Source organism: Nocardioides sp. NPDC087217 (assembly GCF_044744805.1).
Lineage (GTDB): Bacteria > Actinomycetota > Actinomycetes > Propionibacteriales > Nocardioidaceae > Nocardioides.
The window spans coordinates 340,255-394,621 of record NZ_JBIUZB010000002.1; the positions used below are offsets into that span (position 1 = coordinate 340,255).

At 70.5% G+C, this 54,367-nt stretch carries 60 protein-coding genes (2 of these 60 running past the window's edge); 30 read left to right on the plus strand and 30 right to left on the minus strand.

Going from position 1 to position 54,367, the window contains the following annotated elements:
- The 3 genes from ACIO3S_RS08925 to ACIO3S_RS08935 form a co-directional block, all read right to left on the minus strand.
- Positions 1-879 carry the 5' portion of an acyl-CoA dehydrogenase family protein gene (locus ACIO3S_RS08925; RefSeq protein WP_400461909.1) on the minus strand. Its footprint begins 321 nt before the window's first position, so only the first 879 of its 1,200 coding nucleotides appear in the window; it begins with the start codon at positions 877-879; its stop codon lies off the left edge, out of view.
- A complete protein-coding gene (locus ACIO3S_RS08930; protein ID WP_400461912.1) occupies positions 876-2,108 on the minus strand; it encodes an LLM class flavin-dependent oxidoreductase in 1,233 nt (410 codons plus the stop codon). Before ACIO3S_RS08930 ends, ACIO3S_RS08925 begins: the two co-directional genes overlap by 4 nt.
- Positions 2,109-2,231: 123 nt before the next feature.
- Positions 2,232-3,122, minus strand: coding sequence for a LysR substrate-binding domain-containing protein (locus tag ACIO3S_RS08935; protein ID WP_400461915.1), 891 nt, complete (start codon positions 3,120-3,122; stop codon positions 2,232-2,234).
- A 127-nt stretch (positions 3,123-3,249) separates the two neighbouring features.
- Between ACIO3S_RS08935 and ACIO3S_RS08940 the strand changes: the two genes are divergently transcribed.
- Entirely contained in the window at positions 3,250-3,981 is a 732-nt protein-coding gene (locus tag ACIO3S_RS08940) for an alpha/beta hydrolase (RefSeq protein WP_400461918.1), read from the plus strand.
- Positions 3,978-5,336 carry an FAD-binding oxidoreductase gene (locus ACIO3S_RS08945; protein WP_400461921.1) on the plus strand — a complete coding sequence of 453 codons (1,359 nt, stop codon included), beginning with the start codon at positions 3,978-3,980 and terminating at the stop codon, positions 5,334-5,336. The genes ACIO3S_RS08940 and ACIO3S_RS08945 overlap by 4 nt, the downstream gene beginning before the upstream one ends.
- Positions 5,337-5,358: 22 nt before the next feature.
- On the opposite strand, the gene ACIO3S_RS08950 is transcribed toward ACIO3S_RS08945, so the two are convergent.
- Complete coding sequence (locus ACIO3S_RS08950) at positions 5,359-6,252, minus strand: LysR family transcriptional regulator (protein ID WP_400461924.1); 894 nt, start codon at positions 6,250-6,252, stop codon at positions 5,359-5,361.
- A 94-nt stretch (positions 6,253-6,346) separates the two neighbouring features.
- Between ACIO3S_RS08950 and ACIO3S_RS08955 the strand changes: the two genes are divergently transcribed.
- Positions 6,347-7,042, plus strand: coding sequence for a type 1 glutamine amidotransferase domain-containing protein (locus ACIO3S_RS08955; protein WP_400461927.1), 696 nt, complete (start codon positions 6,347-6,349; stop codon positions 7,040-7,042).
- Positions 7,043-7,108: 66 nt separating this feature from the next.
- Here the strand turns inward: ACIO3S_RS08955 and ACIO3S_RS08960 are convergent, their stop codons facing one another.
- From ACIO3S_RS08960 to ACIO3S_RS08975, 4 genes are all read right to left on the minus strand, one after another.
- Positions 7,109-8,650 carry an AbgT family transporter gene (locus tag ACIO3S_RS08960; protein WP_400461930.1) on the minus strand — a complete coding sequence of 514 codons (1,542 nt, stop codon included), beginning with the start codon at positions 8,648-8,650 and terminating at the stop codon, positions 7,109-7,111.
- A 5-nt stretch (positions 8,651-8,655) separates the two neighbouring features.
- Positions 8,656-9,633 (minus strand): alpha/beta hydrolase family esterase, encoded by a 978-nt coding sequence (locus tag ACIO3S_RS08965; protein WP_400461933.1) that lies wholly within the window; start codon positions 9,631-9,633, stop codon positions 8,656-8,658.
- Between the two features lie 103 nt (positions 9,634-9,736).
- Positions 9,737-10,498, minus strand: a complete 762-nt coding sequence (locus tag ACIO3S_RS08970) for a creatininase family protein (protein WP_400461936.1) — start codon at positions 10,496-10,498, stop codon at positions 9,737-9,739.
- A complete protein-coding gene (locus ACIO3S_RS08975; protein WP_400461939.1) occupies positions 10,495-11,184 on the minus strand; it encodes a FadR/GntR family transcriptional regulator in 690 nt (229 codons plus the stop codon). Before ACIO3S_RS08975 ends, ACIO3S_RS08970 begins: the two co-directional genes overlap by 4 nt.
- 89 nt (positions 11,185-11,273) lie before the next feature.
- On the opposite strand from ACIO3S_RS08975, the gene ACIO3S_RS08980 reads away from it, so the two are divergent.
- From ACIO3S_RS08980 to ACIO3S_RS09000, 5 genes are all read left to right on the plus strand, one after another.
- Complete coding sequence (locus ACIO3S_RS08980) at positions 11,274-12,293, plus strand: LacI family DNA-binding transcriptional regulator (protein ID WP_400461942.1); 1,020 nt, start codon at positions 11,274-11,276, stop codon at positions 12,291-12,293.
- Between the two features lie 157 nt (positions 12,294-12,450).
- Positions 12,451-14,091 carry an alpha-amylase family glycosyl hydrolase gene (locus ACIO3S_RS08985; protein WP_400464588.1) on the plus strand — a complete coding sequence of 547 codons (1,641 nt, stop codon included), beginning with the start codon at positions 12,451-12,453 and terminating at the stop codon, positions 14,089-14,091.
- Between the two features lie 30 nt (positions 14,092-14,121).
- The gene (locus tag ACIO3S_RS08990) at positions 14,122-15,489 is read left to right on the plus strand and encodes an ABC transporter substrate-binding protein (protein ID WP_400461945.1); all 1,368 of its coding nucleotides are present in this window, start codon (positions 14,122-14,124) and stop codon (positions 15,487-15,489) included.
- A gap of 41 nt (positions 15,490-15,530) precedes the next feature.
- On the plus strand, positions 15,531-16,457 hold the full coding sequence (locus tag ACIO3S_RS08995; RefSeq protein ID WP_400461948.1) for a carbohydrate ABC transporter permease: 927 nt from the start codon (positions 15,531-15,533) through the stop codon (positions 16,455-16,457).
- Complete coding sequence (locus ACIO3S_RS09000) at positions 16,457-17,326, plus strand: carbohydrate ABC transporter permease (RefSeq protein WP_400461950.1); 870 nt, start codon at positions 16,457-16,459, stop codon at positions 17,324-17,326. The genes ACIO3S_RS08995 and ACIO3S_RS09000 overlap by 1 nt, the downstream gene beginning before the upstream one ends.
- Before the next feature lie 16 nt (positions 17,327-17,342).
- On the opposite strand, the gene ACIO3S_RS09005 is transcribed toward ACIO3S_RS09000, so the two are convergent.
- The 3 genes from ACIO3S_RS09005 to ACIO3S_RS09015 are packed head-to-tail and all read right to left on the minus strand — an operon-like array spanning position 17,343 to position 19,087.
- A complete protein-coding gene (locus tag ACIO3S_RS09005; RefSeq protein WP_400461953.1) occupies positions 17,343-18,242 on the minus strand; it encodes a universal stress protein in 900 nt (299 codons plus the stop codon).
- A 4-nt stretch (positions 18,243-18,246) separates the two neighbouring features.
- Complete coding sequence (locus ACIO3S_RS09010) at positions 18,247-18,459, minus strand: hypothetical protein (RefSeq protein WP_400461955.1); 213 nt, start codon at positions 18,457-18,459, stop codon at positions 18,247-18,249.
- A 7-nt stretch (positions 18,460-18,466) separates the two neighbouring features.
- Positions 18,467-19,087, minus strand: a complete 621-nt coding sequence (locus ACIO3S_RS09015; RefSeq protein WP_400461958.1) for an HPP family protein — start codon at positions 19,085-19,087, stop codon at positions 18,467-18,469.
- Positions 19,088-19,335: 248 nt separating this feature from the next.
- Here ACIO3S_RS09015 and ACIO3S_RS09020 point away from each other — a divergent pair, with 248 nt between their 5' ends.
- The 4 genes from ACIO3S_RS09020 (at position 19,336) to ACIO3S_RS09035 (ending at position 22,938) form a co-directional block, all read left to right on the plus strand.
- Positions 19,336-20,235 carry a carbamate kinase gene (locus ACIO3S_RS09020; RefSeq protein ID WP_400461961.1) on the plus strand — a complete coding sequence of 300 codons (900 nt, stop codon included), beginning with the start codon at positions 19,336-19,338 and terminating at the stop codon, positions 20,233-20,235.
- A gap of 134 nt (positions 20,236-20,369) precedes the next feature.
- Complete coding sequence (locus ACIO3S_RS09025; RefSeq protein ID WP_400461964.1) at positions 20,370-21,254, plus strand: universal stress protein; 885 nt, start codon at positions 20,370-20,372, stop codon at positions 21,252-21,254.
- 123 nt (positions 21,255-21,377) lie between these two features.
- Positions 21,378-21,542 (plus strand): hypothetical protein, encoded by a 165-nt coding sequence (locus ACIO3S_RS09030; protein ID WP_400461967.1) that lies wholly within the window; start codon positions 21,378-21,380, stop codon positions 21,540-21,542.
- A gap of 199 nt (positions 21,543-21,741) precedes the next feature.
- Positions 21,742-22,938, plus strand: coding sequence for a universal stress protein (locus ACIO3S_RS09035; protein ID WP_400461969.1), 1,197 nt, complete (start codon positions 21,742-21,744; stop codon positions 22,936-22,938).
- A gap of 12 nt (positions 22,939-22,950) precedes the next feature.
- On the opposite strand, the gene ACIO3S_RS09040 is transcribed toward ACIO3S_RS09035, so the two are convergent.
- Positions 22,951-23,142: a hypothetical protein gene (locus tag ACIO3S_RS09040; protein WP_400461972.1), complete on the minus strand. Its 192-nt coding sequence runs from the start codon at positions 23,140-23,142 to the stop codon at positions 22,951-22,953.
- A 41-nt stretch (positions 23,143-23,183) separates the two neighbouring features.
- A complete protein-coding gene (locus tag ACIO3S_RS09045) occupies positions 23,184-23,705 on the minus strand; it encodes a flavodoxin family protein (protein ID WP_400461975.1) in 522 nt (173 codons plus the stop codon).
- Positions 23,706-23,858: 153 nt separating this feature from the next.
- Between ACIO3S_RS09045 and ACIO3S_RS09050 the strand changes: the two genes are divergently transcribed.
- From ACIO3S_RS09050 to ACIO3S_RS09060, 3 genes are all read left to right on the plus strand, one after another.
- On the plus strand, positions 23,859-24,632 hold the full coding sequence (locus tag ACIO3S_RS09050) for a DUF4389 domain-containing protein (protein WP_400461978.1): 774 nt from the start codon (positions 23,859-23,861) through the stop codon (positions 24,630-24,632).
- Positions 24,633-24,811: 179 nt separating this feature from the next.
- Entirely contained in the window at positions 24,812-25,483 is a 672-nt protein-coding gene (locus ACIO3S_RS09055; protein WP_400461981.1) for a response regulator, read from the plus strand.
- A gap of 39 nt (positions 25,484-25,522) precedes the next feature.
- Entirely contained in the window at positions 25,523-27,274 is a 1,752-nt protein-coding gene (locus ACIO3S_RS09060; RefSeq protein ID WP_400461984.1) for a GAF domain-containing protein, read from the plus strand.
- A 12-nt stretch (positions 27,275-27,286) separates the two neighbouring features.
- Here ACIO3S_RS09060 and ACIO3S_RS09065 read toward each other — a convergent pair whose 3' ends face one another.
- Entirely contained in the window at positions 27,287-28,345 is a 1,059-nt protein-coding gene (locus ACIO3S_RS09065; RefSeq protein WP_400461988.1) for an alcohol dehydrogenase catalytic domain-containing protein, read from the minus strand.
- Positions 28,346-28,368: 23 nt separating this feature from the next.
- Here ACIO3S_RS09065 and ACIO3S_RS09070 point away from each other — a divergent pair, with 23 nt between their 5' ends.
- The 4 genes from ACIO3S_RS09070 to ACIO3S_RS09085 all read left to right on the plus strand — a co-directional run bounded on the left by ACIO3S_RS09070 (position 28,369) and on the right by ACIO3S_RS09085 (position 32,237).
- Positions 28,369-30,135 carry a SulP family inorganic anion transporter gene (locus ACIO3S_RS09070; RefSeq protein WP_400461991.1) on the plus strand — a complete coding sequence of 589 codons (1,767 nt, stop codon included), beginning with the start codon at positions 28,369-28,371 and terminating at the stop codon, positions 30,133-30,135.
- A gap of 112 nt (positions 30,136-30,247) precedes the next feature.
- Positions 30,248-31,210 carry a universal stress protein gene (locus tag ACIO3S_RS09075; RefSeq protein WP_400461994.1) on the plus strand — a complete coding sequence of 321 codons (963 nt, stop codon included), beginning with the start codon at positions 30,248-30,250 and terminating at the stop codon, positions 31,208-31,210.
- Between the two features lie 32 nt (positions 31,211-31,242).
- Positions 31,243-31,470, plus strand: coding sequence for a hypothetical protein (locus tag ACIO3S_RS09080; protein ID WP_400461997.1), 228 nt, complete (start codon positions 31,243-31,245; stop codon positions 31,468-31,470).
- Positions 31,467-32,237 (plus strand): hypothetical protein, encoded by a 771-nt coding sequence (locus ACIO3S_RS09085; protein WP_400461999.1) that lies wholly within the window; start codon positions 31,467-31,469, stop codon positions 32,235-32,237. The genes ACIO3S_RS09080 and ACIO3S_RS09085 overlap by 4 nt, the downstream gene beginning before the upstream one ends.
- Here the strand turns inward: ACIO3S_RS09085 and ACIO3S_RS09090 are convergent.
- Genes ACIO3S_RS09090 through ACIO3S_RS09100 form a run of 3 tightly spaced genes read right to left on the minus strand, consistent with a single transcriptional unit; the run spans position 32,178 to position 33,417 of the window.
- Positions 32,178-32,990: a hypothetical protein gene (locus ACIO3S_RS09090; protein WP_400462002.1), complete on the minus strand. Its 813-nt coding sequence runs from the start codon at positions 32,988-32,990 to the stop codon at positions 32,178-32,180. The two genes, ACIO3S_RS09085 and ACIO3S_RS09090, sit on opposite strands and share 60 nt — an antisense overlap.
- Positions 32,987-33,268, minus strand: coding sequence for a hypothetical protein (locus ACIO3S_RS09095; protein WP_400462005.1), 282 nt, complete (start codon positions 33,266-33,268; stop codon positions 32,987-32,989). Before ACIO3S_RS09095 ends, ACIO3S_RS09090 begins: the two co-directional genes overlap by 4 nt.
- Entirely contained in the window at positions 33,265-33,417 is a 153-nt protein-coding gene (locus ACIO3S_RS09100; protein ID WP_400462008.1) for a hypothetical protein, read from the minus strand. The genes ACIO3S_RS09095 and ACIO3S_RS09100 overlap by 4 nt, the downstream gene beginning before the upstream one ends.
- A 318-nt stretch (positions 33,418-33,735) precedes the next feature.
- Here ACIO3S_RS09100 and ACIO3S_RS09105 point away from each other — a divergent pair, with 318 nt between their 5' ends.
- The 4 genes from ACIO3S_RS09105 to ACIO3S_RS09120 all read left to right on the plus strand — a co-directional run bounded on the left by ACIO3S_RS09105 (position 33,736) and on the right by ACIO3S_RS09120 (position 37,319).
- The gene (locus tag ACIO3S_RS09105) at positions 33,736-34,446 is read left to right on the plus strand and encodes a hypothetical protein (protein ID WP_400462011.1); all 711 of its coding nucleotides are present in this window, start codon (positions 33,736-33,738) and stop codon (positions 34,444-34,446) included.
- 538 nt (positions 34,447-34,984) lie between these two features.
- A complete protein-coding gene (locus ACIO3S_RS09110) occupies positions 34,985-35,947 on the plus strand; it encodes a universal stress protein (protein WP_400462014.1) in 963 nt (320 codons plus the stop codon).
- Between the two features lie 14 nt (positions 35,948-35,961).
- A complete protein-coding gene (locus ACIO3S_RS09115) occupies positions 35,962-36,378 on the plus strand; it encodes a pyridoxamine 5'-phosphate oxidase family protein (RefSeq protein WP_400462016.1) in 417 nt (138 codons plus the stop codon).
- 53 nt (positions 36,379-36,431) lie between these two features.
- Complete coding sequence (locus ACIO3S_RS09120) at positions 36,432-37,319, plus strand: universal stress protein (RefSeq protein ID WP_400462019.1); 888 nt, start codon at positions 36,432-36,434, stop codon at positions 37,317-37,319.
- On the opposite strand, the gene ACIO3S_RS09125 is transcribed toward ACIO3S_RS09120, so the two are convergent.
- The 5 genes from ACIO3S_RS09125 to ACIO3S_RS09145 all read right to left on the minus strand — a co-directional run bounded on the left by ACIO3S_RS09125 (position 37,277) and on the right by ACIO3S_RS09145 (position 42,019).
- Positions 37,277-38,461 (minus strand): NAD(P)/FAD-dependent oxidoreductase, encoded by a 1,185-nt coding sequence (locus ACIO3S_RS09125; RefSeq protein ID WP_400462022.1) that lies wholly within the window; start codon positions 38,459-38,461, stop codon positions 37,277-37,279. The two genes, ACIO3S_RS09120 and ACIO3S_RS09125, sit on opposite strands and share 43 nt — an antisense overlap.
- Before the next feature lie 30 nt (positions 38,462-38,491).
- The gene (locus tag ACIO3S_RS09130; protein WP_350657827.1) at positions 38,492-38,686 is read right to left on the minus strand and encodes a ferredoxin; all 195 of its coding nucleotides are present in this window, start codon (positions 38,684-38,686) and stop codon (positions 38,492-38,494) included.
- Positions 38,683-40,095 (minus strand): fatty acid desaturase, encoded by a 1,413-nt coding sequence (locus ACIO3S_RS09135; RefSeq protein WP_400462025.1) that lies wholly within the window; start codon positions 40,093-40,095, stop codon positions 38,683-38,685. The genes ACIO3S_RS09130 and ACIO3S_RS09135 overlap by 4 nt, the downstream gene beginning before the upstream one ends.
- An 86-nt stretch (positions 40,096-40,181) precedes the next feature.
- Positions 40,182-41,414: a helix-turn-helix domain-containing protein gene (locus tag ACIO3S_RS09140; protein ID WP_400462028.1), complete on the minus strand. Its 1,233-nt coding sequence runs from the start codon at positions 41,412-41,414 to the stop codon at positions 40,182-40,184.
- An 89-nt stretch (positions 41,415-41,503) separates the two neighbouring features.
- Complete coding sequence (locus tag ACIO3S_RS09145; RefSeq protein ID WP_400462031.1) at positions 41,504-42,019, minus strand: GNAT family N-acetyltransferase; 516 nt, start codon at positions 42,017-42,019, stop codon at positions 41,504-41,506.
- Positions 42,020-42,249: 230 nt separating this feature from the next.
- Between ACIO3S_RS09145 and ACIO3S_RS09150 the strand changes: the two genes are divergently transcribed.
- From ACIO3S_RS09150 to ACIO3S_RS09160, 3 genes are read left to right on the plus strand one after another with little or no spacing between them, the layout of a single operon-like run.
- Positions 42,250-43,938, plus strand: coding sequence for an ABC-F family ATP-binding cassette domain-containing protein (locus tag ACIO3S_RS09150; protein WP_400462034.1), 1,689 nt, complete (start codon positions 42,250-42,252; stop codon positions 43,936-43,938).
- A 32-nt stretch (positions 43,939-43,970) separates the two neighbouring features.
- Positions 43,971-44,729 (plus strand): ArsR/SmtB family transcription factor, encoded by a 759-nt coding sequence (locus tag ACIO3S_RS09155; protein ID WP_400462037.1) that lies wholly within the window; start codon positions 43,971-43,973, stop codon positions 44,727-44,729.
- A 36-nt stretch (positions 44,730-44,765) separates the two neighbouring features.
- Positions 44,766-45,146, plus strand: coding sequence for a VOC family protein (locus ACIO3S_RS09160; protein ID WP_400462040.1), 381 nt, complete (start codon positions 44,766-44,768; stop codon positions 45,144-45,146).
- Here the strand turns inward: ACIO3S_RS09160 and ACIO3S_RS09165 are convergent.
- A complete protein-coding gene (locus tag ACIO3S_RS09165; protein ID WP_400462043.1) occupies positions 45,141-45,773 on the minus strand; it encodes a TetR/AcrR family transcriptional regulator in 633 nt (210 codons plus the stop codon). The genes ACIO3S_RS09160 and ACIO3S_RS09165 overlap by 6 nt on opposite strands.
- Positions 45,774-45,834: 61 nt before the next feature.
- Here ACIO3S_RS09165 and ACIO3S_RS09170 point away from each other — a divergent pair, with 61 nt between their 5' ends.
- Positions 45,835-47,097, plus strand: coding sequence for an oxygenase MpaB family protein (locus ACIO3S_RS09170; protein ID WP_400462046.1), 1,263 nt, complete (start codon positions 45,835-45,837; stop codon positions 47,095-47,097).
- A gap of 5 nt (positions 47,098-47,102) precedes the next feature.
- Here ACIO3S_RS09170 and ACIO3S_RS09175 read toward each other — a convergent pair whose 3' ends face one another.
- Genes ACIO3S_RS09175 through ACIO3S_RS09190 form a run of 4 tightly spaced genes read right to left on the minus strand, consistent with a single transcriptional unit; the run spans position 47,103 to position 50,061 of the window.
- Positions 47,103-47,684, minus strand: a complete 582-nt coding sequence (locus ACIO3S_RS09175) for a TetR/AcrR family transcriptional regulator (protein WP_400462049.1) — start codon at positions 47,682-47,684, stop codon at positions 47,103-47,105.
- 30 nt (positions 47,685-47,714) lie between these two features.
- Complete coding sequence (locus ACIO3S_RS09180; RefSeq protein WP_400462052.1) at positions 47,715-48,179, minus strand: GNAT family N-acetyltransferase; 465 nt, start codon at positions 48,177-48,179, stop codon at positions 47,715-47,717.
- Positions 48,176-48,634, minus strand: coding sequence for a hypothetical protein (locus ACIO3S_RS09185; protein ID WP_400462055.1), 459 nt, complete (start codon positions 48,632-48,634; stop codon positions 48,176-48,178). Before ACIO3S_RS09185 ends, ACIO3S_RS09180 begins: the two co-directional genes overlap by 4 nt.
- A complete protein-coding gene (locus ACIO3S_RS09190) occupies positions 48,631-50,061 on the minus strand; it encodes an MFS transporter (protein WP_400462058.1) in 1,431 nt (476 codons plus the stop codon). Before ACIO3S_RS09190 ends, ACIO3S_RS09185 begins: the two co-directional genes overlap by 4 nt.
- A 158-nt stretch (positions 50,062-50,219) precedes the next feature.
- Between ACIO3S_RS09190 and ACIO3S_RS09195 the strand changes: the two genes are divergently transcribed.
- Complete coding sequence (locus tag ACIO3S_RS09195; protein WP_160023962.1) at positions 50,220-50,432, plus strand: dodecin; 213 nt, start codon at positions 50,220-50,222, stop codon at positions 50,430-50,432.
- A gap of 24 nt (positions 50,433-50,456) precedes the next feature.
- Here the strand turns inward: ACIO3S_RS09195 and ACIO3S_RS09200 are convergent, their stop codons facing one another.
- Positions 50,457-50,948, minus strand: coding sequence for an Lrp/AsnC family transcriptional regulator (locus ACIO3S_RS09200; protein ID WP_400462062.1), 492 nt, complete (start codon positions 50,946-50,948; stop codon positions 50,457-50,459).
- Positions 50,949-51,062: 114 nt separating this feature from the next.
- Here ACIO3S_RS09200 and ACIO3S_RS09205 point away from each other — a divergent pair, with 114 nt between their 5' ends.
- The gene (locus ACIO3S_RS09205; protein WP_400462065.1) at positions 51,063-52,247 is read left to right on the plus strand and encodes a trans-sulfuration enzyme family protein; all 1,185 of its coding nucleotides are present in this window, start codon (positions 51,063-51,065) and stop codon (positions 52,245-52,247) included.
- Between the two features lie 101 nt (positions 52,248-52,348).
- Complete coding sequence (locus ACIO3S_RS09210) at positions 52,349-52,846, plus strand: hypothetical protein (RefSeq protein WP_400462068.1); 498 nt, start codon at positions 52,349-52,351, stop codon at positions 52,844-52,846.
- Positions 52,847-52,896: 50 nt separating this feature from the next.
- Here ACIO3S_RS09210 and ACIO3S_RS09215 read toward each other — a convergent pair whose 3' ends face one another.
- Both ACIO3S_RS09215 and zwf read right to left on the minus strand, forming a co-directional pair.
- Positions 52,897-53,886 carry a 5'-3' exonuclease H3TH domain-containing protein gene (locus tag ACIO3S_RS09215; RefSeq protein WP_400462071.1) on the minus strand — a complete coding sequence of 330 codons (990 nt, stop codon included), beginning with the start codon at positions 53,884-53,886 and terminating at the stop codon, positions 52,897-52,899.
- Positions 53,883-54,367, minus strand: the final stretch of a protein-coding gene (zwf, locus tag ACIO3S_RS09220) for a glucose-6-phosphate dehydrogenase (protein WP_400462074.1). The gene runs 952 nt beyond the window's last position; 485 of the gene's 1,437 nt are visible here — the last part of the coding sequence; its start codon lies beyond the right edge, outside the window; it ends in the stop codon at positions 53,883-53,885. Before zwf ends, ACIO3S_RS09215 begins: the two co-directional genes overlap by 4 nt.

Below are 54,367 nucleotides of genomic sequence, written 5' to 3' on the forward strand. Positions count from 1 at the left end.
GATCGGCTTGCCCAGCGCGCTGGGCACCCGGGTGCGGGCGAACTCGGCGAAGGCCGAGCGTGTCGCGCGGGCCACGCCGATGTAAAGCGCCGGGTGAGCGAAGCTCCCGGGGCCGGCCGTGGCGGCGGGATCGAGGTAGGAGCCGTCGGGCCGGCGCGGGATCTCCCGGAAGGCCTCGTACGGCACCTCGACGCCGTCGTAGACGACGTCGTGGGTGTTGGAGGCGCGCAGGCCGAGGTGGTCCCAGGTCTCGACCCAGGTGATGCCCTCGGCGTCGCCGGGGACGGTGACGTGCCCGACCCTCGGCCGGTGCGACGGCGTGTCCGGCTCGTCGGCGGTCACCCACACGGTCTGGTAGGTCAGGGCCGTCCCGCCGGTGGCGTACGCCTTGTGGCCGTCGATCCGCCAGCCGTTCTCGGTGCGGGTGATGGTGGTCTTCGGGATTCCGCCGCGTGCCGGGGCGCCCAGCTCGGGTTCAGCGCGGATGGCGTTGACGAACGACGGCTCCTTGAGCGAACGGCGCAGCAGGTCGTCGTAGTGCTCGGCGTACCAGTCGTCGAGCTCGGCCTGCGCGGCGTGCGCCATCAGGGTGTTGGTGACGATCAGGGCAACCGACGGGTCACCCTCTCCGATGGCCTCGACGATGCGTACGGCGTCGATGGTCCCGACTTCCGGGCCGCCGTAGCGCTTGCCGACGGTGGCGGTCACCAGGCCCGCGCGCCAGGCGGCTTCCAGACCCTTGTCCGGCACCTCGCCGGAGCGGTCGTAGTCGGCGGCGTGCTCGGCGATCTCTGCGGTGACCTGTGCGAGCGCGGTGTCGGACAGGTCCGGGACCGGGAGGTCGTACGTCCTCTTGCCGGTTTCGTCGGTCGCCGTCATGCCCCGGCACCCTCGAGCGCCGCGGCCTTGTCGGCGGCGGCGACGAAGTCGTCGCTGTAGTAGCCGAGGTGCTCGGCCTGGAGGTTGCCACGGCGGCCGGTCGCCTCGCGGTGGGCGATCTCCTGGCGCACCAGCGGGAGGACGTACTTTCCGTAGTCGGCGGCGTCGGCGAGCGTGTCGTAGCCGCGGATGGAGACCAGGTCGGCGCCGGCATCGACGTAGTCGAGGATCGCGGCGGCGACGGTCTCGGGGCTGCCGACCAGGGCGGTGGAGGCGCCCTGTCCGCCGGTCGCGGCGGCGGTGCGGGTCCATAGTGCGCGGTCGTAGCGCTCGGAGGCGCCGGCGAACTCGAGGGCACGCACCGAGCCGATGTTGGTGGCCTTGGACTGGTGGCGGCGGGCGAAGTAGGCGGCCTTCTCGTAGGTCGCGCCGATCTTGCCGATGTAGTCGTAGGCCTTCTCCCAGGCCTCGGCGTCGGTGGGGGCGACGATCGGCCGGAAGGTGACCCAGATGCGCGGGTTGGGCCGGCCCGCGGCAGCCGCGATCGCGTTGACGCGGTCGATCTCGGTGCGCAGCTCGGGGAGCGGCTCGCCCCAGAAGGAGAAGATGTCGGCCTGGGTGCCGCCGATGTCGAACGCCTCCTGCGACTGGCCGCCGATCGAGATCGGGACCGGGTCGCCGGAGTAGGTGGAGAAGCCAGGCCCGAAGCCGTCGAACCGGTAGAACTCGCCCTCGTGGCTGAAGGGCTCCTTCTCGGTCCAGGCTCGGCGCAGCAGGTCGATGTACTCCCCGGTGCGGGCATAGCGCCGCGGCTTGGGTTCGTAGTCGCCCTGGCGGTGCTGCTCGTCGTCGGAGCCGCCGGAGATCAGGTGGACGACCGCGCGGCCTTCGGTCAGCTGGTCGAGGGTGGCCAGCTTCTGGGCCGCGACCAGCGGGAAGGTGGTGTTGGGGCGCAGCGCGACGATCGGCCTGATCCGCTCGGTGAGCGTGCCGACGGCTGCCGCGGTGATGAACGAGTCGGCCGAGTTCGAGCCGTAGGGAAGCAGGGTGTAGTCGAACTCCTGCTCCTCCAAGGTGGCCACGTAGCGCTTGAAGTAGTCCAGGTCGATGCCGTGGGGGACCTTGACCGGGTTCAGCTCGGTGGACGGGTTCAGGTGCGAGAGGCTGATGAACTCGACTTTGGGTGATGCTGTCGCCGGGATCTGGGCGTCGAAGACTGGGGTGGTCACGAGGGGTTCCTTCCGGAGCGCGACGGATTCCGTCGATAAAGTCGACTGACTTAGTAATCAATGCTGACGGGTGAGGGTCGTGGCGTCCAACAGGAATGTGGGATGTGAATCCTTCGCGCTGGCTTATGCGTTGCTGATCAGACGCAGTGGCGGGGTGGCGGCGAGGAAGTCGCGCCCGGTGGCCAGGGCCGTGTCCTCGACCGCCTCGTCCAGGCCGCGCCGGGCGATCATCCGCAGGTCGGCGGTGCCGGCGGCCGGGAGGCCCGCGCGCTCGACGACGCCCTGGGGCCGGCCTCCGATGCCGGGCAGGAGGGCTGTGCCGAGCCCGGCGCGCACCCCGGCCAGCACCCCTTCCAGTGTTGTCGAGGTGGCGGTCACCTCGACCTGGTGGCCTGCCTCGGCGAGCAGGGCCAGCGCGCGCTCGCGCAGCCCGCACGGCTCCTCGAAGGCGACCAGGTTGAACGTGTCCGCACTGGTCGCGGTCGGGCCGGTGGTGGTGCGGTTGGGAGCTGCGTACCAATGGAGGGGGAGGAGCCCGACCTGGTGGCCGGCGGCCTGGCCGCTGGGGTCGAGGACGAAGGCGAGGTCGACCGACCCCTTGGCCACCGAGTCGTAGAGCTGGGTCGAACGGCCGATCTCGAAGCGGGTGCCGGTCTCGGGGAACGCCTGGGTGAGGGCGTGCAGGAGCTCGGGGAGCATCTGCTCGACCGCGTGCTCGACGCAGCCGACGGTGATGGTCGTCGGGTTGGCGACCTCCAGGAGTGCGAGCGACGCGTCGTGGGTGGCGAGGATCTTGCGCGCCTCGACCAGCACCCGTTCGCCGTCGGGCGTGAACCGCATCGTGCGGCCGTCCTTCTCGAAGAGGCGGCGCTTCAAGGTGCGCTCGAGGAGTCGTACGTGCTGGCTCAGCGCGGGCTGGCTGATGTGTCTCACTGCGGCCGCCTTGGTGAACCCGCCGCTCTCGGCGATCGCCACGAGCGTACGTAGATGCTCAATGTCCAGCGAAATACTCATATATCTAGTCTGCGCCCTCGGCGGGGCTCGTGGGCGGGTCTTCCAGATACCGATCACGATCGGCGATGGATCAGCTGAGCAGATTGGTCTTGGACGCAACCGGCAGGCCGCGCCGAGCATGGTGGGCATGACTGCCATCGCCGTGACCGACCTGCCTCACACCTGGGACGAGCCCGAAGGGGTCGCACCTCGCGGCACCCTGATCCTGCTCACCGGACGGGGTGAGACCGCGGCGACGTACGCCAGGTTCGGTCGCCGCGTCTCCGCCGACGCCTACAAGGTGCGGATCGTGGAGGTGGATCCTGGCGACCTCGACGCCGCTCGAGCGGCGGCCGAGGTGCTGGTGGCCGATGAGGCGCTGCCCGCGCCGAAGGTGCTCGTCGGCTCCGACACCGGTGCCACCCTCGCCGCCCTGCTCGTCGGCGAGCTGCCGGTCGACGCCGCCGTCATCGCCGGTCTCGCGCTTCCCGCGACGAGTGCCGAGGTGGACGCGGAGTGGGAGGACGAGCTGGAGGTACGCAGCGCCTGCCCGACCTATCGCGGGACGATCTCGGCCGATGCCGGCTTCGCGCGAGGTGCTCTGGCGGATCCGCTGCCGTGGGACGAGGTCGAGCTGAGCGTGCCCGAGATGCCGCTGCTGCTCATCCACGGCCGCGACGACCGGGTCACCCCGGTCGGTGAGGCGCTGAAGCCGTGGGTGGGCGCGGAGACCGTCGAGCAGCACGTCGTCGAGGGCGGCCGTCACGACATCCTCAACGATGTCAGCCACCGCTCCGTCGCGGCCACGGTGATCCTCTTCCTCGAGCGGCTCAAGCTGGGTGCGGACCTTCCGGTCATCGTGCGGCAGGTCGGCCGGTGACCCTCCCCGCTGGGTTCCTGGCCGAGCTGACCGCGGCGGTTCCGACGGTCTCGACGGAGGAGTCGTTCCTTGCCGCGGTCGCCGTCGACCGGTCCGGGATCGTGGCCGAGGGAGTGCCCGACGTGGTGGTCCGCGCGACCTCGGTCGCGGACGTACGGGCCACGCTGCGGTTGGCCTCCGCGCACGGCGTACCCGTCGTCCCTCGGGGTGCGGGCACCGGCCTGGCCGGAGGCGCCGTCGCCGCCCCCGGCATGCTCGTGCTCGACGTGAGCGGCATGGACCGGATCATCTCGCTCGACCCGGTCGACCAGACCGCTCATGTCGAACCCGGAGTGATCACCGCCCACCTCGACCGGACCGCCGGCGAGCACGGCCTGCGCTACGCCCCCGACCCGGCCTCGGCCGCCGTCTCCACCATCGGCGGCAACGTCGCCACCAACGCGGGCGGGCTGCGCTGCGTGAAGTACGGCGTCACCCGCGACGCCGTGCTCGGCCTCGAGGTCGTGCTCGCCGACGGCACCCTGATCAGCACTGGCCGGGCGACCCTGAAGGGCGTCGCCGGCCTCGACCTCACCGGCCTCTTCGTCGGCTCCGAGGGCACCCTCGGCGTGGTGGTCGGGGCGACCGTACGCCTTCGGCCCCTGCCGGAGCGGACCCTGACCGTCGCGGCGGCCTATGCGGGAGTGGAGGCCGCCGCCCGGGCCTGCGCCGCCCTGGCCCAGGACCGGCGCGAGCCGGCCATGCTCGAGCTGCTCGACCAGGCCACCCTCCAGGTCGTCGACGACGCCCAGGGGACCGCCTACGCCGAACGCGGCGGCGCCCTGGTGATCGCCCAGGCGGACGGCCCGGCCGCGGAGTCCGAGATCGAGGCGATCGGCGAGGTGCTCGGTAAGGAGGCGACATGGGTCGAGCAGGGCGTCGACGAGGAGACCTCGGCCCGGTTGGTCGAGGCCCGCCGCCTCGCCCTGCCGTCCATCGAGACCAAGGGCTCGGTGCTGATCGAGGACATCTGCGTCCCTCGCTCGCGCCTGGCCGAGGCGTTCGTCCGCGTCGAAGAGGTCGCCCGGCGCCGTGGCGTACGCATCTACTCCTTCGCCCACGCCGGGGACGGGAACCTGCACCCCCTGATCGGCTACCCGACCGGCCCGGTCCCGAAAGAGGTCCTCGCTGCCGGCGACGATATCTTCGGCATCGCCCTCGACCTCGGCGGCACCGTGACCGCCGAGCACGGCATCGGCCTGCTCAAGCGCTCCTGGCTCGCCCGCGAGGTCGGACCCGACGTGCTCGGTGTGCATCACGCGATCAAGTCCGCCCTCGATCCGCGTGGCATCCTCAACCCGGGCAAGGGCTACTGAGGCGGGTCGGGATCGCGGCGGGTCAGGTGCTGGGCCATCCGGCGGCTTCCGCGCTCAGACGTCGGCAGACGTGGCCGACGGCCGGTGGTGCGCTGGGGCCGGTGACGAGCCAGAGGGTGTTGAGCGGCCCGAGCCTGGGTTCGTGGAGGCGTACGACGGTGCCGTCGGCGAGGGCTCCGTCGACCAGGTAGCGGGGCAGCACGGAGGCGCCGATGCCGGCGACGACGGCGCGGAGGATGCCGCGCAGGTCGGGCAGGACGAGCGCGGTGCGGTTGGTGGGGCGCTCGTCGAACTCGGTGAGCCAGTAGCGCCGGATGATCGGCAGGTCGGGGGAGTAGGCCGCCAGGGGTATGGCCGCGAGCGCGCGCACCGGGTCCTGCGCCAGCTCGGCGGGATCGACCTGTCCTGCGATCGCCGGCGCCGCGACCAGGAGGAACTCCTCGTCGACCAGTGCCGTCGACCGCAGCCGCTCGTCGCCGGGGCGTACGGAGGAGACGACGAGGTCCAGGCGCTCCTGGGCCAGGTCGTCGAGGAGTTCCTGGGCGAGACCGGTGGTCACCGAGACGTCGAGGCCGTCGCGTACGAGCGGTGCGAGGGCCGGCACGATCCGGGTGGCCATCACGTCGGCGGCGCCGCCGATCCGGATGCTCCCGGGCCCGATCGAGGACTCGGTGCCGACGGCACCGCGCAGCTGGTCGACCAGTGGCGTGATCCGGGTGGCGAGCGCGTCGGCACGTCCGGTGGGCACCAGGCCGGTGCGGGAGCGCTCGAACAGGACGGCCCCGAGGTCGTCCTCGAGCTTGCGGATCCGGGCGGTCACCGCGGGCTGGGAGAGATCGAGGCGACGGGCCGCGGCGCTGATCGAGCGCTCCCGGTAGGCATGCGCGAACGCCTCCCAGAGATCGAGCGAGGTCATAGAAATCATTATGACCGCACGACGAGGTTCGGGAGTGAATCCGGCGAGAGTCGTCGTTACGTCATCACCGAACCGAACAAGAAGGAAGAACCTCATGACTCGCGTACTGATGGTCGTCTCCGCGGCCGACACCCTCGTCCTCGCCGACGGCACCGAGCACCCGACCGGCTTCTGGGCCGAAGAGGTCGCCGCCTCCCACGAGACGCTCGCCGGAGCCGGCGTCGAGATCGACATCGCCACCCCCGGCGGCAGGGCGCCGACGGTCGACGCGCTCTCTCTCAGCGAGCAGGGCGGCGTCCAGCCCGAGGACGCCGAGCGGTTCCGCGCCTACCTCGACACTCTCGAGAAGCAGCTCGCCCACCCGCTCGATCTCGCCGACATCGACCCGGCCGCGTACGACGCCGTCTACATCCCCGGCGGCCACGCCCCGATGACGGACCTGGTCGAGGACGCCTCGCTCGCCGCGCTCCTGACTGCCACCGACTCCGCCGGCCGACCGGTCGTCGCGCTCTGCCACGGCGTCGCCGGCCTCCTCGCCGCCACCGGCGAGGGAGGCTGGCTCTTCCGCGGCCGCCGGATGACCGGCTTCACCGACACCGAGGAGCAGCAGGGCGGCTACGGCGACAGCATCCCCTTCTCGGTCGAGCAGCGGATGCGTACGGCCGGCGGCATCGTCGAGACCGGCGAGCCGTGGAGCGACACCGTGATCGTCGACGGCACCCTGATCACCGGACAGAACCCGCAGTCCAGCGTCTCGACCGCGAAGGCGCTGCTGGAGCGGCTCGCCTGATCGACTCCCGAAGGCGTGGCAGAGGCCCGGCGACCTCGACAGGTCGCCGGGCCTCGTCGCAGCGGATCAGCGGACCGGGGCACCCGGGCCGAGCGGGATGCCGAGGGCCCACCAGAGGAAGAACAGGGCCGTCCAGGCCAGGCTCATCGCGATGGCCAGCGGCAGCGTGTAGGAGGCGAGGGTGCCGATGCCGGCGTCCTTGCGGTAGCGCTGCAGGAAGCCCAGAGCCATCACGAAGTACGGGCTCATCGGGGTGATCGCGGTGGAGCCGGAGTCGGCGATCCGGAAGAGTGCCTGGGTGGTCTCCGGCGGCACCGAGAGCAGCATCAGCATCGGCACCAGGACGGGCGCGGCGATGGACCACATCGCCGAGCCGCTGGTGACCATGATGTTGACGATGCTGAGCAGCGCCAGGACGAGCAGGAAGACCACCCACACCGGGATGTTGCTGGTCTCCAGGGCCTCGGCGGAGTTGACCGCGAGCACGTCGCCGAGGTTGGACCACTCGAAGTACGCCAGGAACTGGGCGATCGCGAAGAACAGGACCAGCACCGGTGCCATCTGCTTGATCCCCTGGCCCATCAGCGCCGGCACGTCACCGGGCTTGGTGATCGAACCGGACAGCGTGCCGTACACGGTGCCGGCGAGGCCGAAGAGCACCGCGACGATCGCGGCGATCCCGGTGAGGAACGGCGACTCGGTCAGCGACCCGTCCTCGCCGCGCAGGGGAGAGCCTGGTGGGATCACGACGGCTGCGACGACCACGATCGCGACCAGCAGGCTCAGCAGGGACCAGCGCAGCGCCCGGCGCTCACGGCCGTCGAGCTCGAGCGTGCCGAAGTCGCCGTCGTCGGCATCCTCGTCGGCGTCGAGGTCGGGCCGCTTGGAGAGGACGAACTTGGTCATCAGCGTGATCACCGCGGCGAGCAGCACCGAGGACGCGATGTTGAAGAACCAGTTGCTGACGGGGGAGACGTACGCGCTCTCGTCGACGATCTGAGCCGCGGCAGTGGTGATGCCGGCGAAGATCGCGTCGTTGGGCGTGGGGATCGGGCTGGCGTCGTACCCGCTGGCTATCGCGGTGTAGGCGACCACGATCCCGAGGATCGGGGACCGCCCCACTGCCCGGAAGGCGAGACCGCCGAGGGGGACCAGGATGATGTACGCAGCGGCCGAGGCCACGTGGGCGACGGTGCCGGTGAACGCCACGGCGAAGACCACCCAGCCGACGGGCACCCGGGAGATGCCGGTCTTCATCGCGGCGGTGAGGAACCCGGTGCGCTCGGCGACGGCGACACCCATGATGACCACGACGATGGTCGCCATCGGCGGGAACTCGGCGAAGTTGGAGACCATCGTGGAGACCGCCATCGCCAGGCCCTCGCCGCTGAGCAGGCTCTGGACGACGACCTCCTCCCCGTCGCCGGGAGAGACGACCGAGACGCCGGCGGCCGCGCAGATGGCACTGATCACGGCGAGGATCGCGGCGAGGATCCAGAAGAGCCAGAACGGGTGTGGCAGGGCGTTGCCGACGCGCTCGATCACGCCCATGGCGCGGATGATCCACGGCAGCCTGTCGCTGCCGGTGGGTGTGGTGGTGCTGGTCATGGGGGTCACCCTTCGCTGGTGAGGCGGTGTCGGGAGAAGAAGTCCCAGATCACCGTCGCGGACTCGATGGTGTGGGTGACGTGGCCGCCACCTGAGTAGATGTCGCCGCCCGGCCAGACGTGGCCGCCGCCGTCGACGGCGACGTGCTGGACCTCGGCGCCCTGGTCGCACCCGGACCACCGGGTGGTCTCGACGTCGCGGTTGGTGCGCGTGGCGGAGGCGGTGCACCCGTTGTGGTCGGCCCAGCCCTGGACCCACTCCGGGATCGCGGGCAGGTCACGGTCGGCGTCGCCCGCGTAGGGGATGGTCGCGTCCGCGACGCCGTGGATCTCCAGGATCGGCGTCGGCGGTGCCTCGGCGCAGCCGGTCCGGGTGCCTGGATAGAGGGCGGGTGCGACCGGGGCGACGGCGGCGAACGTGCCCGGCAGCCGGCAGGCGAGGAGGGCGGCCAGGCCGGCACCGTTGGACTTCCCGGTGGCGTAGACGCGGGTCGTGTCGATGCAGTGGTCGGCCTCGATCGCGGCGAGCAGGTCGGATGTGAAGGCGACGTCGTCGACGCCGGGTGCCTCGTACGGTGCGCCCTGCCAGGCCTTGCGATAGCCCGACCCGGTGCCGATGGCGCCGTCGGGGTAGGCGACGACGGCGGGGAGGTCGGAGAGCTCGGAGTAGCCCTCGACCTCGACGCCGGTGCTTCCGCGGCCGTGATAGGCGACGATCAGCGGCCAGTCCGCGCGCCGCTCGTAGCCCTCGGGCAGACGGAGCACGTAGCTACGCTCGAGGTCGCCGCTGGTCAGCTCGTACTTCTGGCTGCTGTCGGGTTCCTGCTCGGTGGGCTTGGCACAGGGGGTGGGCCGGGTGCTCGCGGCGGTCGATCGGTCCTGGGAGGCATGGGTCAGCGCGGTGGCGGTCGGGACCAGGGACAGCGCGGCTACCGCTGCGACCGCGGCCGCCGGCGCCAGCAGGCGGAGGTGTCGTGGGGACATGTCGTGCTCCTTTCGGGGCAGTTCGGTGCGATTGGGTGTGCTGGATCGCCCGGCGACGCGGCGTGCGTCCCGGTCGGGTCCCGAGCTGGAGGGGGCGGGTGGCCTAGGTGTCGAGCCACTCCTTGATGAAGGCGACGATGCGGTCGGTGGCCTCGGCGAGGATGGCGCGGCCGTCCTCGGCGGTGGCGCGACGTGGGTCGCCGAGCACGCCGCTGGGGGAGAGGCGGTCGTAGGGGAGGGCCACGGCGGGGTGGTTCACCGATCGCGCGAGGCGCGCGAACGGGTCGAGCTGGTCGGGCGTGGTCGTCCCCGGTGCGAGCAGGTCGTGGCGTACGAGATGCGGGGCGATGTGCAGCATCTGGGCGGTCTCGGCCTCGCCGCTGTGACCGGACACCGCAGTGAGCTCCATCGTGGCCACGGCGTCCTTGGCCAGCGCGGTCACCGGCGCCCAGGCGAGCTCCAGGTCGGGCCGGTCGCGCAGCAGCTCCTGGGCGAGGGTGCCGAGGGTGGCGTTGTTGCCGCCGTGCCCGGTCACCACGAGGAACCGGCGCCAGCCGTGGCCGGCCAGCGACTCGACGTACTCACGTACGACGGCGGCGAACAGCGCCGGGCGCAGGCTCACCGTGCCGGCGAAGGCCTGATGGTGGGGCGAGACGCCGACCGGTACGCCCGGGCCGATGACGATCTTGCCGGGCAGGGCCTCGGCCACCGCGTCGGCGAGGGCCTCGGCGCGGATCTGGTCGGTGGCGAGCGGCAGTCCGGCGCCGTGCTGCTCGAACGCGCCGACGGGGATCACCACGACCGTCCTGCCCTGCGCGGCCGCTGCGGCCTCGAGGGTGGTCATCTCGGCGAGCTTCGCGGTCATCGGCCCTGCTCCGGGCCGAGGGTGGAGGCGATCGCGTCGCGGATGGCGAGCAGGTGCTCGCGGGTCAGGGCGGCCGCGGCGTCGGCGTCGCCGTCGCGTACGGCCTCGACGATCCGGAGGTGGTCGGCGTGGTCACGGTCCCGGTCGGTGTAGCGGTGCCGGATCTCGATCTGGTCGCGGGCCCTCACCTGCAGCAGCGCCTCGATCGTCTCGCGCAGCAGCAGGTTGCCCGAGGCGCCGGCGAGCGCGACGTGGAAGTGCAGCTCGGGCCGCTCGTCGGCGAACTGCGGCTTGAGCGAGTTGTCGGCCGAGAGCGTCAGCGCGGCCAGGTCGTCGTCGGTGCGCGCCGAGGCCGCGGCCGCCGCGACCGGCGGCTCGAGCACGATCCTGGCGTCGAGCAGCTCGAGGACCGACTCGCTGCGCGACTCCGAGACATGCGGGTTGACCAGCAGGCGCCGGTTCACCCCGCCGCTCACGTAGGTGCCCGACCCGTGCCGGAAGCGGATCACGTCGGTCGCCTCGAGACGGCGCAGCGCCTCCCGGATCGTCGGTGTGGTCACCTCGAACCGCTTGGCCAGCTCGCGCGAGGAAGCCAGGGCGTCGCCCGGCTCCAGGCCCGCGGCCTCGATCATGGCGACGATGCCGTCGGCGATGCGTTCAGAGAGCGATGATGTGTTGCTGGTCACAGGAAGTGACTAAATCACTTATTGAATTGAGCGTCAAGGACGCCATTGCTTGCAGACAGCTTGCGTAAAGCAGTTATATTCTTGCGTTCATGAGTAGACGTCTTGCCGACGCAGCCGCCCGAGCCAAGGTCTCCGAGGCGACCGTGAGCCGGGTGCTGAACGGCAAGCCGGGGGTCTCGGAGGCGACCCGCGAGCGGGTGCTGACCGCGCTCGACGTGCTCGGCTACGAGCGGCCGGTGAAGCTTCGTGGCGAGCGTGCCAGGCTGGTGGGCCTGGTCCTGCCCGAGCTGCAGAACCCGATCTTCCCGGCGCTCGCCGAGGTCCTCGGCGCCCACCTCGCCCAGCAGGGTCTGACCCCGGTGCTGTGCACGCAGACCGCCGGTGGCGTGACCGAGTCGGAGTATGTCGACCTGCTCCTCGAGCAGCAGGTGGCCGGCGTCGTCTTCGCCGGCGGCGCCTACGCACAGCGGGACGCGGACCATGCTCACTACGACCGTCTCGCCGGCCGCAACCTCCCCGTCGTGCTCATCAACGCGGCCATCGACGATCTGCCGTTTCCCCGGGTGGTCTGCGACGACGCCGATGCGATGGAGCAGGCCGCCGAGCACCTGATCTCGCTCGGGCACGAGCGGATCGGCCTGGTCCTGGGCCCGCGCGACCACGTTCCGTCCGAGCGCAAGCTGGCCGCCTTCCGTGTCGTCTGCGACCGGACCGGCGTGCCGTTCCACGAGGATCTGGTCGTACGCAGCCTCTACTCGCTCCAGAGCGGGCAGGCCTCCGCGGCGCGGCTGGTCGAGCAGGGTGCGACCGGCATCGTGTGCGCCAGCGACCCGCTCGCTCTGGGGGCGGTGAGGGCGGTCCGGCGGGCTCGGCTCTCGACGCCCGCTGACGTGTCGGTGATCGGCTTCGACGACTCGGCGTTCATGGCGTTCGCCGACCCGCCGCTCACCACGATCCGGCAGCCGATCGAGGCGATGGGACGGGCGGCCGTCGACTTCCTGGTGAGCCAGATCGACGGCACGCTCGGGCCGGTCGACGAGCTGCTCTTCGAGGGTGAGCTGGTGGTCCGGCGCTCGACCGGACCCGCAAGTCAGCGCGCAAAGTCCTGAAATTAATTACGCTCTGTCAAGTTCTTGCGCACTTTCATTGGCTGGCTCTACGGTCGCTGCACGCCGTCAAGGTGACGGCGGTCACATGAACGTGTGAGTTGCTGAGAACGGAGTGCCCGTGACCGCCACGGAACCTCGACGGAGCGAGCCGGCACCGGTGGCGCTCCCGGTCTTCACCGAGCGCCCCGCCGACTGGTGGCGCTCCGCGGCGATCTACCAGATCTACCCGCGCAGCTTCGCCGACGCCAACGGCGACGGCACCGGTGACCTGGCCGGCGTACGGGCGCGTCTGACGTATCTGCGCGACCTCGGGGTGGACGCGATCTGGTTCACGCCGTGGTTTCCATCGCCGATGGCCGACGGGGGCTACGACGTCGCCGACTACCGCGCGATCGACCCGATCTTCGGCGACCTCGCCGAGGCGGAGGCGTTGATCCAGGACGCCCTCGAGCTCGGCATCCGCACGATCATCGACATCGTCCCCAACCACGTCTCCGACCAGCACCGATGGTTCCGGGCCGCGGTCGCCGCCGGACCCGGTGCCCCCGAACGGGAGCGGTTCTGGTTCCGAGACGGCCGCGGAGCCGATGGCGAGCTGCCGCCCAACGACTGGACCTCGGAGTTCGGCGGCACGCCATGGACGCGGCTGACGACGCCCGACGGCGTCCCCGAGCAGTGGTACCTGCACCTCTTCTCCGCCGAGCAGCCCGACCTCAACTGGCAGCACGAGGACGTACGCCGCGAGCACGAGGAGATCCTGCGGTTCTGGTTCGACAGGGCCGTCGCCGGGATCCGGATCGACTCCGCCGCCCTGCTCGCCAAGGACCCGGCCCTCCCCGACGTCCCCGCCGACCCGCGACCGGGCGAGCACCCGTACGTCGACCGCGAGGAGCTCCAGGAGATCTACCGCGGCTGGCGCCGGATCGCCCAGGAGTACGGCACCGACCGGGCTCTGATCGGCGAGGTCTGGCTCCCCGACACCGCCCGGTTCATCCGCTACCTGCGCCCCGACGTCCTGCACGCGGCGTTCAACTTCGACTTCATGACCGCGCCGTGGGACGCCGAGGCGCTGCGTACCTCCATCGAGACGACGCTGCGCGTGCACGGTGAGGCCGATGCGCCCGCCACCTGGGTGCTCTCCAACCACGACGTCACCCGGCCGGTGACCCGTTACGGCCGTGCGGACACCGCGTTCTCGTTCGAGACCAAGCGCTTCGGCACCCCGACCGACCGGGCGCTCGGCGAACGGCGGGCGCGGGCGGCGGCGATGCTGGCGATGGGGCTGCCCGGGGCGTACTACCTCTACCAGGGCGAGGAGCTGGGCCTGGACGAAGCCGACATCCCGCCGGACCGGATCCAGGACCCGATGCACTTCCGCAGCGGCGGTGTCGACCCCGGCCGGGACGGCTGCCGGGTGCCCCTGCCGTGGAGCGGGGACCGGCCGCCGTACGGCTTCAGCCCACCGGGCGTGAAGACCTGGCTGCCGCAGCCCGAGGGCTGGGCGCGGCTGACGGCGCAGGCGCAGTCGGCCGACCCCCGTTCGATGCTGTCGCTGCACCGGATGGCGCTGCTGATCAGGCGTACTCACCCCGACCTGGTCGCGGGTGACTTCAGCTGGATCGACACCGACCCCGGGATCCTCGCCTTCCGCCGTGGCACCCACTTCGCCTGCGTGGTCAACCTGACCGCCACGCCCGTGGAGCTGCCGAGCAGCGACCACGTCTGGCTGGCCAGCTCGCCGCTCGAGGCGGGCCGGCTCGTTCCCGATGCCGCGGTATGGCTGCGGCCCACGACCTGAGACCCCACCACAACATCCAGGAGACAGACCATGAGAACCACTCGGTTGCGCAGCGTCGCGCTCGCCGCGGTCGCGGCTGTCGTGCTCGGCTCGCTCGCCGCTTGCGGTGAGACGTCGGACGACGGCGACGGCGTCACGATCACCGTCGAGGGCTGGCGCCCCGGCGACAAGCAGGCCACGATCGACGCCGTCAAGGCGCAGGCGGCGGCCTTCAACAAGGAGCATCCCGACATCACCGTGAAGCCGGTGGAGTGGCAGTGGAACGCGCAGACGTTCCCCGCCCAGCTCGCCGGCGGGACGCTGCCGATCTCGTTCCGGGTGCCGTTCACCGACACCAAGGGCCTCGTCGAGCGCAAGCAGGTCGCCGACGTCGACGCCGAGGTCCGCGAGCTGCCCTACTTCGACAAGCTCAACCCGACGGTGCTGGCCGCGGCGCAGGGCACCGACGGGAAGGTCTACGGGCTGCCCTCCGACGTCTACGCCAACGCGCTCCACTACAACCGTGACCTGTTCACGAAGGCCGGCCTCGACCCCGACAAGCCGCCGACCACCTGGGAGGAGCTGCGCGCGGCCGCCAAGCAGATCCACGACAGGACCGGTGCCACCGGGTACGCCGAGATGACCAGCTCCAACACCGGTGGCTGGATCCTCACGACCCTGACCTACGCCCTCGGCGGCCGGATGGAGACGCAGGACGGTGACACGTTCACCGCGACCGTCGACAACCCGCAGACCGAGGAAGCGCTGCAGCTGCTGCACGACATGCGCTGGACCGACAAGTCGTTCTCCGGCAACACCTCCTACGACTGGAACAGCATCAACCAGGCGTTCGCGGCGGGGAAGGTTGCGATGTACATCAGCGGATCCGACGTCTACAACTCCCTCGTCACGACCTCGGCGATCGACCCGGAGACGTACGGGCTCACTGCGGTCCCGATGGGCGACTCGGCCGACGCCGGCGCGCTCGGCGGAGGCTCGGTCAACGTCGTCAGCGCCAAGGCGACCGAGGCAGAGGCCGAGGCGGCCGTCGCGTGGGCGGACTTCTTCCGGGTCCGCAAGTACACCGACGAGTCCGCGGCCGTCGCCGACGCGAAGACCCAGACCGCGGCCGAGCAGCCCGTGGGGACGCCGACCTTCCCGATCTTCGACGAGGCGTCGTACACGACCTACCAGGGCTGGGTGAAGGACTACGTCAACGTGCCGTTGGAGCAGATGACCGGCTACACCTCGAGGATGTTCGACCTCACGCTGGTCGCCGAGCCGCCCGCACAGACGCAGGCCGTTTACGGCGCGCTCGACCCGGTCGTGCAGAAGGTGCTCAGCGACGAGAACGCCGACATCCCCGCGCTGCTGAAGGATGCCGACGCCTCCGTGCAGCAGATCCTGGACAAGGGCTGAGCGTGGTCGCTGACATGTCCCGGGTGGGTGGGCCGGCCCTCGTGAGAGGGCCGGCTCGCCGGCGTACGTCCCTCGTCGCCGGGGTCGCGAGGTGGTGGCGCGGCAGCGCGGCGACCCTGGTCTTCCTGCTGCCGATGCTGCTCGTCTTCGGGCTGTTCTCGTGGTGGCCGATCGCCCGTACCGTGGTGATGAGCCTGCAGGAGACCAACCTCGTCGGGCCCGCCGAGTGGGTGGGCCTGGACAACTTCCGCACGGTGCTCTCCGACCCGCTGCTGCCGGTGGCGCTGCGCAACACGGCCGTCTTCGCGGCGATCGCGTTCGTCTTCGGCTATCCGATCCCGCTGGTCATGGCGGTGGTCTTCAGCTCGCTGCGCAGGCTGCGCGGGCTGTACGCCTGCCTGGCCTACCTGCCGGTCGTGGTGCCGCCCGCGGTGGCGGTGCTGCTGTGGAAGACCTTCTACGACGCCGGGTCCGGGGGAGTGTTCAACACGATGCTGGGCTGGGTCGGGCTCGGGCCGGTGCCGTGGCTGGAGTCGGCCGACTGGGTGCTGCCATCGCTGGTGATGGAGGCGACCTGGGCCGCGGCCGGTGGCACGGTGATCATCTATCTCGCAGCGCTGACCACGGTGCCGCAGGAGCTCTACGACGCCGCCTCGGCCGACGGAGCGGGAGTGCTCGGCAAGGTCTGGCACGTCACTCTCCCGCACCTGCGCCCGGTGCTGCTGATCACCTTGATCCTGCAGATCATCGGCACCGCCCAGGTCTTCCTGGAGCCCTATCTGTTCACCGGCGGCGGGCCTTCGCACGCGTCGTTGACGCTGCTGCTCCTGATCTACGAGTACGCCTTCGGCAGCACCACCGGCGGCGGCGACTACGGCCCGGCGACCGCGCTGAGCCTGATGATGGCGGTCGGGCTGGCGCTGCTGTCGTGGGCCTACTTCCGGCTGACTCGCGGATGGAGCGACTGATGAGCTTCGTCTCCTCCCTCGACCGGCGGCGTACGCCGGTGCGCTGGAGTCTTCGCGGCGTACAGCTGGCGACGCTCCTGGCGCTGGTGGTGGTCTGCCTCGGGCCGCTGCTGTGGCTGGCGAAGTCGGCGGTCACGCCCACCCAGGACACGCTGCGCTCGCCGATCTCACTGTGGCCGAACGGGCCGGACCTCTCGATCCTGTCGCAGGCCTGGACCGAGCTCGGCCTGTCGGCCTACCTGGTCAACACCGTGGTCATCGCCGCCGGGTCCTGGGCCGTGCAGGTGGTGGTCGCCACGACCGCGGGCTACGCGCTCTCGGTGCTGCGGCCGCGGTTCGGGCGGATCCTCTACGGAGCCGTGCTCGCCACCATGTTCGTGCCGATCGTGCTGCTGCTCGTCCCGCTCTACCTCACCGTGCTGAGCCTGCCGGTCGTGCACTGGTCGCTGGTCGGGACGTACGCCGGAGCCTTCCTGCCGGCCGGCGCCTCGGCGTTCAACGTGGTGATCATGAAGCGGTTCTTCGACAGTCTGCCCCGCGAGATCCTGGACGCCGCGCGGATCGACGGCGCCGGGGCGTACCGGCTCTTCTGGTCGGTGGTCCTGCCGATGTCGCGACCGGTGCTCGGGGTGGTGTCGGTCTTCGCCGTGCTCGCCGCGTGGAAGGACTTCATCTGGCCGCTGATCGTGCTGCCCGACCCGGCCAAGCAGCCCATCGCGGTCAGGTTGCCCTCCATCGCCCCGACCACCGACCTCTCGGTCCTGCTGGCCGCGATGGCGATCTCCGCTGCGCTGCCGATCCTCTTCTTCCTCCTCTTCCAGCGGCTCTTCCTGCGCAGCGAGGGTCTGGAGGGAGCGGTGAAGGGATAACGGCAGCGATCTCTGGTCACCTCGGCAGCGGGAGGACCTCGACCGGGCAGGCCGCCTCGCGGAGCAGCGCGCGGGTCACTCCGCCCAGATGTGGGAACGCGTTGAGATGCGAGGCTCGTCCCACTACGACGAGGCGGGCTTGCTCGCTCGCGGTCACCAAGGCGTCGGCAGGGGCTTCGGCGAAGACCCGGGTCGCGAGAGGTGTCCGCGGATGCCCGGCCCTGCCGACGAGATCTGCCAGGTAGCGCTCGCCACGCGCGGTCCAGTCGCGGGTGGTGGCGTGGTCGACCATCTCCCCATAGAAGGCGAGGAGGTCGAGTCCGTGGAGCACGGTGATCGGCTCGTCCAGCCGGGTCGCCTCCTCGATGGCGTGACCCAGGACCTGGCCGTCGGACTTGTCGTCGCTGACGCCGACGACGACCCCGGTGCGGCCCTCGGCGGACCAGCGTTCGGGGACCACGGTGACGGGGCAGTGGGCGTGTGCCGCGATGCGGGACGAGATAGATCCCGTGAAGATCCGGTGGATGCGTGAGAATCCGCGGCGCTGGACGACGACTCGGTGTGCGTCCTCCGACTCCTCGATCAGGACGTGGGCAGCGTGGCCGCGCACCAGCTCGGAGGAGACCTCGACAGCGCCGGCGACGACGTCTCGGGCGACCTCGGTGGCCTCGGCGAGAATCTGTTCGGCCAGCCGCCCGACCCCGGCGTCGTCGATGATCATCGACTGGGGCTGCATCGCGCCGGGGAGGCCGAGGATGGGATCTCCGAACAGGACGTTCGCCTGGACGACATGCACCAGCCGCAGCGGGTGGCCGCTGGTCGCGGCCAGCCGGCCGGCGTACTCCAGGAGTGCCGTCTCGACCTCCGGATCGAGGATGCCGACGACGATCGGAGCGGGTGTGGTGTCGGCGGACATCTGGTCAGCCGGCCATCATGCACATGTGACCGGCGGTGAAGCCGCTGAAGCCCTGGTGCATGCCCGGGTTGTGGGTGCCGTCGAAGCCCACGGCCCGAGTGCAGTGGACGACGTGGTGCCCGAACTCCTGCCCGTCACCGGTTGCTGCCGACGCCGGGACGGCGAGTGCGACGGTGGCGATGGCCGCCGCTGCTGCTGGGATCAGGGTGCGTTTCATGGTGCGATCACTCCTCGGTACGTGGTTGTTGTGAGTCGGTACGTATCCGGGTGACTCCAGGCACGGTCGCTGCCGCGGACTCGGCCAGGGCGCGCTCCTTCGGCGTCGCCGGCCCGACGATCACGGCGCTTCCGTCGGCGACGTCGACGACCCAGTCGGGGTGGCCGAGCTCGCTGACGAGCGCCGTCAGGTCCCGAACCATCGTGTCGTCGTCCCGGGCCAGGGCGCTGGCCACGTCGCTGCGGCTGATGACCCCGACGAGAACGTCGTCGTCATCGAGGACCGGCAGGCTCTTCAGCGCCCGGTCGGCCATGATGTCGACCGCCACGGCGACTTCCGCGCTCGCGCGCACGGCGATCGTCACCGGATTCATCACATCCTCGACGTACGCCGCGGGCCGGTCGCTCACCGGCGCCGGTGGGAGCACGTGCGCGCGGGGGTCCTGCAGGACGCGGTCGCGGATCATGTCGATCTCGGCGACGACGCCACAGACCCGGCCCGCGGACGTCACCACCGGCAGGGCGGTGATGTGGTGGTCGCGGAGCAGAGCGAGCGCCTCCTTGACGGGGGTGCCTCTCCGTGCGGTGACCGGGGACGGGGTCATGATCTCGCGGACAAGCATGGTCATCCCCGCTGCGAGTGCTGGTCGTTCATGGGGCCAGCCTCGTCCGGCCGGGAAGGTCGGTCATGAGCGCAAGGTCCCGAGCCGGGGAGACCTTCGGCACTCCTGCGGAGGTCGCCATCGGAGTGTGCTGGACCCGTCCACGACCCTTTGACCCAGGAGACCGCCATGTCCCTTCCCTGCCCGGGGAACCGTCGGCACACCAGCGAGGCGGTGCCCGCCGCGACCTCGGCCGGACGAGTGCAGGCGCCGAGGTGAGGATCGTCGTCGCCATCGGAGGCAACGCCCTGCTGCGACGTGGTGAGCGGCCGGACGCGGCACCCCAACGCCGGCACGTGGCAGCGGCTGCGGCCGCGCTGGCGGACATCGCCCGCGAGCACCAGGTCGTCGTGGTCCATGGCAACGGCCCCCAGGTCGGTCTGCTGGCACTCGAGAGCGGCTCGGACCCCAGCCTCTCGGAGCCCTATCCGCTGGCCGACCTCGTCGCGGAGTCCCAGGGCCTCATCGGGCTCTGGCTCCAGCAGGCGCTCCTCGCCGAGATGGCAGGCGAGGTGGCGACGCTCGTCAGCCAGACCGTCGTCGATCCGGAGGACGGGGCGTTCCGGGTGCCGACCAAGTTCATCGGCCAGTTCTACGACGAGCTGTCGGCGCGTCGCCTCGCCGGCAGGTACGGCTGGACGATCAAGGCCGACCACGGTGGCTGGCGACGCGTGGTCGCCTCCCCGTCTCCCGATGACATCGTCGAGCTCCCGGTGGCCGCGCGGCTCCTCGACGCAGGCGTGACCGTCGTGCTCGCCGGTGGCGGGGGAGTGCCGGTCGTGGAGCGAGACGGACGATACGAGAGCGTCGACGCGGTGGTCGACAAGGACCGGGCGGCTGCCCTCGCCGCGGAGAGGCTCGGCGCCGACCTGCTGCTCGTCATCACCGACGTGGAGGGCGTGATCCGGGACTTCGGCAGTCCCGCCGAGAAGGTGCTGCACGAGGTGAGCGTCGCCGAGCTGTCCTCGATGTGGTTCCCCGCAGGATCGATGGGTCCGAAGGTCGAAGCAGTCTCCACCTTCACCCGACGGACCGGCCGGCGCTCGGCGATCGGCTCTCTCGACGAGATCGACGGAGTGCTCGCCGGTACGTCGGGCACTCAGGTGCAGCGATGACGCAGACGCGGACGGAACCCAACGGACCTAGGTCCTCCGCGCGCGGCACCGAAGGCCCTGACGCGCTGCGGTAGACCCGACGAGATTTGAGACCCGGGAGCCGGACGCGCGTGCCGAGCTCCCAAGGAGGGCACATGTCCGAGCACGACCGGATCCTGGTCGCCATCGATGGGGGAGAGGGTGGCCGAGCGGCGATCCGCTACGCCGCGACCCGACGAGATGGCGCCGACCTGTGGCTCGTCCACGTGGTGGACCTTGCGGTCGCGACCGGCGTCTTCTACCCGTACGGCTATGAGGGACTGGCGGACCAGGTGCGTGAGGCCGGCGAGGCCATTCTGGAGCGGGCCGAGAAGCTGGCCGCCGACCTCGTCGGTGCCGACCACGTGACCACGACGCTTCGGGACGGTGGCGCGGTCGCGGAGCTCGTTCACGCGGCCGCCGACGCCCGGATGGTGGTGCTCGGCGACGAGCGTCGCCACGGCCTGTCCCGCCTCGTGACCGGCTCGGTGACCGGCCGGGTCGCCTCCCGTGCGCCGGTGCCTGTCGTGGTCGTTCCGACGGTGTGGTCTCCCGGCCAGGACACCGCCCGGGTCGTCGTCGCCGTCACGGACCCGGATGCCTGCGCCGAGCTCGTCGCCCACGCGCTGGGCGAGGCCGCCGACCGGGGTGGCGAGCTGGTTCTAGTGCATGCGTGGGAGCTGCCGGCCGTCTTCTACGACACCACGCTGGAACACGACCAGGCCGCCTGGGAGGCGGATGCTCGTCACCGCCTGATGCAGACCCTCGACCGGGCACGGCAGCTGGCGCCGCACGCGGTCGGGACCGAGGCCTGGATCCAGATCCGCCAGGGACAGCCCGCCCAGGTCATCGCCGACGAGTCCAAGGGCGCCGACCTGCTCGTCATCGGCCGACGTGGGCATGCGTTCCCGCTGCGGCGTCTGGGTGGCACCGGGCACGCACTGCTGCGTGAGTCCGGCTGCCCCGTCGAGGTGGTTCCTCCCGCGCCCGAGGCGCCATGAACGTAGAGAACTCCCCGCTGCACGCGGCCGAGACCGCACAGTTCCCCGCAGACCTGGGTCACTTCGATCTCGGCGTCGAGCAGTCGACCGCGGTCGGCCTTCTGGCCAGGGTCGATCCGAGGTGTGCTGCCCCGCATCTTTCTGCCCGGACCCAGCCTCGGCGCCGAGAAGGAGTCGTCCAGTGCCGGGTTCAGGGTGATGGTCACGACGTTCGGTGGGGCGAGCACCGCGGACTCCCTTCCAGGGCAGGCGGCGGAGGTCCCGGCGCGGGTGACCAAGGTCTCCTGAGTTCCGCCCGGACCGGAACAAGACTGAGGGGGAAGGCGCCGTACGGGCGCCCATAGACTCATGGAGGACAGATGAGCACCATCAAGCGCCCGACCAACCCATTCGCGGATCTGATGGAGTGCTGGACGTGCGTGTTCCGTACGCCACCGAGGAGCAGAAGGCCACCCGGGTCGCCATCGAGCACGACGGGAGCTGATCGGTGAGTTCCCAAACTCCCTCCGAGGTGGAGCGCCACGCCGGCACGGTGTGGGCGGTGGACGTGTTCCTCGACAGCGAGGACGGCACCGTGCACGCCGAGGCGAAGCTCCACGCGAGCGGCCGAGAAGCATTGGTCGCTACCGGGGATGCGGGTCTGTGTCCCGGTCAGGACCTGGCTGTGGGGGAGAGGCTCGCCGCGAGTCGTGCCCTCGAACAGCTTGCGGTCGGGCTGATCCGGGACGCACGTCAACGGGTCGACGGGCCCGGGCCGGAGGCGAGCGAGGAGCCCGAAGGACGCATCCGCACGCGGCGGTCGATGCCGAGGATGCTCGTCGGGACCGACCGGCCGCTCGGAGTCACCCCAGCCTTGGAGTGGTCGGTGGCGCATGCGGAGGCGACCGGTCTCGGGATCGAGCTGTGTCACGTCGTCGACGACGCCGGTCCGGCGTGGGAACGTACGCTGCGTGGCTCCGTCTCCGACGCGAACGACGAGATGGCGGAGCTGGTCGAGGAGGTGCGCCAGGACCATCCGGACGTGTACGTCACGTCCTCGGTCCTGGTCGGATCGGAGAGTGCCCTGCTCGCCCGGTCGCTGGGCAGGGAGCTGGTGGTCATCGGCCGCGCAGACGAGGAGTGCAACGGCGGCTCCTATGTGGGGGCGACGGCCATCACGATCGCGCAGAACGCGAGCGTGCCGGTCGTGGTCGTGCCGCCCGGCTGGTCGCCTCCCCGCACGGAGAGCCCCGTGGTCGTGGCGATCGACGCGCTCGAACCGCATCTGGAGGCGGTGGAGTTCGCCCTGGCCTACGCGCAGGGGGAGGGCCTCCCGCTCATCGCGGTCTCGGCCTGGCAGCCACAGGCACCGCCCGGCACGCGCATGGTCCTCGACAGCGGGGAGGAGTGGATGGAGCGCGTCGCGGACGGCCAGGATGCGGCGGTGACCCCGTTACGGGCGCTCTACCAGGACGTCCCGGTGACTCAGCGCACTCCGACCGGCCCACCGGTAGAGGTCATCCTCGGTCTGGCCGAGGACGCAGCGCTGCTGGTGGTCGGCAGACCCGGCCACGCCAGGCACTGGCGGATGCCGCTGGGGTCGGTGAGCCGGCGGCTGCTGCATCGCGCCACCGTCCCGGTCGCGGTCGTCCCGAGCGGCTGGCGCACCCCTGCCGGCGACGCGGCGGTTCGATCGGCGACCTGATCGAGCAGCAGCTCACGACGAGGCGGCGCTCTCGTGGCGGAGTACGTCGTCCAGAGCACGCCGCGGGGTCGGGGGCAGCGGCCGGTGGTGGCGCTGCGGCCAGCCGATGCGTACCAGCACCTGGGGACAGGAGCTGTCGCCGAGAAGGTCGTGCTGCAGCGTACGCCGGGTGGAGCCGACCTCGATCGGCTGTGGGTACGGCACCGGGGCCAGCCCCGAGGTGGCCGTCGGGGAATGTCGACGTCTCAGGCCACCTGCCGCTTCAGCTGGTGGCCGAGGTTCGCGGCCCAGTCGCTGGCACGTGCCTCTTCGTCGTGGGCGAGGGGTCCCACGGTGGCGGCGACATAGAAGCTCGTCGCCGGAGGTACGTCGTAGCCGCGGCGGCGCAGCAGATGGGCCACGTGCCGGGCGGCCGAGCCCGGGAGGTGGCGCATCGCCCGCGCCCGGGTGTCGAAGGTGGCGATGCGCACCGACTTCGGTTCGGCGTCCTTCAGCTCCGCGAGCCACTCCCGGACGCCGCGTGCCTCGACCTCGGCCGGAGCGCCCTGGAGGACGGCATCGGCGCGGGTGCTGGGTCTGCTCAGCCCGAGCGCATGCGTCGGCGCCCCGATCACGACGAGGTCGTGGTCGCGGAGCAGGTCGTCGCCGGCAAGTGCCACCGGGATCACCTTGACCTGGACGCCGGCCTTCCCGAGTCCGTTGGCAACCGCGGTGGCGATCGTCGCGGTGTTGCCGAACATCGACTCGTACACGACTGCTGCTCGCATCTGGCTCACATCCTTCCTCTGGCGTGCGCCCTCTGCGTCCTGCCAGTGGCACCACCTTCCGTCCGCCCGCCTGTGCACGGGCAGTGGCGCACGTCCCCCACCCGAGGACCTTGGTCCGATGCCGTCGGCCCGCACTGCGCGGAGGGTGGAGGTATGAACTCAATCGAATCCCCGGTCGTGCTGGAGGGACGCCTCGACTCCGGGATCAGCCGCGCGCTGTGGCTGGTCAAGTGGTTGTTGCTGATCCCGCACTACGTCATCCTGCTCTTCCTCTGGATCGCCTTCGCCGTGCTCACCGTGATCGCCTGGTTCGCCATCCTGTTCACCGGTCGCTACCCGCGAACGATCTTCGACTTCAACCTCGGCGTGATGCGCTGGACCTGGCGGGTCGACTACTACGGCTACGCCGCTCTCGGCACCGACAGGTATCCGCCGTTCACGCTCGAGGACGTCCCCGACTACCCGGCCCGTCTCCAGATCGCCTACCCCGAGAAGCTCTCTCGCGGCCTGGTCCTGGTGAAGTCGTGGTTGCTGGCGATCCCGCACCTGATGATCCTCGCCTTCTTCCTGGGAAGCGGCCTGTACGCGACCCAGGGGACCGACGCCGTCGCCTGGTCCTGGGGGAGCGGGGTCGTCGGACTGCTGGTCCTCTTCGCCGGCGTGGCGATGCTGTTCGGGCGTCGCTATCCCCAGGGCATCTTCGACCTCGTCCTCGGTATCGACCGGTGGGCGGTCAGGGTCGCGGCGTACGTCTGCCTGATGACCGACACCTACCCGCCGTTCCGACTCGACCAGGGTGGGAGCGATCCGGCTGGTCTGGTCCCCCCGGAGCCGTCGATGCCGTCGGGTGAGTCGGTGGCGCCCGAGCCGGAGCCCGAGCCGGAGCCGGAGCCGGAGCCCAGTCCCGTCGGAACGGGTCAGCAGTGAGCGCGGGCGACCGCAGCAGTGGCGCGGCGGTGAGCACCCATGTCGGGAAAGCGCTCTATGCGGGTTTCGATGCGCTCGGCTGAGTCCGCACGGGCGCGGGTACGTCTAGGGACCATGGTCCTCGGCATGCGGGCCCGACGCGCATTGGCGTCGGCCGTCCTCGGTCGTAGATTGACCAGGTGACCGAATCAGCAGCGCCAGAGAGCGCAGCGGACCCCATCCGGGTCTTCCTGCTCGACGACCACGAGGTGATCCGCCGGGGGATCAAGGACCTCCTCGAGGACGAGGAGGACATCGTCGTCGTGGGCGAATCGGGCCTCGCCGACGAGGCCCGACGCCGGATCCCGGCGCTGCGGCCCCACGTCGCCATCCTCGACGGCCGGCTCCCGGACGGCTCGGGCATCGACGTGTGCCGTGATGTCCGTTCGGTCGACCCGAGCATCGCCGCGCTGATCCTCACCTCGTTCGACGATGACGACGCGCTGTTCTCCGCGATCATGGCCGGTGCATCCGGCTACCTGCTCAAGCAGGTGCGCAGCGCCGACCTCGTCGAGACCGTTCGCCAGGTCGCCGCGGGCAAGTCGATGCTGGATCCCGCGGTCACCGCGCAGGTCCTCGAGCGGATCCGCACCGGACCGAAGACCAACTCGGCCTTCGAGCACCTGACCGATCACGAGCGCCGGATACTGGAGCTCATCGGAGAGGGTCTGACGAACCGTCAGATCGGCAATGAGATGCACCTCGCGGAGAAGACGGTGAAGAACTATGTCTCGTCCCTGCTCGCCAAGCTGGGCCTGGAGAGCCGCACCCAAGCTGCGATTCTGGTGACCAGGACATTGCAAGGGGGATAGGTTGGGGGGCGTACCACTCATCCGATGGGGAGGGTCGATGTGGGACGCACACCGCCCCGGCAGCGTCGTGGATCGAGCTCCACGACCGAAGCAACAGTGCACGGCGCACCGTTCGACGAACTGCTGACCGAAGTGCTCGACAGGGTCACCGATGCCCGCGACGAGCAGGTGCGGTGGCGGTTGCTGCTCGATGCCATCGTCACGATGGGCGCCGGGCTCTCCATCGACGAGCTGCTGGATCGGATCGTCAAGGTCGCCGGGGCCCTGGCCGGTGCGAAGTACGCCGCGCTCGGAGTCCTGGCCAACGCCGGCGACCGCCGGCTGCGCCTGTTCATCAGCCAGGGGCTCAGCGTGGACGAGCAGATCCTGATCGGCGACCTACCGAGCGGACACGGCGTGCTCGGCCTTTTGATCGACCACCCGGAGCCGCTCCGGCTGCCTGAGATCACCGCGCATCGGGCCTCCTACGGGTTCCCCGCGAATCATCCGCCGATGCACTCCTTCCTCGGCGTCCCCGTCCGCATCGGCGAGAAGGTGTTCGGCAACCTCTACCTCACCGAGAAGATCGACGGCGACGAGTTCACCGACCAGGACGAGGACATCGTGGTCGCCCTCGCCGCCGCCGCCGGCGTCGCGATCGAGAACGCCCTGCTGGCCGAGGAAGCTGCCCGCCGCAGCCGGTGGCTCGACGCCCGGGCCGAGATCACCAGTGCGCTGATGGGTGACATCGACCGCACCACCACCCTTCAACTGGTGGCCGACCGGGCCCGCGAGGTCTCCGGTGCCGACGTCTCCTGGATCGTCACCGGACCCAGCGCCGAACGGCTGCGGGTGGAGGTGGTCTCCGGGACCGACGTCGACGTCGAGGCCTTGAAGAACGCGCCGCTGCGCGAGTCTGTCGCCGGCCAGGCGATCGGCGTCGGCACGCCGATGATCGTGGAGGACATCGCGACCGCCGCCGGTGGCGGAAGCGCGGCCGCCGTCATCGACTTGACCGACATCGGGCCTGGCGTGCTCGTGCCCCTGGGACGTACCGACCCCTCCGAGGAGATGAACGCGGTGGGCGTGCTCGCGCTCGCCTGGCGCCGCGAGCACGCCGACCAGGCACAGGACGTGGATCTGGCCGTCGCCAACGCGTTCGCCGAGCAGGTCGCGCTGGCCATCCGGCTCGCGCAGAACCGCGAGGAGCGCCAGCGGCTGGCCGTCTACGACGATCGCGACCGGATCGGACGCGACCTCCATGACATCGTGATCCAGCGGCTCTTCGTCATCGGAATGCGGCTGCAGGGCGGGCTCAACCTGGCCGAGAGCCCCAAGCTTCGCGCCCGCCTCGACAAGGCCGTGGATGACATCGACGACACCATCCGCGATCTCCGGCGTGCGGTCTTCGAGCTCGGCGCCCCCGAGCACAGCGGTGACATCCAGTCCCAGGTCACCGATGTGGTCAACCGGGCTGCGGAGTCGCTCAAGTTCCGTCCGGCGCTCATCTTCTCAGGTCCGGTCCGGCTCCGGTCCACGCCCGAGGTCACCAAGGACGTCGTGGCGGTTCTCGGCGAGGCACTGTCGAACACCGTGCGTCACGCGCACGCGAGCGAGGTGGAGGTGTCGCTCTCGGCGGGCGCCGACCTCGTGCTCCGGGTGCGCGACGACGGCGTCGGCGTCCCCGCCGACGTGGTGGAGAGCGGGTTGGCCAACATGCGCCAACGTGCCGAGATGCGAGGTGGCTGGTGCACTGTGGAGCCAGCCTCGCCGAAGGGCACCGTGGTGGAGTGGTCGGTGCCCCTCGGCTGAGCTCCTTCCCCGTCACGCATCGGTGAGATCGGCGTCATCGCCGAACAGCACGACCTTCATCGCCCCGGTCTCCTGGGCATCGGTGAAGACGTCGTACGCGTCCTGGATCTCCGCCAGCCCGAACCGGTGCGCCACCAGGTCGGGGAGCGCGATCCGCCCCGCCGCGAGCATCGACAGGAGCATCGGCGTCGAGCTCGTGTCGACCAGTCCGGTGGTGATCGTGACGTCGCGGTCCCACAGCGCCTCGAGGCTGAGTACCGCGCTGCGCCCGTGGACGCCCGCGTTCGCCACATGGCCACAGGGACGGACCAGCTCGGCGCACAGCTCGAAGGTCTCGGGCACGCCGACGGCCTCGATGCTGACGTCGACGCCGTCGGCGGTGTTGTCCCGGACCCAGGCGCGTGCCTCCTCGGCATCGGCCAGCGTGACGTCGGCGCCGAAGGCCTCGGCGCTCTTGCGCCGGGCCTCGCCCGGCTCGACGACGACGATCCGCAGCGGGCTGTAGAGCCGGGCGGTCGCGATCGCGGCCAGACCGATCGGGCCGGCACCGACGATCAGGACGGTGTCGCCGGGGCTGACCTCACCGTTGCGCACACCGACCTCGTAGGAGGTCGGCAGGATGTCGGCGAGCAGCACGGCCGTCACGTCGTCGACTTTGCGCGGTAGGTGGTGCATCGAGTGGTCGGCGAACGGCACCCGCACGCGCTCGGCCTGGGTGCCGTCGATCAGGTGGCCGAGCACCCAGCCGCCGCCTCCGGTGCACCGGCCGTAGCTGCCGGTGCGGCAGTAGCGGCAGCGTCCGCAGCTGCTGATGCAGGAGATGAGCACGCGGTCGCCAGGTGCGAAGTCACGTACGCCCGGGCCGGTCTGCTCGACCACCCCGACGGCCTCGTGGCCGAGCACCGTGCCGGGCGCCACGCTCGGTACGTCGCCCTTGAGGATGTGCAGGTCGGTGCCGCAGATCGTGACGGCGTCGACGCGGACGACGGCGTCCTCGGCGTCGGCGATGACCGGGTCGGGGACCTCGGTCCACTTCCGGGATCCCGGGCCGTCGTAGACAAGTGCTTTCATCGTGCCCTCCTGAGGTCTGGTCTGTGTCGATCCTCTGCCCGGGCGGGCACCTGCAGGAGTGGTCATCGGCCACCGGTGAGAGGGCCTTCGTCCTGACCGCGGCCGGCGACTCATGGGACAGTGCTGCCATGGACGTACGCCGCGTGATGCCGCCGTGGGCCCGCGGCTACCAGAAACGTTGGCTGTGGTTCGATCTGCTCGCCGGGGTGACGATCACCGCCTACCTGGTGCCCCAGGTGATGGCGTACGCCGAGCTGGCCGGTCTCCCGCCCGAGACCGGGTTGTGGGCGTGCGTCGGTGCGATGATGGTCTACGGGCTGTTGGGCACCTCCCGGCTGCTCTCGGTCGGGCCGGAGTCGACCACCGCGCTGATGACGGCGGCGGCGATCGGTGCCACCCCGGCCGCGGCTGACGACCCCGCCTCGTTCGCGGCGACGCTCGCGCTCGTGGTCGCCGCGATCTGCGTGGTGGGCTGGTTCCTGCGGGTCTCGGTCCTGGCCGAGCTCTTCTCGCGGCCGGTGCTGGTCGGCTACATGGCGGGGATCGCGGTCCTCATGGTCGTCTCCCAGCTCGACAACCTCACCGGCGTCACCATCACCGGTGACGGGGTGCTGGCGGAGCTGAGCAGCTTCATCCGCAACCTCGACCAGGTCCATGTCCCCACGCTGCTGCTCGGTGGCGGAGCGGCCGCCGCGATGATCGTCGGCTCCCTGCTCGCGCCGCGGGCACCGGTCGCGTTGATCGGCATGCTCGCCGCCACCGCGCTGGTGGCACTGCTCGGTGACGGGTACGGACTGCGGCTGGTCGGCGAGATCCCGAGCCGGCCTCCGGCCCCGGGTCTCCCTGTTCTGGACCCGGGGGCCATCGTCGCGATGCTCGGCCCGGCGCTCGGCGTCGCCTTCGTGGGCTACACCGACAACATCCTCACCGGCCGCGCGTTCGCCCGCCGTGGCGAACACGTCGACGCGCGGCGGGAGCTGCTCGCCCTGGGTGGGGCCAACCTCGGCTCGGCGCTCCTGCACGGGTTTCCGGTCAGCAGCAGCGGCAGCAGGACCGCCATCGGCCACGCCGTGGGCGGGCGTACGCAGCTGACCTCGTACGTCACAGCAGCCACCACGGTGGCCGCAGTGCTGCTCCTGGCGCCGGTCCTGGAGGCGTTCCCGGAGGCCGCGCTCGGTGCTGTGGTGGTCTACGCCGCCACCAAGCTGGTCGAGGTGGGGGAGCTGCGTCGCTTCGCCCGGTTCCGGCGCAGCGAGCTCGTCCTCGCCCTGGTCACGACGGTGGCGGTGCTGGCCGCCGGGGTGATGTGGGGCGTACTGATCGCGGTGGGTCTCTCGGTGCTCGACCTGCTGCGCCGGGTCGCGCACCCGCACGACGCGGTTCTCGGCCACGTACCAGGGCTGGCGGGGATGCACGACGTGGACGACTATCCCGACGCCGAGGAGGTGCCCGGCCTGCTCGTCTACCGCTACGACTCGCCGCTCTTCTTCGCCAACGCCGAGGACTTCCGCACCCGCGCGCTCGCGGCGGTCGACGATGCCGAGCAGCCGGTGGAGTGGTTCCTGCTGAATGCCGAGGCGAACACCGAGGTCGACGTCACCGCGGTGGACGCGCTCGAGGCGCTACGTGCCGCGCTGGGCGAACGGGGCATCGTCCTCGCGATCGCCAGGATCAAGCAGGATCTGCGTGACTCGCTGGCCCCTTCCGGCATCTTGGACAGGATCGGCGAGGAGCGGCTGTTCCCGACCCTGCCGACTGCCGTCGAGGCGTACCGGCACCGGCAGCGGTGAGCGGTGGACCAAGGTCCACGGATCGCGGAACCGACGTCCCTGCCCGCTGGCGACGACCTCGATGAGAGTGGGAACGGGACGGCCGGATGCGCCGCGCCCGTGAGGAGACGACATGTCCGAGAACAACCGGATCCTGGTCGGCATCGACGGGGGAGCGGGTCGCCGGGCGGCGATCGCCTACGCCGCGGCCGAGGCCGGCCTGGACGACGCCGATCTCTGGCTCGTGCACGTGACTCTGTCCCAGCCGGCGGATGTGATCGGTCCCTATCGCTACCCATCGTTCGGAGAGGACGTCCGCCGGGCCGGGAACGAGCTGCTGGAGAAGGCCACCGAGGAGGCGGTCGCGTACGTCGGTGCTGAGCATGTGACCGCGACCCTCCTGGAGAGCTCGGTGGTCTCCGGGCTGGTTCACTGCGCCGCAGCCGCCCGGATGGTGGTCCTCGGTGACGATCGCAGACAGGGCCTGAAGCGCATCATGACCGGGTCGGTCATGAACCGGGTCGCGGGCCATGCGCCGGTCCCGGTCGTCATGGTGCCGAGCGGCTGGTCGCCCGAGAACCCGACTCGCAGGGTGGTCGTGGCGGTCAAGGACTGCGTGAGCTCGGCGGGACTGATCGCCCAGGCTCTCAAGCACGCGGCGGACCGGAGCGCAGCGCTGCTCGTGCTCCACGCCTGGCAGCTCGACACGGTCTACGACGACATGACCGTGGGCCACCTGGACATGGGCGACTGGGAGAACAACGCCCGCCGCGCCTTGGAGAACGCGCTGGACCGCGCGCGTCGCCGAGTCCCGCACGCCGCGGACGTGGACGTCCGGATCGAGGTGCGCCACGGCCAGCCGGCCAGGGAGATCACCGAGGAGACCAGGAACGCCGATCTCCTGGTCATCGGCCGCCGCCGGCACTCCTTCCCCCTGGGTCGTCTGGGCAACACCGGCCGTGCGGTCATCCGCGAGAGCCGTTGCCCGGTCGAGATCCAGCCACCGATCCCCGATGTGCTCACCGCCGCCGACCTCGTCCTCGAGCACGACGGCCGGTTCGAGAAGGCCGGCGTCGACCCGGCCCCGGCCTTCTGAACTGCTCAGGCCGGCTGACGAGTGGGCGAGCGATGGCGACGACGGTGATCGAGATCGAGCGGACGTACGACGTGGACGAGGACGCCCTGCTTCCTGACCTGGCAGGACTGCCCGATGCGGCCCAGGTCGATCCGCAGGGCACGCTCGCGCTCTCAGCCGCGCCGCCCGATCTCGACGACGCGACCGTCGCCGACGAGCACGCCCACGAACGCACCGTGTCCCGGCTGCTCAGGCCGAAGTCGCGACGTTGGCTGCGATGAGCAGCCACCTGCCCGGCGCTGACCCGTCGTGGCACCGGCTCTACCGAGTGGGGGCAGTCTCCGCCGGCCTGGCTGTGGCGCTGTACGTCGCGGCCCTGGTGGTCTTCGCCGTCGCAGCGGTCCCTCCGGTCTCTGGCGGGGAGGAGATGCTCGAGTACGTCGATGCTCATCGGACGATCTACATCACGCGGCAGCTGATGTGGCTGATCCCGAGCCTTCTCCTGATGATGGTCTTCCTCGCTCTCGCCATAGCGCTGAGCCATCTGGACAAGAGCTTCGCGGCGATCGCAGGCGTGGTCTCGGTCGCGTCGTGGGCGGTGTCGTTCGCCTGGCCGACCACCGGTGACGGTTCGCTGGCCATGGTCGTGCTGAGCGACAAGTACGCGGCCGCCACGACGGCGGCCGACCAGGCCGCCTACGTGGCTGGGGCCGAAGTCCTGATCGCGCTCAACGATGTTCCGGCCGTGATCGGGGCGCTGCAGACCCTCGGCATCGTGCTGATCTCACTGCTGATGCTCAAGGGCGTCTCCTGGAGAGGGCTGGCCTGGTTCGGTGTGCTCACCGGTGGCGTCGGGTTCGTCTCGGAGGCCCTGCGACCTGTCCTCGGCTGGGCGTACGCGTTCTACGGCGTCCTGCTTTTCGTATGGCTGATCTGGACGGGCTTCGCGCTGTGGAGACTGGCGGCGGAGGCAATCAGCGAGTCGGGTTCACAGCTGCCGTCCTACTCGCGACGGGACCGCGCGCAGCCAGAGGACCAGAGGGACTAGGGTCGCTGCGGCGAGTACGACGAACAACACGACGCCGCCCAGGGTCGCCACGTCGGAGGCGGGATCGGCGCGGTGGCCGAACCACTGGTCGACGGCGACCCCGATCGCCTCGATCATCCAGAAGAACAGCCCGGCTCCGGCGAGGAAGACGCCGGCGGGTCGGCGCTGCCAGAGCAGCACGGCCACGATCGCGAGCGCGGGCAGCCAGACCGCGAGGTCCTGGATGTAGATCGGATTGGTGGTCAGGCCGGTCCCGTCCAGGAAGCCGGGCGGGTCCTCTCCCAGATCAGGTACGACGAACCGCAGCCACGCCAGTGCGTTGAGGGCGACCACGGTCAGGATGAACGCGGCGATGCTGCGCGCCGGCAGCCTGCCTCCCGGCACCAGGAGCGGCAGCGGGTCGAGCAGCGCGCTGACAAGGGACCACAGCGACAGCCCGAGCAGGGCGACGTAGGCCAGGAACAGCTCGTTGAACGGGGTGGCGTACACCAGCAGGGTGGCGTTGTAGGTGAGGTAGCCGAGCGCGCCGATCAGGGCAGCCCGCCCGCGGACCGAGCCTCGGGTCGACGTGGCCAGCCCGACCGCGAGCACCGGTAGCGCCAGTGCGAACATGGTGAGCGCTGTGCCGCGCGCGGAGCCGTTCATCACGGGCGCGCCGTTGAGGATCCCGTCCACGAAGAACGTGGGAGCGGCAGCGACCACGACCAGCGCTGCAACGGCGGCACAGAGGCCCCGGGTCCGCCGACTGATCACGTCGAACCGTCGGACATCGACGAGGAGGTGGTCTCCTCGATCTTCGATGAGGCCTCTTCTCTCTGCCGCGCTGGTGTCCACGCCACCACGAGCGCACCGGTCACGAGGTAGATCACCTGCAGGACATGGAATGCACGGATCGATGCGATCTCTCCGATGATCCAGAACACCATGATCGTTCCCGCGACGATGCTGGCGAGCTGCCAGCCGGGGCTGCGTTTGGCAAGGGCGGCGGCGGCGATCAGGGAGCTGCCGCCTACGACGGCCATCAGGATCACACCCGGGAAGTAGTTGCTGGGAAGTCGGTGTCCCGGACCCAGGATGCCTGCTCGGGAATCCAGTCGGTCATCAGGGCGAGACCCCCGGCCGTGGCGCTCAAGCCGTTGAACAGCAACAACCCGAGCAGGACCTTGCTCTTGCCGCTCATCGCGCCTCCGCCGCCGGGAACAGATGGGGTGCTGCTCCTCGTGACCACGCTAAGTACCGCTCGAGGCCTCCAAGGAGTGCCGAAGGTCCCCGTGGCTCAGCGCCAAAGTCCTCCTGACTCGGCGACCATTCGCCGCACGCTGGCTCCTCTGGCCATCAGGGCGTAGCTCCTTCATCGATCTCTGATCTGCATGCCCTAGTGCGCCGGGCCGGGGAAGCCAGCGAAGGACCAACGACTACCGACGTCGGGGCCTTGGTCCCGGAGCAGGAGGAATCGTGGCCCGTCCGCCCAACCCCGGCCAACCGGGAAGGTGACCATATGAGACGTTGGGTGTGGTCGGCCGTGGCCGCCATCGCGGCCGGTTGCGGCATGGCCGCACTCATGGCGTGGTCGGTGCCCATGACGCTCGGGTGGTGGGCGGGCGGCAGCTTCATCACCCTCTCGCTGTTGGTGTGCCTCGGACCCGACACGGGTCCGATCCGGTGGAAGGCCGTGCTCGTCAGGAGCCTGCTGTGGCCGACTGCCGCGCTGGCCGCCGCGGGGCTCGTCGTCGCGCTCGGTCTGACCAGCGCACTGCTGGTGACCGCCGCGGGGCTGGCCGCGGCATGGGAGCTGGGGTGGATCGGCTGGCCGCCGCGCGCCGCACCACCGGTGAAGCGCCGTCGCCGGGTGGGCAGGCGGCGTTCGCGCGCAGAGGCGGCAGCGGCGGCGGCAGAGTCAGCGGCAGTGGCAGGGGCCATCAGGCCCCACGTGATCGATCCGGTCGAGGCTGTCTTGGCGGTCACCGACGGGCTGACCGACTCGGACCTGTGCATGGCGTGGCGATCCAGCTACGTCGCTCTCGACCGGGCCACGGACCCGAGCGCGAAGCTACGGGCGGTCGAGATCCGCGAGTTGCTCCTCGAAGAGCTCGGGCGGCGCGACGCGCCGGGACTGGAGGCGTGGTTCCGTTCCGGTGCCCGGGCGGCAGGTGGGCCGGACCGCTACCTCCGGGGCGCGACGCCTCGGCCGTGGCGTGGCGCGTGCTGAGTCCGGGCGCCTGAGGACCTTGGACCCGATCTGCGAGACCTACGTCCCTGGCACTGTGCGCGCAGGCGGGATTCGCTGGAGACGCCGCGGCGGCCGCAGAGCCTCCGGGATCCGGCCACAAGGGGGTGGGCCGGATCCCGGGGAAGACGCCCGGCAGGGACTGGTTACGCATCAGTCCCTGCCGGGCAGTTCACGGGACGAAGGGCCCGCCCGGAGCGGACCCCGTTCCCTCGCCGCGACGGCTTCGGCGGCGGTTGGCTGAAGGTGTCCCGCCAAGAGGGTCGGCGAGACCGTTGGGGGAATCATGACTTCAATCTCGACACCAGGTTCCGCGACAGCGCTTCCCGGGCACAACCCCTGGCTGCGTTGACCACCCGCCCGTGGACCCGGTACGCCCCACCCTCGACAGTGAAGGTCCGATCATGAGCTACTTCCCCAGGACTTGGTCGAGAGGGGAGCTGGTGTGGGCGACCAAAGGCCCTTGCCTCGGGCCGAGGGTCCCTGTCGAGAGACCGCCCCGCGGGCCGACGCTGGAGACATGAACGAGCGCAGAGATCTCATCCTGGCAGGAGTCGACGGCACCGAGGCGGGCCTGGCCGCCGCCCGCTACGCCGCCGCCGAGGCGGCCCGGACCGGTGCCGTGTTGCACCTGGTCTACGTGGTCGACCCGTACGCACCACCCCTGCCGACCTGGCCGGTGGCTCCCACGGCCCCCGATTCCAGGATGGGCCAGCTCGGACGAGCGATCCTCGCGGAGGCGGAGGACGCAGTTGCGGACAGCGGCGCGGTGGTGACCACGGACCTGCTGCTCGGCCTGCCGGCGACGGTGCTGGCCCAGGAGTCCGCCAAGGCACGGTTGGTCGTGCTGGGTGACCAGCCGCGCACGCTCCTCGACCGGATCATCACGTCCTCCATCCTCGCCCCGGTCGCGGCTCACGCGCCCGTGCCGATGATCGCCGTCCCCGCCACCTGTGTTCCCGGGGACGAACCCCGCGAGATCGTCGTCGGAGTCCAGGACGCCGCCGGCTCCATCGCTCTCGTACGCCGCGGGCTGGAGGTGGCGGCCGAGCGGGGCGCGCCCCTGCGACTGCTGCACGCCTGGCACACCTTCGGAGCCTTCCAGGACTACCTCAGCTTGGGGAGCGAGGAGCAGGCCTGGATCGACCGGGCCGAGCGGGAGCTCACTGCGACCCTGGGTGTGGCCCGAGCGGACTCGAGCCCGAAGGTGGCCGGAGTCGATGTCCGGGTCGACGTCGTGCACGCCCAGACGGCGTACGCCCTGGTGGAGGCATCCCGCGGCGCGGATCTGCTGATCCTCGGCCACGGCCGGAGCTTCCGAGGCTTTGGACATCTGGGCGGAATCGTCCGGGCGGTGCTTCGCGAAAGCGCCTGCCCGATCGAGATCGACCCGTCCGTGGCACCGGAATTCGAGGGGGACGCCGGTGCCACGGACGGCGTCACGACAACAGGTCGCCGGCCCGTCGGCGCCGGCCGGAAGTGACGAAGGAGAAGGCGATGTATCTGGCAGCACGATGGTTCCCCGGTCATCTCACCGAGCTCGACCGCGCCGAGTGCGTGGAGCTGCTCGACCGGAGCGAGGTCGGAAGAGTCGCCTTCGGCGACCCGGACGGACCGTTGGTCCTGCCGGTCAACCACGTCATGGTGGGCGATCGGATCGTGTTCCGCACCGCTCCGCGCACGGCGATCGCGGACCACCTCGGCACCGGACAGGTGTCGTATCAGATCGACGAGTTCGATTCGTACACCTCCTCGGGCTGGAGCGTGCTGGCACGTGGGTCCGCGGAGCTCGTCGACGGCGTATGGCTGGCGGCGCACGACCTCACGCCGGAGCCGTGGGCAGACGGTCGGCGAACGCTGTACGTCTGCATCACGCCGACCCAGATCACCGGCCGACGCGTCGTGCCGGTCTGAATCGCCCATCACAGACGAGTAGAGCGCAGACGAGTAGAGCCAAAGGAGTCGAGATGACGTACGCAGCAATCCCCGAGGGCGCCGTCCTGGTCGGCGTCGAGAACTGGCCGGCCGCGGCCGAGAGCGTGTCGTGGGCCGTCGAGCAGGCATACCGCGACGGACGTGACGTGGGCCTGGTCCACGTGCTGACGGCCACGACTCTGGAGACTCCGCCCGGATTCCAGGCCGGAGCGCCCTCCGAGCCCGAGCAGGCTCACGGGTTGGTGGTGCTGGCGAGTGCCGAACGCTACGCCGAGCATCGCCTCGATGAGCTCTCCCGAGCTCCAGGATTCTTCGGTTACCGGCGCCCGGAGGTGGCCACGACGCTGCAGGTGGGGTCCGTGGTGCCCGCGCTCGTGGCCGAGACCGGCCACGCGACGCTGCTGGTGCTCGGGTCGCGGGGCCGAGGACCGGTCGGCAGCTGGATCCTCGGGTCGGTCAGCCGATCCGTCGTCCAGGACGCGCAGTGCCCGGTCGTCGTGCTGTGCCCGGGCGCCGGCGGCGTGGGCCGCGGCGTGCTCGTCGGCATCGACGGCACCAGGGACGCCATCCCCGCCCTGGAGTTCGCCTTCGACCAGGCCGCCCAGCGGAACCTGCCGGTGACGGTGCTGTACTGCTACCGCGCAGGCGGCGCGGAGCGGCCCGGCGACGACCGGGTGCTGGTCGCGGAGTGCGTGGCCGGACTCCGGGAACGCTATCCGGACCTGCACCCGCACCTGCGGTTCCAGGCCGGAAGCCTCGGGCACGCGCTCGCGGAGCAGGCTCAGACCATGCACATGGTCGTGGTCGGTGGCGGGGGAGCGGTGGCCAACCACCTCCTGGACCACGCGCACAGTGTCGTCGTCACCGTCCCGTCGAGCTACTCGCGAACAGGTACGCCGCCCCCGGCCAACGCAGTGTGAGCCCGGGCCTCGGAGGGAGCCGGGGCGGCCAAGGTGCGGCGCAGCCGGGCGACAGGACCAGGGCTGTCGATGCCGACCGCGCCCACCTCGATGCCACCTCGCCGGTAGACGATGAACCCGGCCTCGTGCTCCTCCTCGTCGGCCGCCGTGGTCTCGCCGACGACCTGGATCCGGTGCCCGTGCCAGGTCGACCAGGCGAAGGGGACGGAGGCGAAGACCTCAGTGGCTCCGGCGGCGTTCGCGCCGGCGACCCGACCCTGCTCACCGGCAGCGGTCCAGTGCTCGCTGCGCTCGCCGTCGACGCACGCCACGTCACCCGCGGCCCAGACCCCAGGTGCGCTGGTGGCGAGCCGACGGTCGCAGAGAACTCCGCCGGTTCGGTTGTCCAGGGCGACACCGCTGCCGGCGAGCCACGCCGTCGCCGGGCGGGCGCCGATGCCCAGGACCACGGCATCGCCGGCCAGGGTCTCACCGGTGCTCAGCTCGACCTCGTCGACGCCGATGTCCGAGCTGCGTACTCCGGAGACGGTCGTCCTGGTGAGCAGCCTGACGCCGGCGTCGGTATGCAGCTGCATCAGGCGTACGGCCGCGAGCGGGCCGACCGCTCTCTCCAGCGGTCGGCTGCTCGCCTCGACCACGGTGACCTCGATCCCGCGGGCACGGGCTGCCGAGGCGATCTCGGAACCGATGAACCCGGCCCCGACGATCACCACCCGGCGCGAGCGTGCCAGGGAGTCGCGTACGGCGAGCGCGTCGTCGTAGCGACGGAGCACCTGTACGCCGCGCACGCCGGAGAGCCCCGGCAGGGTCGTCGCCGTGCTGCCGGTGGCGATCACGAGCGCGTCGTAGTCGATGTCTCCGGCGCTGGTGGTCACCGTGCGGCGCTCGGTGTCGAGGCCGTGGACCCGCACCCCGGACATGTGGTGCACCCGCAGCTCCTCGATCACCTCGCTCGACCGCAGCACCGGCACGCCGGGCTCCTCCTCGCTGGAGAGAGCCGCCTTCGACAGCGGCGGCCGGTCATAGGGTGGGTACGGCTCGTCGCCGACGATCGTGATCGGCCCGGACCACCCGGCCCGGCGCGCGCCCTCGACGGCGCGGAGCCCGGCCAGCCCGGCACCGACGATCAGAAGTGATGGCATTCGTCTGTCCTCCGGCTCGACGGGTCGCACTCAGCCGAGCAGGCGGAGCGCGGAGACCGGGCAGGAGTCGACGGCGGCCTTGACGTACCCGCGGTCGGGGTCGGGCACTTCGTCGGTGAGAACCTCGACGAGGCCGTCGTCGCCGATCTGGAAGTAGGTGTCGGCCTGGGCCTCGCACATGCCGATGCCCTCGCACACCGTCTTATCCGCTTCGATCGTGTTCACAGCATGGACTCCTTCAGCGGGATGAAGTCGACCTTCTCGCGTACGCCGCAGTCCGGGCAGCACCAGTCGTCGGGGATGTCGCGCCAGGCGGTGCCGGCCGCGAAGCCCTCGAGCTCGTTGCCGACCGCGACCTCGTAGACGTAGCCGCAGCCGGGGCAGCGACCGGCGGCGACCTCGTCGTCGAAGCTCTGCCGGGTCACGTCGACCTTCACGGTCTCCTCGCTCGCCGGCTCTGCGGGCGGCGGGAACGTGGCGAGCAGCTTGTCGAGCCGGCCGGGGCGTACGTTGGCCAGCCGTACGTCGCCGTCGAAGTGCGCGACCACGCGCTTGTCCATCACCCGGCGCCACAGCGGCGGGACGAGGGCCAGCACGATCATCCCGGCGTAGCCGGTCGGCAGGGCCGGGGACTCCCGGTAGTCCCGCAGGGTCTGGTAGCGCCGGGTCGGGTTGGCGTGGTGGTCGCTGTGCCGCTGCAGGTGGTAGAGCAGCACGTTGGTGGCGATGTTGTTGGAGTTCCAGGAGTGCATCGGCAGCACCCGCTCGTAGCGCCCCGACGTGGTCTTCTGCCGCAGCATCCCGTAGTGCTCCAGGTAGTTCACGACCTCCAGCAGGGAGAAGCCGATGACGGCCTGGAGGACCAGGTAGGGCAGGATCCCGACGCCCAGCCACAGCGTCATCGCGATCCACAGGGCCGCGCTCATCAGCCAGGCGTTGAGGACGTCGTTGCCGAGGTGGAACGGGTGGGTGCCCTTGCGCCGGTAGCGCTTGGCCTCCAGGCCCCACGCGCTCCGGAGCGACCCGAACACGGTGCGGAACCAGAACCCGTAGAGGTTCTCGCCCATCCGGGAGGAGGCCGGGTCCTCCGGTGTCGCGACACGTACGTGGTGGCCGCGGTTGTGCTCGATGTAGAAGTGTCCGTAGAAGCTCTGCGCGAGGGCGATCTTGGACAGCCAGCGCTCGTGGCTCTCCTTCTTGTGGCCGAGCTCGTGGGCGGTGTTGATGCCGATGCCGCCGATGAACCCGATGGTGAGGGCCAGACCGATCTTGTGCGCCAGCGGCCAGTCCTGGGTCGCGATCAGGTACATCGCGAAGGCGAACCCGGCGTACTGGATCGGGAGGAACGCGAAGGTGATGTAGCGGTAGTAGCGGTCCTCCTCGAGCTCCTCGATGACGTCGTCGGGCGGGTTGGAGCGGTCCAGGCCGGCGGCGAAGTCGATGACGGGGACGATGCCGAGGACGACGATCGGACCGGTCCACAGGAACACGCCCCACCCGGTCAGGACGTAGCCACCCACGGCGATGAAGGCGAAGGACGGGACCACGAGTCCGAGGAGCCACAGATAGCGCTTCCTGTCCCGCCACCTCTCGGTGGACCCCCCATCGACGGTGCCGCTGGCGTCGAGTGTCATCTGCTGCCTCCTGTGATCTCGGTTACGACCACTGTCAGAATGGACGTGCGCAGCAGCGAAGTCTCTGGCCGATCAGGCCGAATCGCTCACCGATAACTGTGCGTATTCACAGTCGGTTTCGTGAGGAAGGCGTCGTGGTAGTCGAGCGCCAGCAGCAGGTCGCCGGCACGCTCGCGCAGCGGATGCCCGAGGAGCCGCTCGGCCTGGGCGACGCGGTAGCGGATGGTGTTCTTGTGGATGCCGAGCCGCTCGGCGAGCCGGTCTGCCGTCTCTGCCGAGGTGAGCACCTGGCGCACGGTCTCGCGGAGCCGTTCGTGGGGCGGTTCGGCCAGTCCGCGCAGCGTCGTGCGGGTGAACCGTTCGGCGGCAGCGGGGTCGTGTGCGATGAGGACCAGCGCGGCGACGTCGTCGTAGGCGGTCACCGGGTCTTGGCGCCCGGGTGCTTGTGCGACCCGTTGGGCCGCCTGCGCGTCGAGATGCGCTGCGACGAACCCGTCGAGACCGCTTCCGCCGATGCCCATCGTCACGCGGACGGCGGTGGGGTCGATCGCGATGTCGATCCCAGGGTCGGTCACGGTGTCCGGTCGTTCGCTCAGCGCGAGCCAGGCCCACATCTCCCGGCCGCCGGGGCGCACCAGCACCGACCGGGTGTGGCCGCCGGCTCGGCGGGTGACGGCGGTGAGAGCCGGCTCCAGCTGCTCGATCGAGTCGGCGGTCAGCGCGTGCGCGACCAGGGCGACATGGCCAGAGATGTTGATCGGGTGGCCGTCCAGCGAGGCGGACAGCTCGGTGGGGGAGACGCTCCGGGTGTCCAGCGCCTCGGAGACCACCTCGAAGCGTCGGGCGTCCCCACGTTGCTGGATCCGGGTCGTCTCGGTCTGATGGATCAGCACCGACTGCTCGACCGAGGAGCCGAACCACGCGGTGGCCTTCGTCCAGAACCAGACCAGCAGGGCCTCGTGGTCGAGATCGCTGGGCGCCTGCCGGACGACCTGCACCGCGAAGTCCCAGCTCTCCTCCTGAGCCCGCTGGTAGACCTTGAGCAGCAACGGGAGACCGAGATGACGGCGCGCTGCCTCGAGGGCGATGGCGCGTGCGGACGGGACCAGCTCGAATTCCGCGTCCGGCAGCGTGATCCGGTCGAGGAAGGCGTACCAGTGCTCTTCGACGGCCTTCAGGAGGAGGGGTCTGAGATCGGCCAGATCGATCGCACCGTCGGCCAGGATCGCGTCGGCGGTCGAGGTGGCCCAGCGGGTCACTTCCTCGGGTCGGCGTTGTTCGTCGGCGAATGCCGCCAACCAGGCACCGATCTCGGTCACCGCACTCACCTCTCTCGACCCTGTCTTGACGCGCAGGATTCGCGCAGTCTACAAACGCCGGCCGCGAGAGAGTGGCCCGCCGAGGACCTTCAGATCTGCATCCGGAGGATCGCGCCGGGCCAGGGCTCGGGCTGTCCGGTGTCGACCGTGAACCGCCGCTCCAGCGCGAACCCGAATCCTTCGTAGGTCCGAACGAGCGCCTGGTCGTCACCGGCGTAGCAGTCGAGCCTCAGCTGGGCGACACCTCGCTGCCGGCCGATCTCGAGGGCGTCCTCGACCAGCACCGCGCCGATGCCGGAACCGCTCCGGGCACGGTCGGTGACGAGCAGCTGCAAGTAGAGCTCGGGGATCGGTGCGGGGTCGACGTACGGCAGTGGTTCGTCGGCCAGGACGCAGATCCCGACGACCTGCCCGTCATCCTCGGCGATGCGGGCGGTGCGCTCGGAGAGCATCGTCCGGATCTGCTCGACCCGAGCCTCGACCGACGAGAACGGCACCTCGCCCCACTGCCCGGTACGGCCCTGCGCAGCGAGCCAGGCGACGGCGTCGTCGAGGAGGCTCATCGCTGCTGGGAGGTCGCTGACCGACCCGGTTCTGATGTGCATGGAGCGAAGGCTGGCACGGCTCTGATCGCCTGTCGAACGCTTTGGACGTGGTGCCGTAAACCGGTCGCAGGCCCCGTTGCGGGGCTGATAGCGTACGCGTCGATGGGTACTCTGAAGCGATAGATCGGGACGCTGCGTCGAGTCTTCTCCGCAGTGGGTCCTGAGCGACCGCGCCGTCAGACCGGCGCGCTCGAGGTCCGTGTTCCGACCCGTCGCCACGAGGAGTCCTCTTGTTCCCGTCTGCTTTCTCTGCCTCCGCCGTACGCAGCCACCGCGTCTGTGAGCTGCGCTCGGCGACCGTCCGCTTCGCCGAGCGGATCGTTCTCGACCGCGTCGACCTCGCCGTCGGCGCTTCCGATCGACTCGCCGTCATCGGCGACAACGGTGCTGGCAAGTCGACCCTGCTCGACCTGCTCGCCGGCGCCGTGAAACCGGTTGCCGGTGAGGTCCGCGTCGTCATTCCTGGCGGCATCGCATACGCCGCCCAGGAGCCGCGGTTTCCCGCGGGAGCGACGGTACGAGATGCCGTCGATCTCCTGCTCGCGGACCTGCGCGCGCTCGAGTCCCACATACAGCGTTGCGCTGAGCGCCTGTCCCGGGCCGGAGAACAGGATCAGCCGGCGCTGCTCGAGGAGCTCGGTGACCTGATCGACCGGTTCGAGGCACGTGACGGCTACGGCGTCGACCGACGTGTCGACGCCGCGCTCGACCAGCTCGGTCTGGGTGCTGTCGACCGGGGGCACCTGGTCGAAGCGCTCTCCGGAGGCGAGCGCGCTCGGCTCGCTCTCGCCGTGGCTCTGTCGGCCAATGCAGAGGTGCTCCTGCTCGACGAGCCGACGAACGACCTCGACGGCGCGGCGCTGGCCTGGCTCGAATCGCGGCTGGACGCACACCGCGGAGCCATGGTCGTGGCCACCCACGACCGCGCCTTCCTCGAGCGGTTCGCGGACGACATCGTCCAGGTACGCGACGCCGGGCTGCGCCGCTACGGCAACGGCTATGCCGGATTCCTGGTGGCGCGGGCGACCGAGCGACGACGCCAGGCCGAGCGGCACGAGGAGTGGAAGGCCGACCTGGCTCGCAACGAGGCCCTCGTCGCGGCGAACGCGTTCCGGCTCTCCGCGATCCCGCGCAAGCTCGAGCTCGACGGGTTCGGGCACGGCGCCTTCCGCGCCCGCAGCCGCGACCACGGCGCGATGGGCCGGATCCGGATGGCGAAGGAGCGCGTCGCCAGGCTCCGGGCCGAGCCCGTCGCGCCGCCGCCGGAGCCGCTCCGGTTCGCCGCCGGGCTCGAGGGTGCAACGACACCGGCCGCCGAGCCCTACCTCGCGCTCCATGACGTACGCCGCGAGGCGGGTGCCCGGATGAGGATGGCCGAGTGGACGCTGAAGGCCGGGGACCGCTGGCTGGTCACCGGACCGAACGGGGCCGGCAAGACGACGCTCCTGCGACTGCTGGTCGGCGAGCTCACGCCGGATTCGGGGACGATCGAGCGCGCACCGGGAGTGCGGCTCTCCTGGCTCCGCCAGGACGTCGCGGCGCCACCTGTGGGCTCGGTCGTCGGCGTGTTCGCCCGCGCCGTGGGGATCCACCGCGAGGACGCGGTCGAGCGCCTGCGGCGGTTCGGGCTGTTGCGCGAGGAGGAGATGCGCGGCCCGGTGCGGGCTCTCTCGGTCGGGCAGCGTCGCCGCCTCGACCTCGCGATCGCGCTGTCAGACCCTGGTGACGTACTTCTTCTCGACGAGCCGACCAACCACCTCGACCCCGAGCTCGTCGAGCAGCTCGAGGACGCCCTCGAAGCTCATCCCGGTGCCGTCGTCACGGTGACGCACGACCGTCACTGGATCCGCCGCGCCTCCGGATCGCAGCAGGTGCGTGTGTGCGGAGGAGAGGCGGAGGTGGCCGCGGTCAACCCTTGACATGAAACCAAACGGTTTCCTATTCTGGAGTCGTGGAACAGGTGTTTCGAGCCCTCGGCGACCCGACTCGGCGGGCGTTGCTGGACGCATTGCTGCAGGAAGACGGACAGACCCTGTCCTCACTGGTGAGCCGACATGCGATGACCCGGCCTGCGGTGGCCAAGCACCTGGCGATCCTGGAGGACGCCGGCCTCGTGGTCGTCGTGCGCAAGGGGCGCGAGAAGCACCACTTCCTCAACGTCGTGCCGATCCGCGAGATCCATGACCGCTGGGTGACGAAGTACACCGAGACCTGGGCGAGCGGCCTCGCCGACCTGAAACGAGACCTGGAGCGCACGATGGAGAAAGTCTTCGAGATCTACATCCGCACCACACCGGAGCGGCTGTGGGAGGCGATCACCGACCCGCAGATCCGCGCGAAGTACCACTTCGGCGCGGGGGTCCACTCCGACTGGACCCCGGGATCCGGCTTCACCATGGTCCACCCGGGGGCGGAGCAGCCCCTCGCCGAAGGCGAGAACATCGTCGTCGAGCCGCCGAGGCGACTCGTGCAGTCGATGCGCACCCTCTGGTCCGAGGCGGCCGAGGAGCAGGGCACCACGCGGGTGACCTGGGAGATCGAGCCGGTCGGCGACTCCTGTCGGCTCACGGTCACCCATGACCAGCTGAGCGGCGACGCGCCCCCGGAGCTCTACGGCGGCTGGCCGATGATCCTGTCCGGCCTCAAGACGTGGCTGGAGACGGGGGAGACCCTGACCACCCCGGGATCGCAGATGTACGGCCCGAGCTGACCCCTGACCGACGTCATCGAATCGAGAGGAATCCTCATGAGCACCATCACCGACATCCGCACCGTCGGCATCACCACCGCCGACCAGGACAAGGCCATCACCTTCTACCGCGACACCCTGGGCTTCGAGGTGCGACTCGACGTCGACGGACCGACCCGCTGGGTCGAGGTCGCGCCGGCCGGGGCCGACGTCTCCGTCGCCCTCGTCGCCGGCGACCGCGAGGCGGGGACGGTCACCGAGACCGGCATCCGGTTCAACGTTCCCGACGCGGCCGCCGAGCGCGAGTCGCTCCACTCTCGCGGCGTGAGCGTCGGCGAGCTGCTGCGCTGGCCCGGCGTACCGCCGATGTTCACCTTCGACGATCCCGACGGGAACCGCTTCGTGATCCTCGAGCAGACCGCGGCCGCGGCGTCATGACCGCTCGGTGCCCGGGACGGTCTCGCCCGATCGAGCGGTGTTGCTCAGATAGCCCGCGGTGAGCGCGACCATCTCCTCGAGCACGGCCTCGCGCGGGTAGGGCGGCCGGTCGAGCACCCAGCGCAGGGCGATGTTTTCCATCGCCACCACCAGCACCCACGCTGTGATCAGCGGGTCGGGGCGGGTCATCCCGACCGACCCGGCCCGCAGATAGGCGGCGGTGAGGTCGCGTACGCGGTTGACGAGTGCCGCGTGGCGATCGCGGTTGCGGGAGGCGGGGAGCTCTTCGGTCAGGACGCGCAGGAGGGCCGGATCCTGTTCCAGCCCGGCGAGGAGCGCGTCGGCGACCGACCGGATCGCCGGCGTGCCGACGGTGCTCGTCTGAAGTGCCAACGCCGACGCGGTGCGCTCGGAGACGTCGTCCCAGTAGCGGCTGATCACGATGTCGAGGATCGAGGCCTTGTCGGAGAAGTACTGGTAGAGCGAGCCGGGGCTGATGCCGGCGGCGATCGCGACGCGGTTGGTCGAGAACGTCTCGTAGCCGTCGTCGACCAGCACCTGGCGTCCGGCCTCCAGGATGCGCTCGACCGTCGCCCTCGAGCGGGCCTGGGTGGGTGTCTTGCGCATGGCCCTACGTTAGGCAGAACGCGAATTGAAAGCGAGCTCTGGCTCGCATCACGCTGGAGGTATGACCACACTCGCGCAGCAGGGCACCCAACCCACCGGATTCCCCACACGTTTCCGCGAAGGCGAGGCACGCAGCCGCCGTCTCGGGCGGCCGTTGCGCCTCCTGGGCCGCATCGACGAGGTCGACGAGGACCTCATGGAGCGGATCGGGCGGGCGTTCGGCGAGCGGGACGAGGCCGGTGCACGGCTGGCGGAGGCGATCCGGATGCGAGCCGGGACCCCAGGCAAGGTCACGATGACCCATCTGCGTACGGCACTGGAGCACGGTGTCGCGGCGGTGGAGTCCCCACCTCCGGCGCTCGCCGACTTCTTCGCACAGGTCGAGGACACCCCGGACTGGGTCGACTGGGATCTCGTCGACGAGGGCGGCCGCGTGTTCACCCGACTCGGCCAGAATGCGGCCGACGTGCTCCTGCAGCTCTCCCTCATCAGCGGCTACCGGTTCGGCGGGCCGCCGGACCTGCTCGTGGCCACCGGCGGCCTGACCGGCAGCACCACCCGACGGCGCTTGGCCGAGACCCAGCACTGGGCAGTGAGCCTGCGTCGCTCCGGCGGGCTGCGGCCGCCGGGGCCGGGTGCGAGCTCGGGGGAGGCGTGGCGGCTCACGGTCCACGTACGCGCGATGCATGCGCTGGTCAACGCCGGGTTCGAACCCAGGTGGGACACCGGCAGGTGGGGGCTGCCGATCAACCAGGCCGATCAGGCGGCCACGCTGGGCCTGTTCGACGGCGTACTCATCATCGGGTGCCGGGCACTCGGAGTGTCGGTCTCCAGGCGGGACGCCCGGGCGCTGATGCATCTGTGGAAGTACGTCGGCTGGCTGATGGGCGTCGACGAGGACTTCCTCGTCGACGACGAGTGGGAGCGACACCGGATCAACTACCACGTGCTGCTCTCGCAGGCGGCGATCTCCGAGGCCGGCCCGCAGCTGGCGCAGGCCGCGGTCGAGGTCCAGCGGGAGCGCCGCTATCCGGGCTGGCCGGGTCCGCTACAGCGGGTGCGTGGCTGGTACGAGCGGGAGCGGCTCCTCTCGATGCTGACCGTCTTCCTCGGGACCAGGTCGATGCACGAGCTCGGTCTTCCGCAGAGGCCCCCGTGGGCGCACGCCTACCTGCTGCCGCTGAACGTGCTCAGATACCGGGTCCTCGGACGGACCGAGGAAGGCCGGGCTCGCCTGGAGCGGCGAGGTGAGCGAAATGCCGACTCGCTGCTGACCAGCTACTTCGGCTCCGGGCGTGTGGCGGTCGGCGACCTCCCGGAGTGAGTGCGTCAGTCGCGGGTAGCGCCGGGAGGGGTGAGGGCGGCCTGGACGGTGCCGTCGATCAGGGCGGCGGCTTCGGCCGCCTTGATCTCGCCCCGGTAGACGGCGCCGGAGGCGGCGTGCAGGACGCTCTGGAGCAGGGTCAGCTGCCACTCGAGCGGCTGGTCGTCGCGGAAGCTGCCGTCGCGGCGACCGCGCTCCATGAGCGGCTTCCAGCGTTCGATCAGCCCGAGGTGGACCGCCTGGAACTGCTCGTGGGGCATGCTCTGCTCGGCGGCGACGATCAGCGCGCCGTACTGCCGGGTCAGTCGCCACGACGCCTCGAGGAGTCGGCTGAGGGCCGCGCGGGGGTCGCCGTCGAGATCGACCGCTCCGAGGGCCTCGTCGGACTGCTGGATCGCACGTTCGACGACCTGGGTCACCAGGGTCGCCCGGGACTCGAAGTGGCCGTAGAGCGTGACCCGGCCGACGCCCGCTGCTTTGGCGATGTCGGCGATGCTGACGTCGGGATCGCGGGCGAGGCAGGCGGTGGCCGCGTCCATGATCGACTCGATGTTCTTACGTGCGTCGGCGCGCTTGAGGGTCGTCACGGCCGGGAACCTCCCACGAGATGTTGAGCATCAGGGTATCGGCTGCCGTGCGGCCGGCCACGCGCACATCACCTTGGCGCGGACCGTGGCGCCGAGACGTCGATAGAACCGGATCGCGGCGTCGTTGTCGGGTTGTACGCCCCAGGTGATCGTCAGGCCGCCGGCCCGCCTCGCCAGCGCGGTCATCAACAGCCGGTCGACACCGGCGTCGCGATGGCCGGGGCGTACGTAGAGGTCGTCGAGGGCGATGATGTCGCTGCCCGACCACAGGTGCAGGCGGCGTACGGCCGAGACGTAGCCGACCGGTTGCCGGTCGATCTCGGCGAGCAGCACGATGATGTCGGGGCGCTCGAGGTAGCCGGTCCACTGCCCGGCGGTCACGGTGACGGAGCCGGACTGGGCCTGGTGGGCGGCGATCTCGCCGATGAGCGTGCGCACGGTCTCGGCGTCGTCCGGGGTGGCTTCGCGTACGACGACGTCCGGGAGGGTGTTCATGCTGGTTCCTGGTCGGTCGCTGCGTGGGAGTGATGGGCGTGGTGGGCGTGGCTCCCGGAGTATTCGCCGGGGCGCGCGAGCATCGCGACGAGCATGACGAGCAGCATGAGTACGTGACCGAGCAGCATCAGGCCACCGGCATCGATGACTCCGAGCCAGAGGAAGGGAAAGAGGACCACGAAGCCGGCGTACATGGCCGCCGACATCTCGACGATCGGCCTCGGTCCGTGTCCGCGGAAGCGCATCCAGGCAGCCATCGGGATCACCATCGTGGTGGCCATGACCAGCGAGTCGACGTCGGCGCGGTGCACCCACGCGCTCTCCGGTGCTCCGCCGACGGCGAGCAGCCAGAGCGGGTAGAGCAGCATCATCCCGACGGCCATCGCGATGACCATCTGGAGGTAGTGGAGCGCGAACGAGAGCGCGCGAGGTCTGGGGCGGTGGGTCTTGGTCATGACTGGGTCTCCTGGTGAGTCTCTTGGGAATCAGCGGTGGGTGCCTGACGGCCGGGGATCAGCGCCCCGGCGAGGACGGCGGCGAGAGCTGCGATCACGGCCGCGACCAGGTAGGCCCTCTCGAAGCCGTCGGTGGTGCCGTCGACGAGGCTGGCCGCGGCGACGCCGGACATGACCGCCGCGCCGAGCGAGGCGCCGAGCTCGTGGAAGGTGCTCAGGATGCCGGAGGCCACGCCCGCGAGCTGCGGCTCGACCTGGCTCAGCGCGGTCGCGGCCGCGACCACGAAGAGGACGCCGAGACCGGCGGAGCCGATGCTGACCGCGATCACGGTGGACACCGTGCTCATGCTGATCGCGGGTACGACGAGCCCGGCGGCGGCGATGAGCAGCCCGGCGATCCCGAGGGTGCGAGCGCCGACGCGGCCGATGAGCCTCCCGGCCAGCTGCGCGCCGACCATCGTCGCGACGGCGACGGGAAGGAACAGCAGCCCGGTCGCGAGCGGCCCGTGCCCGGCGGCGCTCTGCAGGTAGAACGTCCCGAGGAAGAACACCGACACCATCAACCCGGTCGCGACGAACAGCACGAAGGTGCCGGACAGGACCGGTCGCCGCGTGACCAGGGCAGGGTCGATCAGCGGGTGGCGCGTGCGTCGCAACCAGCCTGCCAGGACGGCGTAACCGGCGATCCCGGCGAGGACGAGCAGGATGGTGCGGCTCGAGGTCCAGCCCTCGTCGCCGGCCTCGATGAAGCCGAGGATCAGCAGCCCGGTGGAGGCGGTGACGATCAGTGCGCCGACGAGGTCGAGACGTACGTCGCCTCCCCAGGTCGGCAGCGGCGGGAGCTGCCGGGCCAGGAGGACCGCCACGACGACGCCGACGGGGACGTTGATCAGGAACACCCACTCCCAACCCGGCCCGGCGGTCAGGGCGCCGCCGAGGAGTACGCCGATCGCCGCCCCTCCGGCGCCGAGCGCCGACCAGACCCCGAGCGCGCGGTTGCGCTCCTCGCCGTCGAAGAGCCGGACCACGATCGAGAGGGCAGCGGGGGAGAGCATCGCGGCCCCGACCCCCTGTGCGACCCGTCCGCCGATGGCCAGCTCCGCGCTCGTGGCGAGGCCGGTGGCCAGCGAGGCGACGGTGAAGGTCGCGAGCCCCGCGAGCACGACGGGCTTCGGGCCGAACAGGTCGGCGGCCCGGCCGCCGAGCAGCATCAGCCCGCCGAACGCGAGCGTGTACGCACTCACCACCCAGGTCAGCGCATCGCGACCCAGGCCGAGGTCGGCGCCCATGTGCGGCAGCGCGATCGCCACCACGGTGACGTCGAGGATCAGCATGAGCTGCGCCAGCCCGAGCAAGCCGAGCAGCCGCCATCGGCGCGGGTCGGGAGAGTGGGCGACGGCAGCGTCGGAGTTGGTGTCTGAGGTCATGGCGCGCCTCCTGAGGGCACAAGTCGTACATCGATGTACGAGATATTAACTCGAACATCGATGTACGACAACGTGGTTTCTCGGAGCGCCGCCCCTTGCACGGTCGGGAGGTCGCGCCCATGGTGGGTACAGCGACCATCGAGAGAAGGGGCAGGATCATGTCTTCGCACACCTACCGCGTCACCGAGATCGTCGGGACCTCCGACGAAGGACTCGAGCAGGCGATCCGCAACGGCGTCGGCCGAGCGAGCAAGACGCTGCGGCACCTGGACTGGTTCGAGGTCACCCAGATCCGCGGACACGTCGATGACGACGACATCCAGCACTTCCAGGTCGGGCTGAAGGTCGGCTTCCGGATGGAGGACGACTGACCGCGCCGCAGCGCTGAAACGGGGCTACGCGGAGGCGCGACGAAGCACGCCCGGCCCCTCGCGCAGCTCGAAGACGAGCTGCGTCTCGGTCTGCCGTACGACCCGGTGGACCGTGACGTGCTGGAGGACGAAGTCGCGCAGCGCCTCGGCGTCCTCGACGGCGACGTGGAGGTGGAAGTCGTCGGCGCCGGCGACGTGGAAGGCCTGGATCACACCGGGGGTTGTCGCCAGATCGTCGTAGAGCTTCTCGACGTGCTCCTTGCTGTGGCTGCCGAGCCGCACCTTGATGACGGCCTGCAGCGGGTAGCCGAGGGAACGGACGTCGACGTCGAGGCGGCGGCCGGTGATGACGCCGTTGTCGCGCAGGGCTCGCAGCCGGTAGGCGCAGGTCGACTCGGCGAGACCGAGGCGCGATGCGAGGGCCTTGTTGGTGAGCTCGGGGTTGCTGCCGAGCTCGCTCAGGATGCGGCGGTCGATGGAGTCGAGGACGGTCGCGGAGGGTTGTTCTTTCGCCAACGATGCCTCCCTGGGTCACGGTCCGAGTTGCTCGAAGATGTCAGTATCAGGCATTCGCTGGGATCTTCGGCAATCGATCTGGCCTGATCTTGTGGTTCCCGCCAGCATCGCACCATGCCGATCGCGAACCACCACCTCGACTCACTCGCCGTCCACGCCGGCCGGGACGACCTGGCGATGCTCGGCGTCCACGCCCTGCCACTGGACCTGTCCTCGACCAACCCGCTCCCCGACATCGAGCGCGGGGGAGCCTCCTACGAGGCCATGGCGACCGGCGGCCAGCCGCTGTCCGACGGCGGGTACGTCTACCAGCGGCTGTGGAACCCCACCGTCGCGCGCTTCGAGTCGGCGCTGGCCCAGCTCGAGCACGCGGAGACGTCGGTCGCGTACGCCTCGGGCATGGCGGCCATGACCGCCGCGATCATCGCGAGCACGTCCTTCAGCGGCAAGCGCCACATCGTCGCCGTCCGGCCGCTGTACGGCGGCACCGACCACCTGCTCGCCTCCGGCCTGCTCGGTGTGGAGGTTACGTTCTGCGCCGAGCACGAGGTCGCCGCGGCGGTTCGGCCGGACACGGCGCTGGTGGTGCTGGAGACCCCAGCCAACCCGACGCTCGACCTCGTCGACATCGCCTCTGTCGTGGCGGCTGCTGGTGACGTACCGGTGCTCGTGGACAACACCTTCGCCACTCCGATCCTGCAGAACCCGCTCGAGTTGGGCGCGGCGATGTCACTGCACAGCGCCACCAAGTACATCGGAGGCCACGGCGACGTCGTCGGTGGCGTGATCGCGTGCGACGAGGAGACCGCTGCCCGCCTGCGTCAGGTCCGCGCCGTCACCGGTGGCCTCCTGCACCCGCTGGGTGCCTACCTCCTCCACCGCGGCCTCGCCACCCTCCCGACCCGCGTCCGCGCCCAGCAGGCCGGCGCCGTCGAGATCGCCGAGTGGCTGCACGGGCACCCGGCAGTCGAGCGAATCTACTTCCCCGGTCGGGACGACGATCGCGGCCTGGTCGGGAAGCAGATGGAGGGCCCCGGCGCCATGGTCACGATCGCGCTGCGCGGCGGGTTCGAAGCAGCCGCCCGCCTGACCTCGTCGGTCCAGCTCTTCACCCACGCGGTCTCACTCGGTGGCGTCGACTCGCTCATCCAGCACCCCGCCGGCCTCACCCACCGCCCGGTCGCCGCTCACGCCAAGCCCTCAGCGAATCTCGTACGCCTCTCGATCGGCCTCGAGAGCCCAGAGGACCTGATGGCCGACCTCGACGCCGGGCTCTCGGGCGTGCCCATGCTCGGCTGACGATCACCAGTTACGGGGATGCGGTCGTTGATGGCGATGGGCAGGCTGATCGTTACTACGAGCTGGATGAGCCAGCACGTGGGCACTCGAGGAGACCTGAAGTGGTCGGACGACGATTCGCAACCTTGCTTGCCGTTCCCATTGCCCTAGCCGCGCTCGTCGCAATCCCTGCCAGTGCCTCGGCCGAAGCAACGGTCGACCGCTTCTCGGAGCCATTCACGGCAGAGCCGGGGGAGGTTGACGACACGTGCGCTGGAGACGGGGTCGTCGGCATTCTGACAGGGGCCGGCACCTTCGCCGGCCAACAAGTCACGACCGACAACGGTGACCACTTCCGCGCGACCATCACGTTCCACACTCGGGTCGACTTCGCCGACGGCAGGTACCTACTCGCGGAGCAGTACGAACACATCGGATCCAACGTCAACCCGATGGTGGGTGTCGTCACGTTCGGCGGCACTCTCCACGAGAAGGGCACGCTGTACGACGCCGGGAACAACGTGATCGGGCATGAGATGTTCCACGCCCGGTTCAGGACGACGATTGTGGACGGCGACGTCGCTGTGGAGTTCGACAGGGGCTTCCTCACGTGCCGGTAGGCGAATGCGAGGCCGCGGGCTGAGCCCGTCGGTCCACTGCGAGCTGAGATCTATGAGACCGTCGAAGCGGGATTCGTGCTCAGCACCCGCTGCGCAACGGCGGTGGTCGCCTCGACGCCGAGGAAGCCGACGACCCGGGTGACCCGATCGATGTCGAGCGGAAGCAGGCCAGGAGTACCGGGGACGTCCGGGGTGAGACGGAGGTCGAGGTCGTCGCGGCAGGTCATCATCCGCAGGTTGAAGTCGTAGCGCTCCCGGGCGCCGGGCGCGGACAGACCGCGGACCACGCGCGCGCCGATGCGGCGTACGCCGGTCTCGGCCGCCCACGCGTCGAGGACCTCGGTCACCTTCCGCCCGTCGTTGTGCGAGATGTCGGCCCAGACGCCCTCCATCGGACCCACCTGGTCGAGGAGCGCGGCGGCGGTCTTCTCGCCGATGCCGCTGACTCCGGGCAGGTTGTCGCTGGCGTCGCCGCGCAGGGCGGCGTACTCCAGATAGCGAGAGGCCGGCACGCCGTACATCGCATACAGCCGGGCGGGGTTGAGCAGGGGAGAGCCGTTGATCCCGCCGTTGATCAGCCGCAGGACCTGGGTGTGCTCGCTGATCAGCGCGAACGCGTCGCGGTCGGAGGTGATGACGACGCAGTTCCACCCGTTGCGGCCCGCCCACGCCGCAGCAGAGGCGTTGACGTCGTCGGCCTCGAGGCCCGGGGGAGTGAGGGTGGCGAGCCCGAGGGCGTCGAGCATCGCGCCGGCGCGGCCGAGCTGCTCGACCAGCATCGGGTCCTTCTCGGCGCGGCCGGCTTTGTAGTCGGGATAGGCGTCCCTGCGTACGGAGGCGGTGCGGTCGTCGAGGCCGAAGAGCACCGCGTCGGGAGCGAAGGCGTCGATCGAGTCGAGGATCTGCCGCAGCATGCCGTGCAGCGCCCATGCGGGCCGGCCGGCACGGTCGATCATGCGGGTGTGCGCCCGGGCATGATGGTTGCGGTGCAGGAGCGATGGGGCGTCGACGACGAGCAGGAGGCGGCGCGAGCCGGTCACGCGTTCCTGCCCAGCCGCCAGCCACCCTCCGGCAGCTCGAGCGCCGACTCCGGGCCCCAGGACCCCTGCGGGTAGCTCTCCACGTCGGGCCGGTGCTCGAGGACCGGCTGGCAGATCTCCCACAGCCGTTCGACCTCGCGCGCGCTGGTGAACAGGGTCCGATCGCCGTTCATGACGTCGAGGATCAGCCGCTCGTACGCCTCCAGCGGTCCGGCGTCCGGTGCGTCCCCCGCGAGGTCGAGGCGGAAGACGCCCTCGGTCAGCGCCATGCCGGGGCCAGGTCGCTTGGCGCGTACGTCGATCTCGATCCGGGGGTCGTCGCTGAGCTCGATCACCAGCTCGTTGGGCTCCGAGGAGCCGGAGTCGGCCGCCTGCAGCCACCGGTGCCGCGGGTCGATGAACCGGATCGTGATCGTCCGCCGCCCGGCCGCAAGCGCCTTGCCGGTGCGCAGGTAGAACGGCACCCCGCGCCAGCGGTCGT

What these genes read in the sequence shown, in the direction of transcription:
- ACIO3S_RS09010 (WP_400461955.1), bottom strand. Translation starts at nt 18,459, where the DNA reads ATGAAACGCACCCTGATCCCAGCAGCAGCGGCGGCCATCGCCACCGTC.
- ACIO3S_RS09065 (WP_400461988.1), bottom strand. Translation starts at nt 28,345, where the DNA reads ATGAAAGCACTTGTCTACGACGGCCCGGGATCCCGGAAGTGGACCGAG.
- ACIO3S_RS08970 (WP_400461936.1), bottom strand. Translation starts at nt 10,498, where the DNA reads ATGACCGCGAAGCTCGCCGAGATGACCACCCTCGAGGCCGCAGCGGCC.
- ACIO3S_RS08980 (WP_400461942.1), top strand. Translation starts at nt 11,274, where the DNA reads ATGAGTAGACGTCTTGCCGACGCAGCCGCCCGAGCCAAGGTCTCCGAG.
- ACIO3S_RS08950 (WP_400461924.1), bottom strand. Translation starts at nt 6,252, where the DNA reads ATGACCTCGCTCGATCTCTGGGAGGCGTTCGCGCATGCCTACCGGGAG.
- ACIO3S_RS08940 (WP_400461918.1), top strand. Translation starts at nt 3,250, where the DNA reads ATGACTGCCATCGCCGTGACCGACCTGCCTCACACCTGGGACGAGCCC.
- ACIO3S_RS08960 (WP_400461930.1), bottom strand. Translation starts at nt 8,650, where the DNA reads ATGACCAGCACCACCACACCCACCGGCAGCGACAGGCTGCCGTGGATC.
- ACIO3S_RS08935 (WP_400461915.1), bottom strand. Translation starts at nt 3,122, where the DNA reads ATGAGTATTTCGCTGGACATTGAGCATCTACGTACGCTCGTGGCGATC.
- ACIO3S_RS08990 (WP_400461945.1), top strand. Translation starts at nt 14,122, where the DNA reads ATGAGAACCACTCGGTTGCGCAGCGTCGCGCTCGCCGCGGTCGCGGCT.
- ACIO3S_RS09105 (WP_400462011.1), top strand. Translation starts at nt 33,736, where the DNA reads ATGAGACGTTGGGTGTGGTCGGCCGTGGCCGCCATCGCGGCCGGTTGC.
- ACIO3S_RS09120 (WP_400462019.1), top strand. Translation starts at nt 36,432, where the DNA reads ATGACGTACGCAGCAATCCCCGAGGGCGCCGTCCTGGTCGGCGTCGAG.
- ACIO3S_RS09165 (WP_400462043.1), bottom strand. Translation starts at nt 45,773, where the DNA reads ATGCGCAAGACACCCACCCAGGCCCGCTCGAGGGCGACGGTCGAGCGC.
- ACIO3S_RS09145 (WP_400462031.1), bottom strand. Translation starts at nt 42,019, where the DNA reads ATGCACATCAGAACCGGGTCGGTCAGCGACCTCCCAGCAGCGATGAGC.
- ACIO3S_RS09170 (WP_400462046.1), top strand. Translation starts at nt 45,835, where the DNA reads ATGACCACACTCGCGCAGCAGGGCACCCAACCCACCGGATTCCCCACA.
- ACIO3S_RS09100 (WP_400462008.1), bottom strand. Translation starts at nt 33,417, where the DNA reads ATGAGCGGCAAGAGCAAGGTCCTGCTCGGGTTGTTGCTGTTCAACGGC.
- ACIO3S_RS09075 (WP_400461994.1), top strand. Translation starts at nt 30,248, where the DNA reads ATGTCCGAGAACAACCGGATCCTGGTCGGCATCGACGGGGGAGCGGGT.
- ACIO3S_RS09180 (WP_400462052.1), bottom strand. Translation starts at nt 48,179, where the DNA reads ATGAACACCCTCCCGGACGTCGTCGTACGCGAAGCCACCCCGGACGAC.
- ACIO3S_RS09135 (WP_400462025.1), bottom strand. Translation starts at nt 40,095, where the DNA reads ATGACACTCGACGCCAGCGGCACCGTCGATGGGGGGTCCACCGAGAGG.
- ACIO3S_RS09115 (WP_400462016.1), top strand. Translation starts at nt 35,962, where the DNA reads ATGTATCTGGCAGCACGATGGTTCCCCGGTCATCTCACCGAGCTCGAC.
- ACIO3S_RS09190 (WP_400462058.1), bottom strand. Translation starts at nt 50,061, where the DNA reads ATGACCTCAGACACCAACTCCGACGCTGCCGTCGCCCACTCTCCCGAC.
- ACIO3S_RS08955 (WP_400461927.1), top strand. Translation starts at nt 6,347, where the DNA reads ATGACTCGCGTACTGATGGTCGTCTCCGCGGCCGACACCCTCGTCCTC.
- ACIO3S_RS08965 (WP_400461933.1), bottom strand. Translation starts at nt 9,633, where the DNA reads ATGTCCCCACGACACCTCCGCCTGCTGGCGCCGGCGGCCGCGGTCGCA.
- ACIO3S_RS09085 (WP_400461999.1), top strand. Translation starts at nt 31,467, where the DNA reads ATGAGCAGCCACCTGCCCGGCGCTGACCCGTCGTGGCACCGGCTCTAC.
- ACIO3S_RS09185 (WP_400462055.1), bottom strand. Translation starts at nt 48,634, where the DNA reads ATGACCAAGACCCACCGCCCCAGACCTCGCGCGCTCTCGTTCGCGCTC.
- ACIO3S_RS09005 (WP_400461953.1), bottom strand. Translation starts at nt 18,242, where the DNA reads ATGTCCGCCGACACCACACCCGCTCCGATCGTCGTCGGCATCCTCGAT.
- ACIO3S_RS09160 (WP_400462040.1), top strand. Translation starts at nt 44,766, where the DNA reads ATGAGCACCATCACCGACATCCGCACCGTCGGCATCACCACCGCCGAC.
- ACIO3S_RS09025 (WP_400461964.1), top strand. Translation starts at nt 20,370, where the DNA reads ATGTCCGAGCACGACCGGATCCTGGTCGCCATCGATGGGGGAGAGGGT.
- ACIO3S_RS09205 (WP_400462065.1), top strand. Translation starts at nt 51,063, where the DNA reads ATGCCGATCGCGAACCACCACCTCGACTCACTCGCCGTCCACGCCGGC.
- ACIO3S_RS09110 (WP_400462014.1), top strand. Translation starts at nt 34,985, where the DNA reads ATGAACGAGCGCAGAGATCTCATCCTGGCAGGAGTCGACGGCACCGAG.
- ACIO3S_RS09080 (WP_400461997.1), top strand. Translation starts at nt 31,243, where the DNA reads ATGGCGACGACGGTGATCGAGATCGAGCGGACGTACGACGTGGACGAG.
- ACIO3S_RS09195 (WP_160023962.1), top strand. Translation starts at nt 50,220, where the DNA reads ATGTCTTCGCACACCTACCGCGTCACCGAGATCGTCGGGACCTCCGAC.
- ACIO3S_RS09050 (WP_400461978.1), top strand. Translation starts at nt 23,859, where the DNA reads ATGAACTCAATCGAATCCCCGGTCGTGCTGGAGGGACGCCTCGACTCC.
- ACIO3S_RS09000 (WP_400461950.1), top strand. Translation starts at nt 16,457, where the DNA reads ATGAGCTTCGTCTCCTCCCTCGACCGGCGGCGTACGCCGGTGCGCTGG.
- ACIO3S_RS09125 (WP_400462022.1), bottom strand. Translation starts at nt 38,461, where the DNA reads ATGCCATCACTTCTGATCGTCGGTGCCGGGCTGGCCGGGCTCCGCGCC.
- ACIO3S_RS09015 (WP_400461958.1), bottom strand. Translation starts at nt 19,087, where the DNA reads ATGACCATGCTTGTCCGCGAGATCATGACCCCGTCCCCGGTCACCGCA.
- ACIO3S_RS09045 (WP_400461975.1), bottom strand. Translation starts at nt 23,705, where the DNA reads ATGCGAGCAGCAGTCGTGTACGAGTCGATGTTCGGCAACACCGCGACG.